The sequence below is a fragment of the Bacillus cereus group sp. RP43 genome, from assembly GCF_040459645.1.
GTDB lineage: Bacteria > Bacillota > Bacilli > Bacillales > Bacillaceae_G > Bacillus_A > Bacillus_A mycoides_C.
Map to the genome: position 1 here is coordinate 4,381,687 of NZ_JARVHQ010000001.1, position 56,375 is coordinate 4,438,061.

Consider the following 56,375-nt stretch of genomic DNA (forward strand, 5'->3'; position numbering starts at 1 on the left):
TAATTCTTCTTCTGAAGCATAAGCATTCGCAATGATAACATCATCAATTAATTCTGTTGCAAACAAATGCTTCGCTTGTGTTGTCATTGGCAATTCACGATGCTGCTCGAGCGTACATAATCCTTCTGTTACTGGCCAAGGCCCATATGTTGCATCGAATGATGAAATAAAAGCAGCTGTTCTCATACCGTAATCTTTAAATTGTTTCGAGCATTTAATGAAATGATCATATGATAATCCTGAATAACGGTGTGGATAGAAGTTATGACAGCCAATTAAATTTTCACGATTTGGTCTATGACTCATAATATTATCTACATACTTCGTACCGTTGCTCATATTAATCTCAATTTTCAAACCGTACGGATTGTACGTCATAATCGATTCTTCTAATCCTGAGAAACCAACATCTAAACGAATACCGTAAGCACCTAGTTCATGGAAGAATGATAAATCATTATAAGAAATACCTAGTTGTTCAAAAACAGACGGACTAATATCAACCAATACTTGGAACCCTAATGCATTCGCATGAGAAATTGTTTCTTTAAACTCTTCTATAATTTTCTCTTTTTCGCCATCTACAGATAATAAGCATGTGAATACACGTGTAAATCCGTATTTACTTGCTAATGTTAAATACTCTTTATCTTTCTCTACTGTCGAATGTTCTGGATAAATAGAAATACCTAATCGTCTCATATGTACACGCCTCTTTCTTCATCATATTGAAAACCTTTTCAAATATATGTAGTGAAAAAAGCATATATCCCCTTCTCATCCACTACGTTTTGAATCCGCTTTCTAAAAAAAAACAATTTCTATCATTCATCACAACTACTAGTCTATACATCTATACTTTACATCTTTTTTTCATAGTTGTGTAGCCTTTACACAAATTTGTCAGTTTTTCCGCCTCGAAAATTGTTATGCGTTTTCAAGGCACCTTCCTTGACTCTTACATTGACCAATACATATACTCGAAAGAAAAGAGATAAAGTGAAACTTTAATCAGTGGGGTTTTGTTCATCCCCCACTGATTATTAGCCTTCACCAATCGGGCGTTTACGGGCAGCAGGGCTTCCACCTAACTTCTTTGCTCCAGCCGGATTTTGATGTGGGAGTTTTACTGCCCGCGAATAGCGGGAAAATTTTATATAGGGGATGAATATATGGGAGAGGCAATACTCGTAAAACGAGAACCGTTATGGACAAAAGAGTTTTTTGCGCTAATTCTAGCAAACTTATGTATGTTTTTAGGATTTCAAATGTTAATTCCTACTTTACCTGTTTATGTGAAAGAAATTGGTGGCACAAGTTCCAATATCGGATTTGTTGTCGGTATGTTTACCGTTGCTGCACTTTTTGTTAGACCGCTAACTGGAAATGCATTGCAAAAATTCAACAAAAAAATCATTTTAATGATCGGTACTGCTATTTGTTTACTCGCTATGGGCAGTTATCTTTTCGCTTCAACCGTTTTCCTATTGCTTGCCGTTCGAATTTTACACGGAGCTGGTTTTGGTATTACAACGACTACATACGGTACTGTCGTTTCAGATTTAATTCCGCAAGCTCGCCGCGGTGAAGGCATGGGGTATTTCGGTCTTTCTGGAACTATAGCCATGGCGCTCGGTCCACTGATCGGACTTTGGCTTATGCAAACATATAACTTCACGATTCTTTTTTTATGTGCACTTTCATGTACAATTGTTTCCTTAGTATTAACGAAACTACTTCAAATCAAAAAATCGCCGCAACCACCACAGCAAACATCTGGTACCTTTCTCGATGGATTTATTGAGCGTAAAGCTTTACTTCCTTCATTATTAATATTATGTATTACATTAATGTACGGAGGAATCGGGAGCTTTATTACATTATTTGCTACAGAAGTCGGGATTACTGATATCAGTCTCTTCTTTTTATTTAATGCACTTGCAATCGCTGTAACCCGCCCGTTTTCCGGAAGATTATATGATGCGAAAGGCCATACATTCGTCATCATTCCAGGAGTTATTATTACGTTTACAGGTATTATTTTGCTGTCATATACAACTACAATTCCGAGCTTAATTATTGCCGCAGCGTGCTACGGCAGTGGTTTCGGAGCAATTCAACCGGCACTACAAGCATGGATGATTGACCGAGTAGCATCGCACCGGAGAGGAGTAGCAACAGCAACATTCTTCTCAGCATTTGATCTTGGAATTGGTGCTGGAGCGATTATTTTTGGATTCATTGCACACTTTACCAACTATGCAACTGTATATCGTTATTCCTCTCTATTACTTATTGCCTTCCTGTTCATTTACATTACAAGCTTACGGAAACAAAAACAGAAAGATAAAATAAACGAAAAAGCCGTTGGGTAATGTTAACTCGCTCCATTTCAAAGTACTTACACTAAAAAAATTATATATACACAAATGCAAAAAAGCAGTGGATTCCAAAAAAATCGCACTGCTTTTTGCATTGTATTGAAAGGTGAACCGCTGTTCTATTTATTCATGTTGTTCGTATGATATTAATATATAGAACGAATTGGAGGAAACATTAATGAAAGCAATATTGTATACAAAATATGGTCCCCCCGACGTACTTCAATTGAAAGAAGTTGAAAAACCTACACCTAAAGACAATGAAATACTAATAAAAATTAATGCGACAACCGTAACAGCAGGAGATATTCGTTCAAGAAGTTTTACGGTTCCCCCTTCGGTTTGGCTACCCGCTCGAATTGCACTTGGCTTTAAACAACCGAAAAAACAAATACTTGGAATGGAATTGGCTGGTGAAGTTGAATCAGTAGGAAAAGACGTTACGCGTTTTAAAGCAGGAGATCAAGTTTTTGCTGCTACCCAAGCAAATTTCGGTTCTTATGCTGAGTACATTTGTATACCTGAAGATGGACCAGTATGCATGAAGCCCTCCAATATAACCTATGAAGAATCCGCAGCCATTCCAATTGGGGCACGTACAGCCTTATTTTTCCTACAGAAAGCCAACGTTCGAAGCGGCCAAAACATTCTTATTTACGGAGCTTCTGGAAGTGTCGGAAGTTATGCAGTGCAAATTTCCAAGTATTTCGGCGCAAAAGTTACAGGGGTGTGCAGTAGCTCAAATTTAGAATTAGTAAAGTCCCTAGGAGCTGACGAAGTAATTGATTACACCGCAAGCGATTTTTCTACTATAGACGGAGCTTATGATGTTATCTTTGAAGCGGTAAACAGGAGCTCCTTTTCAGAGTGTATTAAAATGTTAAAGGAAGATGGTACCTATATAAATATCGTTGAACCGTTACCAAGTGCTCAAATGCTCTGGACTAAATTGACAAGTCGCATGAAACTCATATTAAGTCAAAACGCACCTGAAACTTCCGAAGCATTAAATTTCCTTAAAGAACTTGTTGAGAACGGTAAAATAAAAGTGGTCATTGATAGGCAATACACTTTTGAAGAAATTATTGAAGCTCACATATATGTTGAAAAAGGACATAAGAAGGGAAATGTCGTCATAACTATGGAGCATAATGACGATTCTAAATAAAGAAAAAACATTTTGCATAATTGTTAAAATGCAAAGCACCGAAAGTTTTTAACATAAAAAAGCAGAGCAAATTCATATGCGAATTGCTCTTTTTTTTATTGTTGCAACCACTTCAAAAAAGACAGTTTAAAATAATTCAATCGTTTTTCACTTCCATTTATTATATTCATTTCAAATCTCCCATTTCCCCTACATATTTTTCTAACTTCAATCAAAAAATATGTAAAGAGCCATTATAAATAAATTGAAACTTTACTTAGCACACCTAATTTATCTCGCTATTTTTATTATCCGAAAATAATGTAATAAGTGTGACTTCTTTACAAAAAACACTATTTACAAAAGAATAAAGCCAATTAAATACAGCTGTTTCTTTAAAGAATTGTAAACTTTTCACCCCTTTGTAAATTTAGTGTAAATTTTACTGATAAATCATTTACAGTGACTCAAGGTTCAGTTAATAATTACATCGTACATGAAATTTAAGGAGTGGAATGCGTGGAATATAATGTTCAAGAAATGATCTTCCAGTTCATTGGTGGATTAGGTATTTTCTTATTCGGGATTAAATACATGGGCGATGGACTGCAACAAGCAGCTGGAGATCGTCTTCGCGATATTTTAGATCGTTTTACAACGAACCCACTTATGGGTGTACTAGCAGGTATGTTAGTTACTGTATTAATTCAATCAAGTTCAGGAACAACCGCTTTAACAGTTGGACTTGTAAGTGCCGGATTTATGACATTAAGACAAGCAATTGGTGTTATTATGGGTGCGAACATCGGTACGACAGTTACTGCATTTATTATCGGAATTAAAATCGGAGAATACGCTCTCCCAGTTATGGCAGTTGGAGCGATTTTACTATTCTTCTTTAAAAATAAAAAAGTACATTCTGTAGGTCAAGTTGTATTCGGTTTTGGTATGTTATTCTTCGGTTTAGAATTAATGAGCGCAGGTATGAAACCTCTTCGTTCATTAGAGTCATTCCAAGATTTAATGATTAGCATGAGTGATAATCCAATTTTAGGAATTATTGTCGGTACAGTCTTCACTTTAATTGTACAAAGCTCAAGCGCAACAATCGGTATTTTACAAGAATTATTCGGTCAAGGTGCAATCGATTTACAAGCTGCCCTTCCTGTATTATTCGGTGATAACATCGGTACGACAATTACAGCAGTATTAGCAGCAATCGGTACTTCAATTGCAGCAAGACGTGCAGCATTAGTTCACGTTATCTTTAATATTATCGGTACCATTATCTTTACGATTATATTGATACCATTTACAAATTTAATTCAATATTTCCAAACATCATTAAACTTGAATCCAGAAATGACAATTGCATTTGCACATGGAACATTTAACGTAACGAATACAATCATTCAGTTCCCATTCATTGCAGTATTAGCCTGGATTGTAACAAAAATTATTCGTGGTGAAGATGCATCTATTAACTTCAAACCACAACATTTAAATCCAATCTTTATTGAACAATCTCCAGCTATTGCTTTAACAGAAGCTCAAAAAGAGATTATCCGTATGGCGGAGTTTTCATTAGATGGATTAAAAGAAGCAAACCAATTTTTAAATACACAAGACAAAAAACACGCTAATATGGCTACTCAATTAGAAGGAGCTATTAACAATTTAGATAAAAAAATTACCGAGTATTTAGTTTTACTATCAGAAAAACCACTTTCATCAGCAGATTCTGAGAAGCATTCTGTTTTAGCTGGTGTTGTTGGAGATATTGAACGTGTCGGTGATCATGTAGAAAACCTTGTAGAACTTGTAGATTTCCAAATTTCAAACCGCGTTTCACTATCAGACGACGCACTAACTGAATTAAATGAAATGCTTGAATTAACAATTTCAACATTACAAGATGCAATCAATGCTTTAACAAACTTTGACACTGAACTAGCTCAAACTGTTATTGCGAAAGAACGTAAAATTGACCAAATGGAACGCGTTCTTCGCAAACGTCACGTAATACGTCTAAACGAACGTAGCTGTTCAGGCGATGCAAGTATCATCTTCGTTGATATGGTAAGTAACTTAGAGCGTATCGGTGATCACGCTGTAAATATTGCTGATGGTGTTTTAGGAGAACAAGGAAAAGTAAATTTAAAACAATCATTATAATAGAAAAGAGACGCTAATTTGAGCGTCTCTTTTTTCATTTCACCTTTACAACCGTTCTTCCTTTTAACTTTCCTTGCAGTATAAGTGTAAACTTCTCATCTAATTCTTTTAATGTACATTCTTCTGTATAAGATAATAGCTCTGAATTTTTCCACTCACCGGCTAGCAATGCCCACACCTCTCTTCTCACATCTACTGGACATTGAACTGAATCTATTCCTAAAAGGCTAATCCCTCGTAATATGAATGGGTATACAGTTGTATTCAATTCATGCCCTGCTACGTTACCACACGTTGTTACACAACCTCCATACTTAACTACCTTTAAAGAACTTTCTAACACGTTTCCGCCTACAGTATCGACAACCCCAGCGTATATTCCTTTAAGTATCGGTCTTCCTGATTCATCACTCAACTCCGCGCGGTGAATCATCTTTTTTGCACCTAAACGTAGTAGCATCTCTTTCTCTTCCATTTTCCCTGTTGCCCCTACTACGCTATATCCTAGCTTTCCTAAAATACTAACTGCTACACTGCCTACTCCGCCCGTAGCACCCGTTACTAAAACATCTCCCGTACTAGGCGTAATTCCTGCTCTAATGAGCTTATATACCGATAAGGCAGCTGTAAAACCTGCTGTCCCGTACATCATACTTTCCTTCAAAGACATTTCTTTTGGTAAAGGCGCCACCCAAGATGATGGCACGCGAATATATTCTCCGAAACCACCAGAAGTATTCATACCTAAATCATACCCCGTTACAATAACTTGATCTCCTACCTTAAAGGAGTCACCTTCACTACTCACAACTTCTCCTGCGGCATCGATTCCTGGCGTATGAGGATATGTTCTCGTAACACCTTTATTACCAGTGGCTGAAAGGGCATCTTTATAATTTAATGAAGAATAATAAACACGTATTAATACGTCTCCTTCAGGTAAACTATTGACTTCTCTCTCAACAAGCTTTCTTTCAAATTGATTATTTTCTTTTTCGTTCACGACCATTGCTCGGAATGATGTATGATTCATTATGCTCTCTCCTCCATCCGTAAAATCTTTCTTTATTATATAAGAAGTACATATACAGCTAATCACATTTTCTTGGCTATATTTCAACAAATCTTACTTCTCTATTACTTTCTCACAATACATATTTTCATTTCTACTAAAACACATTATACTTGTTCTACATCTTAAAAATAAAATATAGAAAATCTGACTTTTTATAAATAAATTGAATTTTTACGAAATGTAAATGATTTGTAATGTTTTTTTTCGCTAAATTTCATTATAATAAGTGGATATGAGTGTCGTATTTCAATCCAAATGAAGGAGTACAAGAAATGGAGCAAAACCCATCTTTGCAAGAAAATACACGAACTAAACCGAAAAAAGGTAAGAAAAAAACAAAAATTATTATAAGCGCTATTTTATTCTTTTTAATAGTAGGTGGCGGTTATACTTGGTTTTTAGTAAATAAAGCATCTTCTGCTGTTCGAAATGCCGCTCACGATTTAGCGCGCGGTGATAAATCTGATTTACGTGATAAAGCTGTAAAACCTATTACGAATAATGTATCTGTCTTAATTATGGGTGTTGATGAAAGTGATGTCCGCGGGAAAGAATATGGTGAAGCTATAAGAACGGATGCACTATTACTTGCAACTTTTAATAAAGATAGCAAAACTGTAAAGCTATTAAGTATTCCACGAGACACATATACTTATATTCCAGTGGAAAAGAAAAAAGATAAAATTACACACGCTCATGCATACGGTTCTACTAAAAACGGAAAAGATGGTGGACCACAAGCAAGCATTGATGCAGTTGAAAAATTAACGAATGTTCCTGTCGATTACTTCGTAAAGTTTAACTTTAAATCATTTATGAAAATCGTTGATGATTTAGGTGGCATTGAAGTCGATGTTCCAGTTGAATTTACTGAACAAGATAGCAACGATAATGCTGATGCGATTCACCTGAAAAAAGGTGTTCAAAAGTTAAATAGTGAAGAAGCTCTTGCTCTTGCTAGAACACGACACGTTGATAGTGATGCGATGCGTGGTCAACGTCAGCAACTCGTTATCGAAGCCATTTTAAAGAAACTAACAAGCGTTGGATCCGTAACAAAAGTTGGTGACATCATTGATGATATTAACGGACAATTCGTTACAAACTTAACATTCGACGATATGCTTTCATTCTATAAATATGGAGCAGATTCTTCAATTGAGAAATTACAAATTGAAGGTGAAGACTGTTACATGGCAAAAGGTGATGATACATGTAGTAAGTCAGCTGGTGGTGGCCGAACTTACTACTACAATCCAGATAAAAAAGAATTAGCTAATGTTACAAACGAACTTCGTACTCACCTTGGATTACCTGCATATACAAAATCTGATTCTGATTCTGATTCGAAAAAAACAAGCTCAGAGAAAACAAAAGAATCTAAGTCTGAAAATACGAGTGAACGCGAATCAAGTAACAATGAAACTCAAAATAAGAATAAAAATAACAGTGAAGATACAGAAACATCGTCTAATGACAATGAATAAAGTGAAGCAGTGCTCTATGAAGGTAGAGCACTGCTTCTTTTTAATGCTTTCAAAACAAAAAAATCAGAACTTTCCAACTATCTTTTTTAATATTTTTAAATTATAATAAATAATAGTAATCTATTCCAATTACCAGGGGGCTCATACATATGAAAGCTGCAGTAAAACATAACATTTCAGATTTTAAAGAGTACTTAAAATCAAACGATATATACATGGAAGAAAATATAGATGAAAATGATGGTTCGGTACATTTTTCAGTAGGGTTAGAAACAGAAGCTGGCGCAAAGATTCAACTTATCGCTGCTTTCCAAAGCGAACATCCTGCTGTGGATATATACTGCTTCAATGTTGCTCTTGTACCTGATTCAACATCAAAAAATGACATTTTACATGTCATCAATGAATTAAACACATCTTATCGATTTGCAAAATTCACGTTAAACAAACAAAATGCAATTGATATTTCAACATCTCTTGCATTCTCAGAACCAAACTTTAATCCCGCACTTGTCTTTGAACATACGAGAATGCTATATAAATTGGCAAACGATGAATATAAAAACTTAATGAAAGTTATTTGGGCATAAAATAAAAGGATGGGCTGCAAGCAGCACCATCCTTTTACTTCAATATCATATCGATCCACATCTTTATCGCAGTTCCTACAATTAAAATAGATAATACATACTGCAAAACTTTTTGATTCACTCTCTTCCCTACTCTCACTCCAAGAGGAGCGGCAAATAAACTTGCTATCGCAACTATAAGAGCCGGAATAACAACTATTTGTCCAGTAATCACTTTCCCAGTAGTAATTCCTATCGAGGAAATAAAAGTAATAGCGATAGATGTTGCTATTGTTGTACGTATCGGTAGTTTTAAAACTACTAGCATAATCGGTACTAAAAGAAATGCACCACCAGCCCCAATAATGCCGGAAACACTTCCTACACTAAACGCTAGCAAACTAGCGAGCCACTTATTGTACGTAATTCCTTCTGTCCCCTTACAATTGCTTCGCTTTGGTATAAACATCATAATAGCCGCAATAGTAGCTAGTAATGTGTAAACAACGTTTACAGCATGCTCATTTAATAGATTCGCACTAAAGCTACCTACAAAGCTTCCTAATAATATACTAGTTCCCATATACACAACTAAAGTTTTATCCATATCGTTACTTTTCCTATACGCCCACGCGCCTGCAAAAGTTGCAAAGAATACTTGAATCGCTGTAATACCACTCACTTCATGTGATGTATATCCAGCAAATCCTAGCAATACTGGAATGTATAAGATCATCGGATAATTAATAATTGCACCGCCAATCCCAACCATTCCTGAAATAAATGACCCTATAAACCCAATAATAAAAAGTAGTACTGTTAAACTCATATTGTATCCCCTGCCTTCTAAAAAGAAGGTGATTTAAATAAATAAATTCACATTCCCATCCGAAGCATCTGCTAAATATGCACCTACTCCTGCAAACTCTACCCCTTCCATAATTTCTTCCTCTTTTAACCCTAATAAATCTACTGTCATTTGACAAGCTACAAGTTTAACTCCCTGTTCTTTTGCCAAATCAATTAAATCTGGCAAAGGCATTGCGTTATGTTTTTTCATAATACCTTTAATCATTTTTGGCCCTATACCATTAAAATTCATTTTTGATAATCCCATCTTATCAGCGCCGCGCGGCATCATTTTTCCAAATACTTTCTCTATAAACGTTTTCTTTACTTTCACATGCTCATCTTTCCTAAGGGCATTTAAGCCCCAGAAAGTATGAAAAATAGTCACCTCTTGATCGTACGCGGCTGCCCCATTTGCAATAATATAAGCTGCCATCGCTTTATCATAATCTCCACTAAATAAAACAATCGTCGTTTTCTTCTGTTCTTCCATGTTGTTCTCCTCCTAATTACCTGTAGGGGTATTTGAAAAATTGTAAAAAGGCTCAAATTATCTAGCTACACCCGATACTACTTTCCCTTACAAAGCGTTCATACCGCCTGAAACATTTATAATGCGCTGAAATCCTAATTTCTTTAATACTTTTGCCGCTTGCTTACTTCTCATCCCGCTCTGACAAATAACAATTACTTCCTTATTTTTATCTAACTGATTTGCTTCACTAGCTAACTCATTTAGCGGGATATTCTGAAATCCTTTCATATGATTTCCTCTATATTCACCTACTGTACGAACATCGATAAATTGTTTTCCCTTTTTCCCCACTATACTCTTTAATTCTTTTCCATTTATATTTTGAACACCTTTCACCGGTAAAAAACGTGAAATAACAAACCATGCAGCAAGTACAATGAAAAGCGTACTTAATATTGTATTCATATAACCAACCTCTCCGCCTTTACAAAACTAGTTCTTCACTACGCCTTCTTAATCCAAAACTTCAGTACATCGTCCTCTATATTATGCTTTACTATTTCATGACCGCCTGTTTTTGACCATGCTGGAATATCTTTTACTGATCCTTTATCTGTTACATGTACTTCTAACACTTCTCCAGACTGTAACATATCCATCGCTTTCTTCGTTCTTACAATCGGCATCGGACATGCTAAACCTTTCGCATCTAACACTTGTTTTATATTCATCATCTATACCTCCATTTTTTTATATCCTTATTCATGAACTGCACAACGATTTGGACCAATCTCCATTTCCTGCTCTTCTTCCACACTCGGATGGATTTTCCCCATATTCGTTTGACGAATTTCTTCATAAGCATTCGGCTGAGGTGGTAAATTCTCTGTCACAGTTTTACGAAACTCTACCTCATCGACAATATTTAATCCTACATTCTCCTTAAATAGATCTTGTAAATTCGCACTCACAATGCCTCTGTCATCTATTTCACTTACTTTTGAATAATGAGCCGGTAAAACAATTAAATCTTGATATAATTCCTTATAACGTGTATATAAAGTATTTCGTAAATCCCCTACCCAGTCTTCCGCCTTCCCGGCAAGATCGGGACGACCAATTGAATCTACAAATAAAATGTCCCCTGATAATAAATACGTATTATCTACAATAAATGATGTACTTCCAATCGTATGCCCTGGTGAGTATAGTGCATCAATATTAATTAGAGTACCCCCCGCCGTAATAACAGTTGCTTCCACAAGTGGTTCGTAAGAGAAAACAACTTCCTCTGCATCTTTTGGAGGTAACCAATACGTACCGCCAACCTTTTCAGCTAACTTACGCCCTCCAGAAATATGATCTGCATGTAAATGTGTATCCATTACGTTAGTAATAGTAACTCCGTGTTCTTTTGCAAAATCTTCGTATACTTCAATCGTTCTCACCGCATCAATGACTGCTGCTTCACCCTTTGAAACTACCATATAAGATAAGCATCCTTTTCCAAGACGATTAAATTGATATATACTTCCCCCGCCCTGTACATCCCCTACCTTTACTGGCTTCACATATTCACTCCAAGCTTTCATACCGCCAGCTAAATAAAGAACATTATTGAAGCCAGCATCTAACAATTGCTCTGCGACAAACTGAGAAGAACCCTCTTTCGCACATACAACTAAAATCTCTTTCTCCCTCGGTAATTCATCTACAATATGTTCTACACCATCTAATAAATCAAAATACGGTTTATTTATAGAAGAGATTTGTTTCCCTTCAATTTTCCACTCTTCATAATCCGCTTCATTACGAACATCTAAAATAAACAACTCTCCAAATAAAACTCTCTCTGCTATATCTTTTGCTTGCAACGGTTTAACACTCACCCTATTACCCCCAGTGGTATATTTAAATTAAAAAAATTTTATTTTTCCATACTCCCTTGCCACTCTAGCATACCTGGAATGACATTTTTCACGTTTAAAAAACCTCTCTCTTTCAACACTTGGCAAGCTATATCACTACGATTACCAGTTCGGCAAACAACATAAATTGGTTTCGCACCGTCAAACATAGCACTATCTAATTCACCTAACGGCACCGAAATTGCGGATGAAATATGACCAAAAGCAAACTCCGCTGCTTCGCGAACATCTAATACAGTGCACTCTTCACCACTTAATAATATATTTTGCAATTCCCCATTCGTAATTGTATGAAGATACTTTACAACTTCATTTACTTCATGTTCGTGAGCTTTTCTTACATAATGCATCAATATATTTCCCTCTTGTTTCGTTCCGATATATTGATGCCCTACTTTACTTGACCAACTTTGAATATCTAGCGTAGAACCTTTATCTGTCGCCTCTATTTCAATAACTTGCCCTGATGCCAACCCCTCCATCGCCTTTTTCGTCTTCACAATCGGCATTGGACAAGCCAAACCTTTACAATCTAAATTCATATCCACTTTTATACTCATAATCAATTCCTCCATAGCTCATATACATATACCTGTAGGGGTATGTTAAAATGTTTTTGAAAATCTGTCAACACATATGTTTGACAGATTATCGGCTTTTTACAAGTAATTGAACAGCTTCTTTAATTAATTCTTCATTTGAACCATTACCTTTTTCAAACTGCTCGCGCAAACATTGCTCTAAATTTGTTCCCACAACGAGTCCAATTGTACGATCTAGCGCAGAACGGGATGCAGTTAACTGTGTAATAACATCTCGGCAATCTTTTCCCTCTTCCATCATGCGAAGCACACCACGAACTTGACCTTCAATACGTTTCAATCTATTTTTCATATCTTGATTATATTCCACTGTAGATCACCTCCGTAATTATAACTATATTATACATTACTTTGTAACTTTGTATAACATCATATACCCTTAAGGGTATATTGTAAAGTTGTTTATTTTTTTGAAACCTCTTAGAGTATAGTAAAAATGCAAAAGCCACTAACTTTATTGGCTTTTGCATTGCTCAACTACACTGCTGGATAGTCCAACTAATTCATTTCATTTACGAACGAAAGAATCAACCGTTTTATTATCATACTTCCTATAATCTCTTTGTAAAACTATAATCCATTTCTCCGCCTAATGCTTCAGCTGTATCACCAGTTTCTCTAAAATCATGTGTATAAATTTGTTCAAATAAACCGAAATCTACTTGCTTATAAAATTCGAAACAAGGGAATCCATCATGTTCTCCTTGAATATCGATACTGCCATTCTTTTTCACACATACAGTTAATAAATAGTCCACAGGAGGGGCATACACATTTAACGGATTACTAGCACTTGCACTCATTTTGAATTGCACACCCTCAGAGTTCCATACAATATCAGTACACACAATATTTTCAGTACTCGCTTTTCCTGTTCTTTTATTCACAGAACCATCTGGATTTGTAATCTTCTCTGTCGTAATACCCGTGTTCGCATATGAAAACACTTCTTCTTTATAAAAATCTACTACTACCTCTTGCTCAACTCTAGAGCGCATAGTATTTACCGCATGTGGTGTAAATTCACGTGAATCACCTTCGAATTGGATTACGTTCCCTGTTTGTACATCCTCCCTCGGTTCTGTCCAAGACATTGGAATAAATACACTGGCTCTAATTTTAACGATATTCGTCATAAGAAACACCCCTGTAATTCTAATTTTATATACTGCATACTATTGAATAAAATAGACCACAATTTCAATCCTAGAACCAATACCTTTCTCTTTTACGTTTGCTACTTCCTTCTAAAAAATAGCGCTATATTTATATCTAGATTTTCGTTTTAAAGCTATATTCCATTTCTCCAGCTAGTGCTGCTGGGGTATCATCCGTTTTCCTGAAATCATGTGTATATATTAATTCAAATAAACCAAAGTCTATTTGTTTATAAAATTCATAACAAGGGAAACCATCATGTGCACCTTCAACATGCACAGTACCACTTTCATTAACTCGTATAGTCAAAAAATAATCAGCTGCAGGTGCTGCCGCGTTTAGCGGATTACTTGCACTTGCTCTCATTTCAAATGAAACTTCATCTTCACTCCATACAATATTTGTACATGCAATGTTTTCTGTACTTGTTTCTCCTTTTTGATACTCAATTGAACCATCTGGATTTGTAATTTTCACAGTAACGATACAAGCATCTGCATATGTGAAAATTTCTCTTTTATAAAAATCAACAACCACTTCTTGTTCTAATCTTGAACGCTTTGTATTTACAGCGTATGGTGTAAACTCACGTGCATCTCCGGCATATTCAAACACTCTTCCTGTTGCAGGATCCTGAATAGGTTTCAGCGATGTATATGGTGCAAATACACTCCCTCTAATTTTAACGATATTAACCATGTGAAACCTCCATTGCTTCTATTTAGATAAATCATTATTTGCTCTATCACTATCATATAGTCAATTTGATTGACTATATGCTGTATAGTACAATAGATTCTACTTATAGTCAATTTAATTGACTATAAGTAAGGAGGTTATATACATGACTCATCAAACACTTAACGAACTAGATCTTACATCACTTTTATCACTATCTTTCAGCACATTAATTACTGAACTACATGACAAATTAAGTGAGTTAGGATTTGAAGATATTAGGCCAGCGCATGGTTTTATGTTCAAACGCATCCTTCCTAATGGAGCAACCGGTATAGAACTAGCTGAATATTTAGGGGTTTCAAAACAAGCCATAAGTAAAATGGTAGATTCTCTTGAGAACAGTGGTTATGTCACGCGCCAAACGCATCCTACTGATAAAAGAGGTAAAATTATTGTTTTAACCGAGCGTGGTTTAGCAGTAATGAAAGCAAAAGAAGAAATAGTAGCTGAAATAGAACAACGATGGATTGCAAACATAGGTGCAGAACGAATGCAAATGCTTAAAGAGGATTTAACAACATTCGTTACTAAAGAAAATACAGGAAAATTATCATCGAGCATACGACCTGTTTGGTAAACAAAAACTCCATATAATAAAAAGAACGGACAAGAAATTCTATGTCCGTTCTTTTTATTATACATACTTCCGATGCACCATCTTCCCATCATAAGAAAACACAACGCCCTTACTTTCCACAATCGACTCCATATGCACCGTTCTTCCCCATAACTGATGAAGATACGGTAATACCTTTTCTAAGTATTTCAAATCTAGTTCAATTCCTTCATAGCTATGTTTAATGTACAATTCCCCATTCTTTAAGTAGTCTCCATCTTCTACTACTAAGTACGGGAAACCTCCATTAGTACGCATATTTACAAGTTGATCACGCACATGCTCCCATTCTTTATCAATTACTTTATATTCTTTTCCTTGGCGCTGGAATAAGTACATATCTTCTCTCATTACAAGTTTTTTATTTAAATAGTTTCTTAGGAACGATACATCCCATTCAATTTCCCGTACTTCAAAGATTTTGTCACGACCAGAACCAGGTTTCACACCGCGTCGTTTCATTTCTTCTGTCGGGTTATTATAGCGCTCTTCAATATCTTCGAACATTTTAATACCGAGGTAGTATGGATTAATACTTGTTTTTGATGGCTGTACGACACCTGCGTTAAGCTTCGCGAATTCGATTGCTTCAGAAGATGTTAAGTCCATTTCACGAAGTATGCGTTGATGCCAGAAGGAAGCCCAGCCTTCATTCATAATCTTCGTTTCAAGCTGTGGCCAGAAATATAACATTTCCTCGCGCATCATCGTTAATATGTCGCGCTGCCACTCTTCTAGCTCACGGCTATATTCTTCAATAAAGAGGAGTAAATCTTTTTCTGGCTGCGGTGGGATTTTCTTCTTTTTATTCATATTAGGTCGTTCCCTCTTTTTGTTTCGATCATCTAAATTCCATAAATCATCGTACTGTGATATCTTTTTCTTTTCTACATCCTCTTCTAAATCTCCAATACTCCAAGCAAGTTTCGGACGCATAAGCGATGGATCAATATGTTCTTGAATGGCAAGTACGGCATCTAAAAATGTTTCTACCTCTTCTCTTCCATACTTATGTTCATACGCCTTCACACGATCTGCTGTCGCTGCCATACTCTCCACCATATCGCGTTTCGTATTAGAGAAACGAATATTATTTTTGAAGAAATCACAGTGCGCTAAAACGTGCGCCACGATTAATTTATTTTGAATTAAAGAATTCGTATCTAATAAAAAGGCGTAACATGGATCAGAGTTAATAACGAGTTCATAAATTTTACTAAGTCCTAAATCGTATTGTAATTTCATTCTGAAAAATTGCTTTCCAAAACTCCAATGCGAAAACCTCGTCGGCATCCCATATGCACCAAATGTATAAATAATTTCCGCTGGGCATACTTCATAGCGCATCGGATAAAAATCAAGACCAAATCCAGTCGCAATTTCCGTAATTTCAGCAATCGCATATTGTAGTGCTTTATCATCACTTGCTCTCATTATTTTCCCTCCTTACACTTTCCCTTAAGAAAGTGTATGATGAGGAACAAGCTTTCATGAGGATTGATTGCATAATAAAAAGGCACCCCCGAAAAAACGAGAATGCCTCTTTCTAATTAACCTTCAATAATCTCCATCTTCTCCGTAATCGGTGTACGAGCTTTTCCTTCTGGTGCTTTATCGAAATAGCCGATATGAAGAATTCCAATGATGCGTTGACCTCTTGTTAAACCGATTCCTTCTATAAATAGTGGATTGTAGTTTAATCCACCTGATTTCCAAACGCACCCTAAGCCGCGTTCCCAAGCAAGTAATTGGAAGTTTTGCATAAATGCACATGTTGCAGCGTAATCTTCGTCACGTGGAATTTGACGCGGATCTTCATCAATGTAAACAACGATTTGTGCAGGTGTGCTTAAGAAACGATCAGATAAAATCTTGCCGCGTTTCGCTCTTTCTTCTTCTGTGAAAGAGTTTAATACTGCGTCTACTAATTTCTGACGGCCTTCTCCAATATATAATTTACAATTCCATGGCTCACGATGTTTATGATTCGGTGCCCATGTTGCGTCGTTTAATAGTTCAATTAATAGCTCTTTTTCTACTGCTTTATTTGTAAATGTACGAACAGAGCGTCTTTCTTTAATAACATTTGCGATGGAAGTATATGTAGTCATATTTTTCTCTCCCTTATTTTTATCTATATGTATAATTCCGTTATTGATATTGATTTTCAATTTCGATTATAACCTAGTTTTTCACTATTAATCAATGTTTTATGTTGGAAAACAGCTAAAAAATTAATTTCTCGTTGTGAATAAAAAAACTTGGTGTGTTCACAAGTTTTTCACATTTTATGGAAATGATATGTGTAAGTTTTCCACATTATCCATCTAGGAGGAGTTTATATGTACAAGAAAATCGCAGTAAGTATGACTATGGCAGCATTATTGTGCGGGATATCTGTCTTTCCTGCTTCTGCTTCCGCTGCCACGCCAAAAGAAGTAACAATGCACCATCATAAGCCTATTTCAGAAGAAGAAATGCAGTCGCTCGAAAAACTCGGCTATAATAAACATGAAATTTGGAAAGCTGCCCACATTGCAAGAATAAGTAAAAAAGAAATTAAGGACGTTTTAGCTTACTATAAGCAAAATAAATCTTGGGAGAAAACAGCCGAGCATTTCGGTGTAGACCCAAGTAAATTGAAAAAGCATCATATGAATAAAGAAACGAAAAAAGCACTACTGCAAAAATTAGCAAATATGCAAAAGTCCACACCAGATGGACTGAAACAAAAAATGAAAGAATATAACATTGGCTTACGCCAATTTACCGTGTTAACAATCATCTCTCAAAAAAGTAATACCCCTCTTGACGATGTACTAAAAATGAAAAAAGATGGGATGGATATTAAACAAATTGCGGAAAAATTAAATGTTAAAAGAGAAGATATACGAGCAGAGATGATTAAATTAGTGAAGTCCATTAAAGAAAAGAAAACAAATTAACACGCCAAAAAGGAAGAGATATTCAATACTCTTCCTTTTCTTTATGAACTTTCAATTTTCAAGTATAAATTCCCGTCTTTCCCAAAAACTAACATAAGAAAATGATGTAGTAAGGGGTGAGAAAATGTTTCGTTTATCGTCTAAAAAGAAGAAAAAAACAATCTGTTCTATTCCGGAGTTTATCCATACTATGAAAGAATCGAGTGATTTCGTTTCTTATAACATCGTAGAAGATGGGACATTATGTTTGTTTTACTATAAATCTACGGCTGAATCACTCCTCATTAATCGATTCATTTTAACACCTATAAAAAGAGAATTAGATCACATTGAAAATATAAGCGATATAGCAAATATCGTCACACTTGAGGAGATTATCACTGGCCCTACTATTGATGACATTCGTGAAAAATTATTAAGTGGGTATGTACTTATACAACTAAAAAATGATTCTCAAATCGCAGAATATGCACTTATTCGTGCTGAAAGTTCCGTTTTAGGTACACGGTTATATAACGATACAGAAAATGAATATAGTGTCATCGGTCCAAAAGTTGGATTTGTTGAAAATATTGATACAAATATACACTTACTTCGCCGGAATATTGTAACGGAGCAATTAGTTTTCAAACAAGTTGTAGTTGGCTCTATATCAAAAACAAAAGTCGTAGTTGCTTACATCGAAGGCATTACGAATGAACAGCACGTTAATACTGCAATGCAGCGCCTACAAGACATTGACTTTGATGTTCCTTTCGATGCGACTATGATTGAACAGTTTATTAGTGATAACAGCAACTCTCCCTTCCCTGTTTTACTCCCTACAGAGCGTTTAGATCGCTCCGTTTATGCATTATTGAATGGGGGAGTTGTCATTTTAACAGACGGTTCACCATATGCATTAGCTGGACCAGCGACATTACTCGATTTCTTCGTCTCTCCAGAAGATTATTATTTACCATGGATAGCAGGCTCATTTCTTCGAATGGTTCGCTTCTTCGGAGCAGCATTCTCGCTATTTTCATCAGCTATTTATACAGCTGTATTAACGTATCACTATCAAATGATTCCTGCGGATTTACTAGGTCCGATTATTTTTTCAAGAGCTAATGTACCCTTTCCGCCCATTTTAGAAGCACTTTTTTTAGAAATCACAATCGAATTGCTCCGTGAAGCTGGAGCACGATTACCTACAAAAGTTGGACAAACAATCGGCATCGTTGGCGGGATTGTAATTGGCCAAGCATCTGTTCAGGCTGCTTTAACGAGTACCATTTTATTAATTGCAGTTGCTTTATCAGCACTCGCTTCTTTTACAACACCAACTGTAAAAATGTCTTCTACTATCCGGATACTACGATTTCCACTTATTCTTTTAGCTGGTGCATTTGGGGGCTTAGGTCTCATTGTAGGATTCGTATTCATATTAGCTCATTTAATTCGCTTAAAATCACTTGGATCACCTTATTTATTACCTTTATATCCATTTCGCGGTTTAGGGACAGCAGAGGGGCTCCTTCGCTTGCCATTTAGTCAAACTGCTGGACGTTCCTCTTTTCTAAGACCAAAAAAGAAATGGCGCTATGATCCGAACCAAGCGAAAGAAAAACGTGATGGTGAGGAAAAATGAAAAATATTTTATTATGCTTTGCTATTATCGTTTTAATTTTCCAATCCGGATGTACACAACCGAATATAGTAGACACACAACGAATTATTCATGTGGGCGGCTTTGATATAACGAAAGACAAACAGTTTCGTGGGACTATTCTCTATCCTGATTATACAAGAGATGTCCAGTCAAAGCCTCAAACACAGTCAACTACTGCCGGCACCATTGAAACAATTTCTTCACTTCTAAATGCCAAATCACCACATACTATCGCCGTGGGACAAATGCGTGTTGCCCTATTTGGAAAATCATTTGGTGAACAAGGTATTGGTGACATTATCAGCAACCTACAACGTGATCCCAATATTGGTCGAGACGTACAACTGGCACTTGTAGATGGTTCAACCGAACATCTGCTCAAACATATTAAATCGAATGGATCACTATATTTATCTGATTTACTGGAGCAAAATATAGAAAACGAAACAATTCCGCGGACTGCTTTAAATATTTTTTTATATAACTATTATTCATCAGGATGCGATCCATTTCTTCCTTATATTAAAGTGGATGAAGACAAGTCTGCCTCCATTAAGGGACTCGCTTTTTTAAAAAAGGATAAAGTGCTTATGTATACAGATAAAAAAGGATCTTTTTTATTCAAATTACTCATTAATCCAACTAAAAATGGCCGTTACGAAGTTCCGATACGTCAAGGTAACCATAAAGGGTTAATTGCCACTCAAAACTTATCTGGAAAGAGCGTTTGTTACCTGACCGATACAGGTGACATACCGAAAATTCATATTCATCTCAAATTAAATGGACTCATAAAAAACACTCCAGATTGGCTTGATTTGACGAAGAAAGAGAATATAAAATATGTAAAAAAACATGTAGAAAAAACAATTGAAAAGCATCTAAACGAATTAATAAAACAATTCCAAGAAAAAGAGGTCGATCCGATAGGGATACGGGAAGAAATTCGTAGTCACTCGAGAAAATGGAGTATGAAAAAAATTCAAGAAATGTACCCTAATGTAGATGTTGCTGTTCACGTACAAATCAATGTTGTGCAATCTGGTATCGGAGAATAGTGAGGTGTTACAATGGCTGAACAAAATAAAACAATGACTGTTTCCCCTTATTTCACATTTCTTTTATTACACTCTCTTCAAATTGGAGTAGGTGTATTAGGATATCAACGCATTATTGCACAATATGCTGGTTATGATTCTTGGATTTCTCTTATTGTTGCGGGTATTATAACTCATATCGTACTGTTTTGTATGTTAAAAATGTTAGATAAAGATAATGATTTAATGACCATTCATACGACATGTTTTGGAAAATGGCTTGGAACTTTTTTGTCTATGTGCTTTGCTGCATATCTTCTCTTATTTTGCCTTACTGTGCTTCGTACATATATTGAAGTCATTCAAGTATGGGTCTTTCCTACAATTAAGCCATGGAAATTAACGTTCTTATTTTTACTCGTGACGTATTACGTAATAAAAGGTGGATTCCGCTCTGTAACAGGAATTTGTTTTTGGGGCGTCGTAATACCGATTTTCGTACTACTTTTCTTAGTGTTCCCTATGAAATATGCACATGTCCGTAACATTTTACCGATTCTTACCCATTCACCTGTAGACATTCTATATTCAGCAAAATCATCTGCATTAGAATTTCTTGGATTTGAAGCAATTCTTATCTTTTATCCACTCATTAAAAAAGGAAAGTCACTACATAAATGGGCACACGGTGGTATTGCCTTTACAACTATTTTATACGTAGTACTAGCAATCGTGTCCCTTATGTACTATAGCCAAGGACAACTCCATCATACAATTTGGCCAACATTAACGATGCTAAAAATCATTAAAGTTCCTTTTATCCAAAGATTTGAGTACATTATTATTTTTCTCTGGTTTCTTATTATTTTACCTAATCTTTGTTTAACCATTTGGTCTTCTTGTCGCATTAGTAAAACTTCCTTTCACATACCGTTTAAAATTACATTGCCACTTTTTATCGCAGCTATATTTATTTCATCCTTATTTTTCACAAACCGTGAAAGCATCAATACATTAAATACAGTACTCTCTCAGGTTGGATTATATATTGTATACGCTTATATCCCAATCTTATTTCTATTCCATTCACTACGATGGCGCTTCAAAAATAAGTCGAAAGAATCTTCACCCAACGCACCATGATATTTGATACAATTTGATTAATACATGTGTAAAGGGGACAAGCGTATGAAGAAATATGTATTTTCTTTACTTGCAGTACTGAGTTTAATTCTTGCTGGATGCGGAAGCACTGGTACAAATGAAAAAAAATCATCTGAATCAAAAGAAGAACATGATCATGCCACGCACACGCAGCAAGCTGACATTCAAGAAAAGACAAAAGGAGTCGACACACTTCCGACCTTCCTAAACAAGCTTGATCCACAAATGAAAGACATCTATACTGTCGCTGGACAAAATGCTGAACTATTGGATTGGATTCCTTGTTACTGCGGTTGTGGTGAAAGTGTAGGACATAAAAATAATAAAAATTGCTTTATTCGTGAAATCAAAAAGAATGGTGAAGTTGTTTGGGATTCCCATGCAACAACTTGTGTAAATTGCTTAGAAATCGCAGTTGAATCTGCTTCGATGAAACAAAAAGGAAAATCAACGCTTGAAATTCGTAATTATATTGATAATAAATACAAAGAAGGATATGGGAAACCAACACCTACGCCAATGCCAAAAGCTTAAAAAACGAGGAATATCCTCGTTTTTTTCTTTTCATTCACTTTTTTTCTTAACAAATTCTTTCAAGTGTATTTCTCCTCGCTTGTCACACACTATATATAACTCCTCAGTAAGGAGGGTATACAGTGCAAACATATAACGACTATGACAAAGCTCTCTATTACACGTATTGCTGTAATTGGGATAAACTACTCGTTTTAATGGTTCAAACGAATGATCAACTATTTTCTAAGCGTATTGAACACTTTTTACACGCTTATCAATACAGTAAAGAATTACCAGAAGTTGACAAAGAATTGCAGCTCCTATTTCAATATATTGACCACGCATCCCAAAAGTCACATGTAGAAGAAGTAGAGCAAATTCAAATGTAAAATATAGCGCTATTCTCTTTATGAGAATGGCGCTTTTTAAAATGTTGATATCAATAAATGTTTCTCCTTATAAAACTTTTATTGATAAACATATTTTTTCTTTCTTTTCCCTACTACTTCATACTATAATTTAGTATGTAACTATTATAAGTGAGGTATAAAATATGGGACGAGAAAAAAAGCAAGAATATGCTTTACTTACTGCATGGGGAGCTTCATTTATTGCTACATTAGGAAGTCTATACTTTTCCGAAATCATGAAATTTGAGCCTTGTGTCCTTTGTTGGTATCAACGTATTTTTATGTATCCATTCGTTTTATGGCTTGGTATCGCTGTAGTAAAGAAAGACTATCGCATTGCAAGTTATTCTTTACCAATCGCAAGTATTGGTGCTTGTATTTCTTTATATCACTATGCAATTCAAAAAATCGCAGCATTTTCAGCTGCTGGGGCAGCTTGCGGCCGCGTACCTTGTACGGGAGAATACATAAACTGGTTCGGCTTTGTGACAATCCCGTTTTTAGCACTTATCGGCTTTATTACAATCGCTGTTTGTAGCTTTATCGTAATCAAAAACAAATAAGGAGATGAAAGAATGAAAAAAATGCTTATATTTGGCGGTATTATTATCGCCTTGTTTGCAGCAATTTTCGCTGTAACACAAATGGAAGAAAAAAACGCTTCAACTAGCCAAAAAATTGATAATGCTACTGGTAGTCAAACAGATGGTGCTGACTACTACACAAATAAAATCTCTCTTTCAGATCTCCAAAAGAATTTAAAAGAGAAAAAAGAAGAAACAGTATACTTTTATCAAACATCTTGCGTTCATTGCCAAAAATTATCTCCTATCGTAGTACCGATGGCTAAAGACTTGAATGTTGATATGAAAGTTATGGATATTGAAAAATTAGATGCTCCTTGGGATGAATATAAAATTAAAGGCACTCCAACAATCATTCATTTTAAAGATGGTAAAGAAGTGAGCCGTATTAGCGGCGAACAATCGAAAGACAAATTAAAAGAATGGCTTGAGCAAACGAAGAAATAACGAGAAAAGGAAACTCCTTCTATACATGAAATGGGCGTAAAATCCCACACTAATGTATGAGGAGGGGGTTTTATGCCAGAAGTGAAATGCTCGGTTTCCAATTGCTCATTTTGGGGACAAGGTAACTTTTGTCAAGCAAGTGCAATTGTTGTTCAACCTGATGCACAAGAAGCAGGTCAAATTGAGAATAGTTCGTATACAAGCGCTACTTTAACAAACGAGACGCTTGAAAGTTCTGTAACAACGAGTGTAGAAACGTGTTGTCATACATTTAAACCGAAATATTAAACATAAAAGCATACGATTAGTCGTATGCTTTTTTACATTCCTCTCCAAACATCATGCATCATAAAAAAGTACAAAATAACGAGAAGGACTGTCCCGCATAAAGTAATGCGTCGATATACACTCTTCTCCCCTTCCCTCGCTTTAACAAATGCCCAAATAAATCCGACGAACAATATTAAATCAATATATGGAACATAAAAGGAGAAGACGAGTAACGCATATAAATACACGATAAATAAACAAGTCGTGATTAAGAAAATTTTAAATGCAAATTCACTTTTCATAATGTGACCGCCTCCCAATCTGTACTGTATTATATTCAGCAAAACATAATAGTTGCTGTTTCAATTTTTTCATCTCACTATTTGCAGGCACACGATTGGTATGAAATCAATAAAAACAACTAAAATTCATCACAAATAAGCTACCGTCTATTTACGGTAGCTATTACGGGACATTATATTTTCTTTTATATAGATTACTTAAAATCGAATAAGGTAATTGCTCATAATGAATTTTTTCTCCTGTTTCATCTACAACATACAAATTGTTTCCTATATAATAGGTTCCATCTTTTCGTTTGGAATACACTGTGTATCTTTCATTTGGCAATACCGTTTTTACTTTCGTCAATTGTCCATTTGGTTCTTGCCAATATATATTTACACGATCTACTAACGTAAGCATTCCAATTTGTTCTTCTTCTACTTTACGACCATTCCAGCTCACAACACGATAACCAAGCTTATATGCTTCATATTCGGGACTCGTATGAAAGCGAGAAATAATTACTTTCGTCTGTAATTGTACCCGGTCGTATAACCATTGTATGTCCCGATCGTGCATGCGAATACAACCATTTGATTCCCGACTTCCAATCGTTCCTTCACGATTTGTCCCGTGAATGGCATATTCCTTTTTATCCAGACCTAGCCATCTCGTACCGAGAGGATTATTCGGTGCACCCCCAGGTATTTTTTTACGATGGTATTCTTTATTTTTATATTTAGTTATAATACAAAAATTCCCTTCAGGCGTCGGGGTCCTGTCTCTTCCTGTCGTTATCGGAAATGTTCTAGTATAGTTTCCATCTTCAAAAAAAGAAAGCTGATTTGTCGTAAGGTTAACTAATATTAAATGATCTGTATTAGCAAAAACGCTAGCTGGCAGGCAGAAAAATAGGATTACGATAAACCATACTTTCTTCATCTAAATCCTCCTAGCACTAACATCATAATAAAGTGAAACTTTACTCGGTGGGAGGTTTTGTCCATCCCCTACTGAGTATTAGCCTTCACCAATCGGGCATTTACGGGCATTTATCTCCCACCTAACTTCCTTGCATTCGCCGAATTTTGAGGTAGGAGTCTTACTGCCCGCAAATAGCGGGATAAATGCAGTTAGCTTTACTTTGCTCTTATAAATGAAAACTATCCATTCACAATTACTCCACCATTTACATGTATCATCTGCCCTGTCACATATGCCGAATCACTAGACGCTAAATATACATATGCAGGCGCTAATTCATACGGCTGACCAGGTCTTTGCATAGGAACATTGCTCCCAAACTGTGATACTTTTTTCTCATCAAAACTAGATGGAATAAGCGGTGTCCAAATTGGTCCTGGTGCAACACCATTTACACGAATTCCTTTTTGTACTAACGACTGAGATAACGATCTTGTAAAAGCGACAATTGCTCCTTTCGTTGCAGAATAATCAATCAACGTTTCATTTCCTTCATATGCAACAATAGATGCTGTGTTTATAATTACATCCCCTTGCTTTAAATGGGATAGCGCTGCTTTTGCAACATGAAAATAAGAAAAAATATTAATACGGAACGTTTTTTCTAGCTGTTCCGCTGTAATATACTCTAGTCCTTGCTGCGGATATTGCTGTGCGACGTTATTCACAAGAACATTTAGCCCCCCTAGCTGCCGGGCGGTCTCTTCCACAATCTCCTTACAATGTTGTTCACTACTTAAATCCCCCGGCAGTAATACACAATTCACGCCTTCTTTTTCCACAAGTTGTTTCGTCTCAGTTGCATCTTCATCCTCATCTAAATAAGCAATCGCAATATTTGCTCCCTCTTTTGCAAAAGCGATAGAAACAGCTCTTCCAATCCCGCTATCTCCTCCTGTAATTAATACATTCTTTCCTTTTAACTTTTCACTTCCTTTATAATTTGGATCTTCAAACTTTGGAAGAGGATTCATTAACGATTCAATACCAGGTTGTTTATTTTGATGTTGTGCTGGCATTGTTAAAAAGTTTTTTTGCTGCGGCATAACTTCCTTCAACTCCTTTCCCCTTATAATGCGCACAATAAAAAAAACTACTTACACATTAAAGAACCGCAATTCACACACAGTTTTACGATTAATATTCGAATTTACGACATAAAATATGAGTTGTTCTAAAGTTTTTATGCAAAACTATTGCAAAATAGTTAAAAAACGAATATTATATATAACTGTTGTGAAAATTATTCGTAAAAAGAAAGGATGTTTATATGTTTAACCTTTCAAAACATAAAACTTCTATTAAAACTGAAATTATGGCAGGTATTATTACCTTTTTAACAATGGCATATATCATTGTCGTAAACCCTGTCATCCTTGGGGATGCAGGTGTTCCGTTTGAACAAGCATTTACAGCTACAATTATCGCTGCTGTTGTCGGAACATTATTTATGGCGATTTTTACTAATTTACCAATCGCAATTGCACCAGGTATGGGATTAAATGCTTACTTCTCTTATTCTGTTGTAAAAGCCCATGAAGGCATGACTTTCGCAATTGCATTCTCTGCTGTATTCGTAGCAGGTATGATTTTAATTTTGTTATCATTCACATCTTTCCGTACGAAATTAATGGAAGTAATTCCTGAGAACTTAAAACATGCACTTACTGCTGGTATCGGTCTTTTTATTGCTTTTATCGGTTTGCGCTTAACGGGAATTGTTACAAAAAATGATGCAAACTTAGTTGGGCTTGGCGATCTTCACTCTGCTCCAGTTCTACTAGCATTAGCTGGCCTTGGAATTACAATTATCCTTATGTCTTTAAATATAAACGGGGCACTATTTATCGGAATGTTATTAACTGGGATTATCGCTTACTTCACAGGTCAATTAACATTCTCAAGCGGCGTTACATCAATGCCTGGATTACCAGAAGGAATTATCGTTTCAAACCCAATTACTGCTGTTTCTGATGTAATTAATTACGGATTATACGGCGTTGTGTTCTCATTCTTCCTCGTTACACTATTTGATACAACAGGAACATTACTTGGTGTAGCACAACAAGGCGGATTTATTAAAGACGGAAAGCTTCCAAAAGCAGGACGAGCTCTTCTATCTGACTCATTCTCAGCAACAATTGGAGCTATGTTCGGAACAACACCATCAACAGCTTACATTGAATCGTCTGCTGGTGTTGCAGCTGGTGGTCGTACTGGTTTAACAACTGTTACAGTAGCTGTTCTATTTGCATTAGCAGCATTCTTTGGACCGTTAGTTAGCGCTGTTTCTGGCGTTTCAGCTATTACAGCACCATCATTAATTATCGTTGGTAGTCTTATGATGGGCTCAGTTCGCCACATCGATTGGGATACATTCGATGAAGCATTCCCAGCATTTTTAGTAATCTTAAGCATGCCACTTACATCAAGTATCTCAACAGGTATTGCACTTGGATTTATTTCATATCCACTTATGAAAGTGGCAAAAGGACAATTCCGTGCTGTTCACCCACTTGTGTATTTATTCGGGATCTTGTTCGCTTATCAATTAGTTTTCTTACCACATTAAACTCCCTCTTTATGAGGGAGTTTTTTTATGAAAAACTATTTGACAACACTACAAACTTATGGAATAATTCGAAATAGTTGAATATTCGATGTCTTATCAAGAGCAGGTGGAGGGATGAGCCCTACGAAGCCCGGCAACCGACCCATTTATGGGCACGGTGCTAATTCTTACAACACGTTGTGTTGAAAGATAAGAGTAATATGATAAGGCGTCTTTTCTATATGAAAAGGCGTTTTTCATTTTCACTCCCTCCCCTCTCTTCTTAGTTTAGGGGGGATTTTTTTATGAAGAAATTGTATTCCATCGTACTTATTTTTCTATTACTTACATTGACAGCTTGTACAAATGAACAAGATGCTATCTCTTCACAAAAGCAACAAACTGTGAAAAAAGTAACTACAACAGTAGAAAATCATTTACAAACAGAAATTCCAAGCCAAGTAAAAAAGCCATTAAAAATCGCATTAATTATGCAAATGTCCATCGGAACTTTTTCCTCTCAATATATTGAGGGTGTCAAAAAACAAGTCGAGCTATTCGGCGGTAGTGTGCAAGTCTACAATTCTGATAATGATTTAGCAAAAATGGTAGCAAATCTAGATACTGCTATTAATTCAAAAGTTGATGGTATTTTAATTGATCACGGTCGCTCTGAAGCACTAAAACCCGGAGTAGAAAAAGCATTACAAGCGAATATTCCTGTAGTGGCATTTGATAACGACCTACGCCTACCTGGTGTAACGATTATTGATCAAGATGACTATAGTCTTGCATGGAAATCATTAAAAACGTTAGCTGAAGATTTGAATGGTCAAGGGAATATCGCAGTCGTATGGGTTGGCGGATTCGCTCCAATGGAACGTCGCAATGTTATCATTGATGCTTTTTATAAACGCTATCCAAATATACAAGAAGTGGCACGATTCGGTACCGCTAGCACTAACACACCACTTGATACACAAACACAAGTAGAAGCTTTACTAAAGAAACATCCGAAAAAAGGAGATTTACAAGCTATTTTCGCTTCTTGGGATGAGTTTGCTAAAGGAGTTGTCAAAGCACTTGAACAAGCTGGTCGTACAGATATAAAAGTATACGGCATTGACTTAAGTAATGAAGATTTACAACTCATGCAAAAAGAAGATTCCCCTTGGACTGCTACCGCTGCTACTGATCCAGCTGAAGTAGGTAACGTTCAAGTACGATTCTTATATAAAAAAATCGCTGGTGAACAAACGCCAGATATTTATTCACTAGAACCTTATTTAGTAAAGAAAAATAGTTTACCAAAAGAAAATATAACAATGAATCAATTATCAAAATATATAAACGGTTGGGGAGACTCAAAAGATGCGTATTCTCCTTGGATGAAAAAATTAGAGAAGGAGAAAAAATGATGACATTCTCTCTTCAAAACATTACACATTCTTATCATGTCTCTACACCTGTTCTAGAAGATGTTTCAATTCATATTCAAAAAGGAAAAGTTCATGCTTTACTAGGAATGAACGGTGCTGGAAAAAGTACTTTACTAAAAATAGCAACTGGTGAAATTCAGCCAGTTGCTGGCGATATAAAAATCGATAATCAGTCTATTTCCTTTACTTCTCCACGTGTTGCAAAAAAACATGGTATTTCTTTCGTGACACAAGAAGTGGATTACGGCCTTATTCCTGGATTATCTATATTAGAAAATGTACTAATCGATCATTTAGCAATGCAAAATAAAGTACTATTTTCAAAATCAAAATTAGTCGTGCTCGCTAAACAACATTTGCAAACTGTACAGGTCGATTTAAATGTTTCGGAAGATGTTTCAAACTGCTCATTACATGAAAAACAATTACTTCTTATCGCAAGAGCTTTATCTAACAATACAAATTATCTTTTATTAGATGAGCCTACTTCTTCTCTTGGACCAAAAGAAGTTGAAACCTTTGGGAAACTATTAAAAAATTTAACATCAAAAGGAATTGGCATCATCCTAATTTCTCATCGTTTATCAGAGATTCGAAATTTCGCGGATGATGTAACTGTATTACATAACGGTAAAGTTGCACTTTCTGAAGCTATTACAAAGATTACAGATCAACAAATTGTGGAAGCAATGACTGGAAAACAACTTACACTTCCTATTAATACAGCACCAAAACGCGGAAAAGAAGAATTATTGAAAGTACAAGAACTTCAATTACACAAGGACCATTCTCCCCTTTCTCTCACCATACGGAAAGGTGAAACTGTTGTGATATACGGATTAATTGGAAGCGGTAAAACAACACTTGCTGAAACTTTATTTGGTGCTCGTCATACTTATCACGCAGAAATAGACGGTCAAAATATAACGATTAAAACACCACGAGATGCGATTAAAGCTAAAATCGCACTTGTACCAGAAGAAAGAAGAAAACAAGGCTTATTTCTTTCGGAAAATATTATAAGTCACACAAATTTACACCAATCAGGTTGGAGACGAAAACAAACCGAATTAAATAATGCTACTGCGGCAATTACCGCTTTCAGCATTTCACCGAATGATCCAAAAGCATTTATTCATTCACTTAGCGGAGGAAACCAACAAAAAGTCTCGATTGCAAAATGGGATGGATTCAAACCTAATCTATTTCTTTTGGACGAGCCAACTAAAGGGGTAGACATAGCTGCAAAACAAGATATTTTCCAATTCATTCGTAACATTACAGATAACGGAAGTTCCGTAATTTATTTCACAGGAGAACAGGATGAAGCGTTACATATCGCCGATCGTATTCTTATACTAGCAAACGGCAAATTTGTAGGTGAATACTTGCCGAGTGACCTGTCTCCTGAACAGCTTTTACATTTATCTGAAGGGAGCTATTCCATTGAATCTCATTCATAAAACGAAAACTAAGAAACTATATTTACCTACTCATCTTTTTTATCAATTTAGCACGATCGCTATCATTATTGGAGTTACAATTTTTTTCTCTATCGTAAACGATTCTTTTTTAACCTATAACAATATTAGTGATATTTTACGTTCTATTTCTATTGTAACGTTACTTGCAATTGGTGTTACCTTTACATTAATTGTAGATGGATTTGATTTATCAGTCGGCTCTACCGCTAGTTTAGCAACAATTACCGCGGCTTCTTGTCTCGTTTTATATCGACAAGAACTATTAGTCACACTCCTTATTCCTATTCTTTGTGGTCTATTAGTTGGATTATTTAATGCATTACTCGTTATCCGAATTAAACTACCAGATTTACTAGCTACATTAAGTATCATGTATATCGTGAATGGACTACACTTAACATTCTCAAAAGGATCTTCTATTTATGAAGGAATGTCTGGTGCCACAGGACATTTTATTCCATCCTTTTTATTTATCGGTCAGGGCTCTGTTGTAGGAATTCCAGTCCCTGTCATTATCATGCTTAGCGTCGTTTTGATTGCATATTTATTTTTAGAAAAAACAACGTACGGTCGTTTCTTTTATATGACAGGTGGGAATCGAGAAGCTGCTAGACTAGCCGGTATCCCTACTGATCGTTACCGTGTATATGCTTATATGATTAGCGGTTTACTTGCCTCCATCGGCGGCATCATTCTATGTAGCCGCGTTGGAACAGGACAAGTTTCAGCAGGCGCCCCATTATTAATGGATGCAGTTGCAGCCGCCTATATCGGTTACGCAATGTTCGGTGCTAAGAAACCAAATGTCATCGGAACATTTCTTGGCTCAGTATTAATTGGAATTATATTGAACGGCCTCACAATGATGAACGTTCCTTATTATGCACAAGACATTATTAAAGGCGGTATTTTAATTACAGCTTTAGCCTTTTCATTTATTAAAAAGAAACGTAAATAAAAAAGTAGAGCATCGAATTCCGATGCTCTACTTTTCTTTTGCAACAATCACACGAACTACTTTCAATGCAAGAAGCAAGAGGAAATTTGCTATTACCGTACTCCCTAGAAAGGCTGCAGAGAACTCCTTCTCCACAGCCTAATTATTATTTTTGCAAAAACGCTTGTAAATCTGCAAATTGTCTCTTTGCATCTTCATAGCCTTGCTCATATAAACTTTGTAGTTTTGCCGCATCTTTTTCCATACGATCTACTTGAAGCGGCACTTCCGGACGAATAACAAATAAATTACCAGCTTGCTCTTCTTTTTCAATGTAGTGAAGTGTTTCATTATACACTTCATAACGAGTTAGCATCGTATTAACAAGGTTTGGATACTTTTTATAAGCCTTCGCTGCAACCCAGCCAAATTTTGATTTTTTCTTTGCGTAACCATGATTTCTCGTCAAAATAACGACTGATTTTTTAAATCCATCCTCCTGTGCTTTACGAACTGGAATCGGATCAGAAATCCCGCCATCTAACAATTGCTTACCACGGTAATTTACTACTGGTGCAATGAAAGGTAATGAACTAGACGCTTGTAATAAATTTAGCGCATCATCATTCGTTCCCTCTTTTTCAAAATAAACAGACTGTCCTGTTTCACAATCCGTTGTTCCTACAAGAAAGCGTTCGGGACTATTAAAGTATGTTTCAAAATCAAACGGCACATGCTTTTCTGGTATTTCATGAAAAATGAAATCCATATCAAATAACTGACGTTTTCTCCAAAAGTTTTTATACGATAAATACTTCGGATGTGATACATAATCAATATTGACCGTTTTATTTCTATTTCTTTGTCTGGAAAGATACGACGCTGCATGACAAGCACCAGCTGATACACCGATTACATATGGAAAATATAACTCTTGTTCCATAAAGTATTCTAATATCCCGCCCGTATATACACCACGCATACCGCCGCCTTCTAATACTAATCCCGTATTTTCAAGCATGTTATTCTCTCCTCTTTATATATATTGACTCTTTAATTATTCACTATGTTAAGTATCTTTTTCTATTATATATGAGTTCTTTCAGAAATTATATTCAAAAGGCTTGAAATGGAGGGGTTTTTTCTTCCAATTATATTTCCAAATGACCAGAGACATCCTTTATAAACCTTTGAATAAAATCTTGCTCTTCTTTCGTATATCCATCTAAAAACAACAGCCACTTTTCTTCAGCTTGTTTATGCAAATTTTCATGAGCTATATATATTTCATTTCCGCTTTCCGTTAAGCGGAAGAAAATTTCTTTTTGGTTATCTAACATTTGCATCTTCTCAACGAATTGCTTTTGAAATAACTTTGTACAAATTTTAGAGATTGCGCCCTTCGTCATTCCCATTTCTGTCGTAATAGCCGTTACATTCATCAGACCATTTTTTCCGATACACTCGATAACATGTAACTCAGATAAAGACATACCGCTTACACCTGTCTCACGAAGAAACTTCTCATTATTTCCTTTCAAATGCTCTTCTTTTTTATGCAAAAGTGTACGAATATCCGAAAGTATTTCCATTTGTTTCACTGTACGTTCCAATCTGTTCGCCTCCTAAGTTTCCAAAGAAACAATTTAACTATATACCATTCTAAAATCATTTTTCCATCTTTACAAGTGAGAAAATCATGTTAAAATGAATTTAGTTTCCAAGGAAACAAAAACCAAGGAGGTTGACATTATGAAAAAATTCAAACTAAATTTCATTTTATATGTTGTCTGTATTAGTGCCTTACTCAGCTCCTTCTCTCAAAATATTTACACACCGATCTTACCTATGATTCAAAATTCGTTTCATACTTCTCTTTATCTTGTAAATTTAACCGTTTCACTTTTCACATTCGTTCTTGCGATTATGCAGCTCATCTATGGACCTTTAATTGATACAAAGGGAAGAAAATCTGTCCTTATCCCCAGTTTAATTATTAGTACAATCGGTTCAATCGGATGTGCTTTTTCGCCAAACATTTATTTATTTCTATTCTTTAGAGCCGTTCAAGCTTTCGGAATAGCTGCTATACCTGTAGTTGCAGCAACTATTATCGGTGATTTATTTGAAGGAAAAGAACGCGGAGAAGCGATGAGCCTTTATCAAATGTTACTTGCTCTCGCACCTGCAATCGGTCCTCTCATAGGTGGTTATCTCGGCAATATAAATGGCCACTTATCTGTATTTTTGTTTTTATCTACAATTGGCATTATCTTATTAATTATAAATATTTCACTACTCCCAGAAACAAAGCCAAATGTCATTGAGCGATATAAAGCAAAAAAGAATTACTGGCTTATTTTAAAAAATAAAACTGGATTTTCTATTACCCTTATTGGCTTTATTCAATTTTGTATGTATTTCTGTTTCCTCGTTTTCTTACCTAGCATATTAACAAATATATTTCATCTAAGCACAAGTGAAATTGGTCTTATGTTTGTACCGATGTCCCTTTCTCTTATGTTAGGAAGCTATTGCTACAAATTTTTGCAAAAACATTTCACAACAAAGCAGGCTTTATTCATCACTAGTTTCTTCAATATTATATGTGTCACTTTATTCTCTTTCACATATAGCATCAATATCCCATCCGTAATTATCGTTACCTCTTTATACGGTTTTAGTATGGGGCTTTCTATGCCGACTCACACTACTTTATTAACGGAAGAATTCGTACAAGAACGCGCAACTGCCATCGGTATGTACAACTTCATTCGCTATCTTGGTATGGGTACAGGGCCTATTGTAGGTGGGTTTCTTTTATTTAATCAAAATTACTTTTGGATTTTCTTCCTAGGGGCAATTATATTTCTACTTATAGTTTTACACGCAATGAAAATGCTACATTCCCATGCTGCACAAAGAGCTTAAGAGACCTATAGATGGTCTCTTAAGCTCTTTGATCAGCGACGATATGAATATCAATATACTTCGTCTGTCTCATAATTTCATTTACAATAGAACCTTTTCGTATTTCCTCCCACCGTGTTCTCGCCGATTGCCCAAGTAAAACTTGTGTCACCTGTAGTCTGTTCGCGACTTCAATAATAACATCAGCTGGCTTTCTTCCATTCGCCTCTTCTAATACAAAGCTCGCATCAAATTGATTTGTTAGCGATTTCCACTCTTCAATTGTTTGCTTTTTCCCTGCTGAAAGGGAATCTATATTTTCCCTTTCTACGTTTAACACATACAATTCAGCGTTTAACCGATCGGCCATGCGCCATCCCCGTCTTATTAATTTCTCTGCTGTTGAACTGTATTGTACACAAACGAGAATTTTCTCTTTCACACCGATTGGTTCTATAACGGTTTGACTAATTTTCTCATCCATATCATCTGCAACTTCGCGAAGCGATAATTCCCTTAGTGCGCCTAAATTATTAAGCGTGAAGAAATTTTGTAAGCTTTGCTCTATTTTTTCTTCCTTATATATCTTTCCATCTATTAATCTCTTCCTTAGCACTTCCGGCGTTGCATCAACGAGCTGAATTTCATTTGCTTTTTGTAAAATAAAATCTGGAATACGCTCTCTTACTTTTACATTCGTAATTTGAGCTACAATATCATGAACGCTTTCTAAATGTTGAATATTAAACGCTGATAATACAGATATACCCGCATCTAACAATTCCTGTACATCCATGTACCGTTTCTTATTTTTAGATCCAGGAATATTACTATGTGCAAGTTCATCCACTACAACTACTTGCGGCGCACGCTTTATAATTTCTTCCACATTAAGCTCATAAAATACTTTCCCTTTATACTGTATTTCTTTTAAAGGAACTTTTTCTAAATCAGCAATTGCTTCTTCCGTCTCGATTCTGCCGTGCGTTTCAATTAAACCAATGACAATATCCATACCATCTTTTTTCATTTCTCTAGCATCATAGAGCATTTTATAACTTTTCCCTACTCCTGGAGCAGCCCCTACGTATAGCTTTAACTTCCCGCGATTTTGCTGACGAATATATTCTAAATATTCCTCTGGCGTTCGCCTTTGAAACGTCGGTTTATAGTCATCCGCATACAAAATACTCACAACCTTTCTTTCGAAACAACACTACCTCAATCCGTTAGATTGAGGTAGCACTGTTACTATTTCATTAGTTTCTGTAATTCTAAATTTAACTTTAAGACGTTCACGCGATCTTCTCCAAACAAACCAAGTGCAGCACCTTCCGTTTGATCCTTAATCAATTGATCTAGCTTTTCTTTCGGAATATTCGTTATTTTCGAGATGCGATCCACCTGTACGGAAGCGGCCTTCGGACTAATGTCAGGATCAAGCCCTGAACCTGAATTCGTCACTAAATCTATCGGTACTTCTGTAACTGGAACGGCTCGGTTTTGTTTTTTCCAGTCTTCAATACTTTTCTCAACTCGTTTTGCTAAATCTGGATTAGACGGTGCATAGTTATTTGAACCAGACGCTTCTGCTTTATATTCTATACTAGAGACACGCCCATGAAAATAACGTGGATCTGTGAAATTTTGACCGATTAATTTTGAACCAACTACTTCATCCTTATCATTATATATAAGACTTCCATCCGCATTATCCTTCATTACCGCTTGCGCAATACCGGTTACAATAAGCGGGTATACAAGTCCACACAACACTAAGAACGTAAAAGTAATACGAATAATTGGTGAAAGTATACTTTGTTTTTTCGCCATCTTTTTTCCCCTCTTCCTTATATGAACAAGCCCACAATCATATCAATTACTTTAATTCCAATGAACGGAACGATAACTCCGCCAAGCCCGTAAATGAGTAAGTTTCGGCTAAGCAATGCATTCGAGCTCATCGGCTTATATGCAATCCCCTTCATCGCCAACGGAATGAGTAATGGAATAATAACCGCATTAAATATTAATGCTGATAAGATTGCTGAAAGCGGTGATGTTAATTTCATAATGTTTAAAGCTTCCATTTGCGGAATCGCAAGTGTAAACATCGCTGGAATGATGGCGAAATATTTCGCGATATCATTCGCAATACTAAACGTCGTTAACGCCCCGCGCGTCATTAACAATTGCTTGCCGATTCCTACAACCTCAATAATTTTCGTTGGATTCGAATCTAAATCAATCATATTCGCTGCTTCTTTTGCAGCTGTCGTACCACTATTCATCGCTAATCCAACGTCTGCCTGTGCTAATGCCGGAGCATCATTTGTACCATCACCTGTCATCGCTACAAGTTTCCCTTTATCTTGCTCTGCTTTAATAACCGCAATTTTATCTTCTGGTTTACACTCAGCAACGAATTCATCTACCCCTGCTTCTTTTGCAATTGTCGCTGCTGTTAATGGATTATCACCTGTACACATAACTGTTTTAATTCCCATTTGACGTAATTGTTCAAAACGTTCACGCATACCAGGTTTTACTGTATCCTTTAAATAAATTAAACCGTAAATACGATCGTCTACTGCAACTACAAGCGGTGTCCCGCCCTCTTTTGAAATTAAATCTGCTTTTTGATTCACATCTTTCGGAATTGTTCCACCTTGCGATTGAACCCATTCAATAACGCTACCTACAGCACCTTTTCTCACTTTCGTTCCGTCCTGTAAATCAACACCACTCATTCTCGTTTCTGCTTTAAATGGAACAAATTCACCTTGTTCTGCAAGTTCTCTATTATATGATATTGATTTTCCTTTCACATACTCAATAACAGATCGACCTTCTGGTGTTTCATCTAAAACTGAGCTAATGGCAGCCCATTTTCCTACTTGTTCAATCGTTTCATTTCCCACAGGGAGTAGTGTATGTGCCATACGGTTCCCGAAAGTAATCGTACCCGTTTTGTCTAAAATAATTGTATTAATATCACCCGCAGCTTCTACTGCTTTCCCTGACATTGCTAGCACATTAAACTTTGTCACACGGTCCATCCCGGCAATACCAATCGCTGATAATAACCCACCAATTGTCGTTGGAATTAAACAAACTAACAACGCTACAAGTACAGCAGTATCAATTTGAAACCCTAGATAATTTGTGAAAATCGGCAACGTCACAACAACGATTAAGAAAATAAGGGTTAAACTCGTTAATACTGTATTTAAAGCAATCTCATTCGGCGTTTTTTGACGTGCAGCCCCTTCTACTAACGAAATCATTTTATCAATAAATGATTCACCAGGATTACTCGTAATTACAATTGTAATTTCATCACTTACGACCATCGTACCGCCTGTTACGGAACAAAAATCACCACCCGCCTCTTTTATAACAGGAGCTGATTCTCCTGTTATTGCAGATTCATCTACAGACGCTAATCCTTTAATTACTTCACCATCATTCGGAATCATTTCTCCTTGTTTTACAATAACAACGTCACCTTTTCTCAGATCAGTTGCTGAAACTTGAACAATGTCTCCATTTTCTTTTACAACGTTTGCAAACACATCTTTCTTCGATTGTTTTAAAGAATCGGCTTGCGCTTTACCACGACCTTCAGCCAACGCTTCTGCAAAGTTAGCAAATAAAACTGTAAATAATAGAATAAGAGAAACTGTTATATTAAACCATCCTGGTACACTACTAGAACTACTTGGAAGAAAGGATAAAATTAACGTAATGATAAATCCAATTTCCACAACAAACATAATCGGATTCTTTATCATTACTTTCGGGTTCAATTTCGCAAAGGATTGTTTCATCGCATGTGTCACGATATCACGATCCATCGTTTTCGCTTGTCTAACTTCATCTTCTACAGCATGTATTTGTGACTGATTTACTTGTTTTTCTTTTACTACTACCGGTCTCATCATTTACCCTCCATTACTTCAATGTAAGAAATTCTGCAATTGGGCCGAGTACTAACATCGGGAAAAATGTTAACGCACCAACAATTACAATCGTTCCAATAAAGATTCCTCCAAATAAACCATTATCCGTACGGAACGTTCCGACTGTTTCTGGTACTACCGTCTTCTCTTTCAATGAAGCTGCCACAGCTAGCATCGTAATTAAACTGAAATAACGTCCTAAAAACATAACTAAACCGGTCGTAATATTCCAAAACGGTGTATTATCTGCTAATCCTTCAAATCCAGATCCGTTATTCGCAGCTGACGATGTGTATTCATATACAACTTGCGTTAAACCGTGAAAACCGGAATGAGAAATCGCATCCGTTCCTAAACTTGTTGAAAGAGCTAATGCTGAAAATCCTAAGATAAGTAATGGATGAAATAGAATCGTTACTGCAATTAATTTCATTTCCTTACCTTCAATCTTTTTACCTAAAAACTCTGGTGTCCTTCCGACCATTAATCCAGATATAAAGACTGCAATAATTGCATACATAATAATATTAATAAAGCCCGCTCCAACACCACCGTATACTGTATTCAACATCATATTTACGAGTGGTACTAATCCGCCAATTGGTGTTAACGTATCATGCATCGTATTAACGGCCCCTGTTTCAGCAGCTGTCGTTACTGTTGCGTATAGTGAAGAAAATACTGTTCCAAATCGCACTTCTTTCCCTTCTGTACTTCCTTGTACATGTTCGATACCCATTCCATTTAATGCCGGATTACCATTTAATTCAGATGTAGTAATCGTTATAAATCCGAGTAAAAACACCATAAATAGTGAAACGAAAAGGATACGTCCTTGTTTTTTATTTCCTACCATTCTTCCGTACGTAAATGGAAGTGCTGTTGGCAATAACATCATAAGCATCATTTGCAAAATATTACTCATTTGCCCTGGATTTTCGAAAGGATGTGTAGAGTTTGCTCCGAAAAATCCTCCGCCGTTATTTCCAAGTTCCTTAATGGAAACGAATGATGCAACTGGACCACGTAAAATACTTTGCTTCGCACCATCAATTGTTTGTGCTGTAACCGCCCCATCTAACGTTTGTGGTACACCAAGTGCGACAAAGGCTAACGCCGCAATAAATGCGATAGGAAGAAAAACTCTCGTTAACGCTCTCGTAAAATCAACGAAAAAGTTACCAAGTTCTTTTCCAGCGAGCCCTCTTATAAATGCCATAACGATGGCTAACGTCGTTGCTGGTGCCGCAAACATTAAAAATGTAATCCCGATTAATTGTGATAAATAAGATAAACCATTTTCACCGCTGTAATGTTGTAAGTTTGTATCAGCCATAAAACTAATCGCTGTATTAAAAGCGAGCGTAGGCTCCATCCCTTCAATATGCGCTGGATTTAATGGCAATACACCTTGTAATCTGAAAATGAAATATACAACGACAATCATAAATCCATTGAGTAGAACTAATGATAATGCATACTGTTTCCACGTTTGATTGTATCCTTTTACACCTGTAATTTTAAAAATAAGTTTCTCAAAAGGCCCGAATACTTTATCTAGCTTCTTGCTACCTTGAAAGGCTTTCTCTAAATAAATCCCCGTTGGCTTTGCTACTAAAATAAATAAGAGCATTGTAATAACGACTGCAACCCAAATCATAATGAATGATTCCCCCTAATTAAAACTTTTCTGGATTTAATAATGCGTATACTAAGTACACCGTAATCGCTGCAACAATAACCGATAAGGCAATCATCATGATTGCTTCCCTTCTTTCACAACTTTATCTGACCAACTTGCAAGACTTGCCATTGATGCGACTAACCCAACAAAAATCCCGATCATTACAACATCTAACATAACTACCCCTCGCTTTTTGTTAAAATTTACCATCTAGTTATCAAAAAAAGAACACTAAGCTCTACTTAGTGTTCGAAACGAACAACACAAAGTAAACCTCCTCTCTAAACGCTTACGAGGTTAGCTGTCGGATTCGGGCCTAAAGAGTAGCCCTACTTTCAAAATTGAAAGATTCACCCCAAGTGACGATGCACAAAATTGGTTCCCCCGCTCCATTTCTGGAACTCAGCGATTTTAGGTTTTTTTTGGAAATTTCATAAATGATTTATGAGAGTAAATATACTCCTCTATATTTAACTTGTAAAGAGGCAAATTACTGAAAATAAGAAAATATTTTGTCATTTAAACGCTTACATTACATGTTATTAATATTCTTTCATCTATTTTCTTGTCTTTTCTTTCTTTTTCATAGAAATGATCTTTTAAATATGAAATAAAAAGAGCGAATTACATGAAGTGCATAGCTTGTTGCACTCAGCATTCGCTCTTTTTTCATTCAATCTTTATTCTCCACGCAAAAATGCACGTAAATTTCTCCCCCGAATATAAACTTGTGACAGTTCTGCATGTAGCTGCTCATATTCGATAATATCCGTTTTTAAATATAAGGCATCTTTCGATGGCAATATTATATATGGCCTTGGGAAAATAGGATCGAGCACTACCAATTCTTGAACTCGCTCTACCGATACCACCCAACGATTCGCTATATCTCCTAGTAACAGTACCTTCATCTTCGTTTCCCCCACCCTATTCAAAAAATAAAAAAGAAATATTATCACAGTTCGTAAACACTACAAATTTAGCTCCAATTGTTTCATAGAGCCTGGCTGGATAGTGTTTATTCTTTGTAACAACAGTAATAGGTGCTTGAAAAGAAAAACGAATGCGTTCTGTGAAAAAGCTAACTATCGGAAGCTCATCTCCTAATAAAATTACTTTCTTAATCCGCTCGCAAATACTAGTAAAATCCTGCTCCTTATTACAGCTATAAGTCGAATCAAATCCACAATTCCTAACTTCAGCTGCTATCTCTTCATTTGCTGTAAAAATAATTAACTCACGCTGAAATGCTACTAGCTTTCTTAAACTCTTTATCTTATTTTCTTCTCCAACACAAATAAGCGTTAATTCCATGTACCTCATCCTCCTTAGCATAAAAGAACTCAAACATAGATTGATATTCTCCTATACTAATCAGACCGATAAAGTGATGTATCCATCATGGCACCGTCCTCTCTCAAGACGCTTACGAAGTTAGCTGTCGGATTCGGGCTTTGAGAGTAGCCCTACTTTCAACATTGAAAGATTCACCCCTAGTGACGACGCACAAATTGGTTCCTCCGCTCCATACATTTAGACTCAGCGTATTACAAAAAATGTATTCTGGCTGATATATTACTCCTGAATTTAGAAAAAGTAAACACAAAAAAAAGCCAGTTAACAAACTGGCTTTTCATGTCTTTATATACGTCTATTATTCATCTTATATGCAAAATGATTCGTTGGTCCATGACCACTTCCAATATTCAATGGCTCTTCAATCGCTATACTAATAAATTGTTTTGCCTCTTGAACTGCCTCTTCAATTGAATACCCTTTAGCAAGTCCTGCTGTAACTGCAGACGCGAATGTACATCCGCTTCCGTGCGTTTGCTTCGAAGGAATTCGTTCACTTCTAAATTCGATGAACTGCTCACCATCAAAGAGTAAATCAATTACTTCATTACCTTGATATTCTGCATGTCCGCCCTTCATAAGAACATATTTAGCCCCTAATTCATGCAATACTTTCGCAGCTTCTTTACTATCTTCTATATTTTGAATCTCCATCCCAGTTAACACTTCTGCTTCAGGAACATTCGGTGTTACAACAGTAGCTAGTGGCAATAAATATTCTTTTAATGCTTGTACTGCTTCTTGTTGTAATAATGACGCACCGCCTTTAGCGATCATAACAGGATCTAGTACAATATTATTCCAGCCAAATTTCTTAATATGCTCTGCCACAATTTGAATAATTTCACTGCTAAATAGCATCCCTAGTTTCACAGCATCTGGTGTTAAATCCGTACCAATTGAATTCAACTGTTCCGTAATTCCTTCTAAAGAAACAGGATATACCCCTTGAACGCCAAGCGTATTTTGAGCAGTAATTGCCGTAATAGCTGTCATTCCATACACACCAAGCTCTTGGAATGTTTTTAAATCTGCTTGAATTCCAGCGCCGCCTCCGCTATCAGATCCTGCAATCGTTAAAGCTTTATTCACTTTCATCCCACTCATCCTTTTCTATCCAAAATAGCGATGATAAATTATTTTCGCTTCGCTTATATCTTTCGTTCCATGTACAAGTACACGGCCATCTTTGAAAGCAACTAATCTCTTTTCTCCAACCGAAAATGATAGTAAATATGGATTTACATTCAGATCATTCACACGATCATTCAGCAATTTTTTATATTGTTCAAAATCCATTTCCTCTTTATGAGGTGGTCTAATTTGAACTGTATTTCTCCCGCATAACACCGCTGTTTTTGAAGTGTTTTCTTTATTTAAATATGGGTATAGTGCATTCTCACCACACGAAGGACAATTATGCTTACGAAGTTTTTGTACATTCATACATGAATATTCATTTTTCCATACATCAAACGACACAAGTCCATCTCGAAGTGATTCATAATCTTCCACTAACAGTTTAAGAGCTTCTGTTACTTGATGAGAAACGACAAGAGATACAGCAGGTGATATAATCCCCGCTGTATCACATGTCGCTCCGCCAAGCGGAATCGATTGTAATAAACAAGATAAACATGGCGTTTTGCCTGGAAGAATAGTATAAGAAAGACCGTAACTTCCTACACATGCCCCGTAAACCCATGGAATAGAATATTTTTGCGCTATATCATTCACAATGAAACGCGTTTCGAAATTATCAGTCGCATCGATGATTACATCAACATTTTTAACGAGTTCTTCTAACTCTTCAGCTGTTACATCTTGAACGAGAGCTTCTACTCTTACTTCACTATTAATCTCTTCTAGACGTTTTTTTGCCGCTACAGCCTTCGGAAGGTTATTCTCTACATCACACTCTGCATACAATTGCTGCCTTTGTAAATTACTCCAATCTACATAATCACGGTCAACAATTGTTACCTTACCAACGCCTGCCCTTACAAACATCTCTGCGTTTGCACTACCTAGTGCACCTGCACCGATAATGAGTACATGCTTTTCCCCTATCTTTTGTTGCCCTTCTTCCCCAATTGGAGAAAATAGCTCTTGGCGAGAATATCGATTATTCAACTATGCTCATTCCTTCTAAAGGACTACTTGCAGTTGCACAACGTTTACGTGCAATGCGCCCCGCTTCAAACCCTAATCGTCCTGCCTCAATACCTAATTTCATTGCGTATGCCATTTTAATAGGATCTTTTGCTCCAGATACTGCAGTATTTAATAACACACCATCTGCTCCTAATTCCATTGCAAATGCCGCATCAGCTGGGCTACCAATACCAGCATCCACGATAACTGGTACTGTCGCTTGTTCAATAATAAAACTTAAATTTAATGGATTTACAATACCAAGCCCTGAACCAATTGGTGATGCTCCTGGCATAATCGCGTGCACACCAAGTTCTTGTAATTTACGAGCTAATACAACATCATCAGATGTGTACGGAAGAACGATAAATCCTTCTTCTAATAACATTTCAGATGCTTTTAATGTTTCTACTGGATCAGGTAATAACGTTCTATCATCCCCAATAACTTCTACTTTCACCATGTCACAAAGCCCTGAAGCTTTTGCCAATTTTGCAATTCGAACAGCTTCTTCAGCATTTTTTGCCCCTGCTGTATTTGGTAATAACGTATATTTTTTCACATCAAGTTTCTCTAATAAATTGGGTTGTTTTGCATCAAATATATCCATGCGACGTACTGCAAATGTTAAAATTTCAGCTTCTGAAACGTCAATTGCCTTTTGCTGCACATCAAAATCAGAGAATTTACCTGTTCCTAATAAAAGTCTAGAATGAAATGAAAATGGTCCAATGTTTAACATAATCAGCCGCCTCCTACGAAAGTTACAATCTCAATTTGGTCTCCATCAAAAACAGATGTATCTTTATGATCATCCTTTTGTAAAATATCTTTATTACGCTCTACTACAACAATTCTGTTATCTAATTCTAAATGTGCAAGTAGCTCAGCTACTGTTTTCACACTCGCCGGCACTTCCATTTGGTTACCATTAATTTTTAAATTCAAACTTCCATCCCCTTTCTAAACCGTTTTAGAAAGCAATGAATCTAGCAAGTGATTCTCCTGCTTTCCTTCTATTAAATCAGCCATATACTGACCAGAAACAGGGCTTAATAAAATGCCGTTTCGATAATGGCCCGTACAAGCATATAAACCTTTTATTTCTTCATGCTCTCCCATATAAGGAGCATCATGATTCGATTGTGGTCTTAATCCTGCCCATGCGCTTTCCCACTCCGCTTCTTTTAAAGCTGGCAATATTGTATAAGCACGCTCTAATATAGAAGTAATACTTTCTGGTTGTACAGTTTTATTGAACGTATGAGGCTTCATCGTTGCCCCAATTACGTAACGCCCACCACGCTTCGGCGTAATATAAAACCGCTCTTGGAAAATAGGAGCTTTCAAGAGCGGTTTCCTGCTTCTTACTGCAATAACCTCTCCCTTAACAGGATATGTACCCCAATCACTATGGAAGTAATGTAGTAATTTCGTACTCCATGAACCTCCAGCGATAACGACTTTTTCGCATGTGATTACACCTTCGCTTGTAACAATCCCAGTCACTTTATTATTTTCAATACGAATATCAAACACTTCTGTTTGTTCATATATGTCAGCTCCAGAAAATGCCGCGGAATGTGCGAATGCTTTTGTAAGCTCTGGTGCAATAACGTGACCATCTTTCGGATAATATACCGCTCCGAGAATTGACTCGGATAGAAACGGCTCTTTTTCCCGTAAATGGTCTCCCGTTAAAAATCGGGAATCTTCACCTGTTTTCTGCTGCCAATCCATAATGTGAAGAATTCTTTCCTTCTCATCTTCATTTTGGGCAATACGATATATCCCTTTTTCTTCATACCCAATATCGATGCCTGTCTTTTCACGTAAAACCTCTGCAAGTTGTGGAAATATAGCACGGCTTTCTCTAGCAAGTTCAAATAGTGGGTCATATTCATCCCACTCTGCCTGAACACCGAGCAAACCAGCAGCTGCTTTCGAAGCTTCAGATGCGATTCTTTGCTTCTCTATAATCGCTACTTTATGCCCTCTTTCTGCTAGAAAGTGTGCAACTGAACTACCAATTACACCTCCGCCAATAATCGCTACATCATACTTCTTACACATGTTTTCCCGCCCACTTTCTTATTGATTCCTTATAAGATTTCGCTCTGCTATACGGATTAATACTGCTTATAATCCCGGACATAACAGCAATCCCACTTACACCATTTACAAGAACCTCTCCTGTATTTTCAGGAGTGATTCCACCAATTGCAGTTATTGGTATGGATAAACACCTTGCCATATGAGCAATTTCTTCTAATCCTCTTGCTGGCACATCCTTTTTACAAGCCGTTGGAAATACATGACCGTAAACGAGTGAATCCGCTCCATTTTTAAATGCCACTATCGCTTCATCTAAAGAATGTACTGAATAGCCAACATGCAAATAAGAAAACTTTTCTTTCACTGACCTTACATCTGCGCTTCGATATCCTAGCTGCACACGCGGAATATTTAATAGTATAGCAATATCAATTCGATCATTTATCACTATCTTCGATGCTGGAAAGCCTTTCCCCAAAAGACTTTCCACACCTTCATACAATTCCTTCGTACTTTTCTCACGCTCACGAATATGCAAATAATCAATCTCACTCTCAATTTGCATCGCTACATTCACTAACTCTTCGAATGGCATGTGACCATTTGAGATTACATGGAGCTCATTTTTCATATTCATTCGCCTACTTTAAAATGTTTTCGAATAATTCATCGGCTGGAACGATTTCTTTCGTCATTCCTTTTTCTTTCAGCCATTTATTTTGTTTCTCCCATGACTCTTTTGAATCTGATAAGAATGGCTCATCTTTCGTTTCCATCTTCTCTAATAAAATTTTCATACTTTCTTTTTCAACTTCTGGTACTAGCGGGAAGTTTTCTTTTTCTTGATGATTTAATAAAATATTCAATGCTTCATCCGGATTTTTCTTCATGAAATCATATCCTTTTTTCGCACCACGTAAAAAGGCCTGTAATGCTTCTTTATCCTTTTTCAAAGTTTTATCACCTGTTACAAACACAAGCTCATGATAATTCGGCACACCATATTCAGCTGGATTAAAGTATGCTGGTTCATGGCCTTCATGACGCATAACAGGTACTTCATGGTTAATGTATGCTCCTGTTACAGCATCTACTTTTTTCGTAATTAGCGCTGGTACTAAATCGAATCCAACATCAACTACTTTTACTGTATCTGGATTACCACCATCTTCTTTTACCATCGTCTTTAAATATGCTTCACTTAAAGGAGTTCCAGAATATCCAACTGTTTTTCCTTCTAAGTCTTTAGGTGACTTAATACCTGCTGATTTCAGCGATACAACATGATTTAGCGGCGAACGTACGACAGCTCCAATTGATTTCACTGGAATTTGTTCATTTGCTTTTGCCATGACAACATCTGGTTGATAATACAAACCAACTGTCACTTTCCCTGCTGCCGCTAGCGTTAATGGATCAGTCGGATTAGAAGGGAATTTAATATTCACCTTTACTCCTTCTTCTTTAAAGTATCCTTTTTCAATTGCCGTATAAATAAAGCTATGTACCGCATTTGGGTACCAATCAAGCATTACTGTTATTTCCTTTTCTGATTTATTCTTATCTGATGCTGAATTACTCGAACATCCTGCAATCATTGCAACTAATAATGTAAACACAAAGATGCGTTTTAATAATTTCATGAATGTTTCCTCCAACTAATAAATTTCTTTTCTAATATCGAAACAAGTATGACAAAGAAGATAGCTAATAATGATAACAATACAATTGGTGCAAATACACCAGCTCCGTCTAACTGCGTCATCATTCTTTTACTGAAATATCCAAGTCCAGCTTGTGCACCGAGCCATTCTCCAATTGCTGCTCCGATAACACTAAGCGGAACTGCAATTTTTAACGCTGAGAAAAAATAAGGAAGAGCAGATGGCAATTTTAGCTTTAAAAAAATATCTTTTTTCGTTGCACCATACGTAACTAAGAGCTCCTCCCATTCTTTCTTCGTACTACGCAGTCCATCATACGTATTTACCGCAATTGGGAAAAACGTAATTAAAACTGTGACAACGACCTTGCTCCAAATGGTATATCCAAACCATAAAACAAATAGCGGTGCAAGTGCTGTAATCGGAATTGTTTGTGAAGCTACTAATAATGGATAAAATGCTCTTTCCATCCACGTACTCGCATTCATTAACATTGCTATCCCTACGCCCAGTACGATAGAAATAACAACGCCTATTAAAACGACGTACAACGTTGCTGGTAAATGAACCGTAAATAATATATCTTTCAGCGTCCATATCTTCATTACAATTGCAGAAGGTGATGGCAAAATGTACATCTCATCTACAATTCTTGCGCCTACTTCCCATAGAGTAAGTAAAATCCCACTTAATATGAGGGCAGGTAATAACTCCTTCAAGCGATTCATCATACGAGTACCTGCCTTTGTAACATACTAAGGAGCTCTTCTTTAAGCGCCAACACTTCAGGATTATACAAATCTTTTCTTGTTCGGTTACGATCAAGCGGCACAATTCGCTCAGTTAAAGTTGCTATCGGTTGATTTTCTACAACGAAAATTCGATTAGAAAGAAACAATGCTTCTTCAACATCATGAGTGATAAATAAAATTGTTTTTTCCCACTCTTTCCATTGTTCAAACAACCATTCTTGCAAAGATGCCTTCGTTAAAGCGTCCAATGCGCTAAACGGTTCATCTAACAATAATATCTCCCCGCCCGTTAATAAAGTTCGGATAAAAGATACACGTTGTCTCATACCACCAGATAAATCTTTCGGATATTTCGCCTCGTATCCTTGTAACCCAAATTTATGTAACAGTTCTTTCGCTTTTACTTGCGCTTCTTTCTTCTGCACACCTTGGCACTCTAGCGGCAGGGCAGCATTCTCAATAATCGTCCTCCACGGCAAAAGCATATCTTTTTGAGGCATATACCCTACAGGATGACTCTTTGTTTCTGTCAGCTCTATCTGTCCAGTACTTGCCTCTTCTAATCCTGTAATAAGGCGAAATAATGTACTTTTCCCGCATCCACTCGGTCCGATAATACTTACAAACTCTTTATCTTGTATAGAAGCATTTAATTCATTGATGATTGGTTTCTCATCATAATGAAAAGAAACATTATGAAACTGTAGTATGTTCTTGCTCCTCAAAACCCCACATCTCCTTACGATAAGCCATATCCCAGAATAAATATTCAAATCGGCTGGAATATAAGAAAATCTCCTCTAATCGGTCTAGCTCTTTCTCTGATTTTCCAACTGCCATTTCATTTAATAAATCTATTAACCAAATACAAAGGTTACCGTATTCTTCAGAACTATATCCTTGAATCCATTCACCAAAGAACTCATGATTTCTTGCTCCAGGAATATCATTTAAACGTTTTCCAATCTCCCAATAGCTCCACATACATGGAAGAAGTGCCGCTATTAATTCCGCAAGTGTGCCATTTTGAGATACAGACATCATGTAATTTGTATAGGCTAAATTTTTAGCAGATGGTTTCGCAGATTCCATCTCTTGTGCAGAAATGCCAAGTCTTTTTGCATACTGTTTATGGATCGTCATTTCACCATTTAAAATCCCATCAATTTGCTCTGCAAATTTTGCCATAACTTGTGGATTCGTTGACTTTACAACCCCAATTGCATATAGCTTTGCATAATCTAACAAATATAAATAATCTTGAATAATATAGTACTGGAATTTGTCTTTTTCCAACGTACCATCCCCCATACCTACTACAAACGGATGATTATGACTTTTCTCCCAAACAGGCTGCACCGTATCAAATAATTTTTCACAAAATTTCATTTATAATTCCCCTTCCTATATATCTATTTATCTCAATAAAAAAACCACCTCTGTATATAAGAAGTGGTTACAGCAAATAAAATTATAATTTATTCGTTGTTCCACTTCCCTTCGCTAGTATTATCTAGATCAGGTGTTGTAAGGGTTAAGGATTATTCCTCTCTCAGCACGAAAAGCACCCCTAGTGGTGTTAATATGAAATTTTCAAATAAAAAAGCCCCGTTTCTATACGCAAAGAAACGGGGACTGATTGTTAATGTCCGAATTGCTTCCCTACGCTAGCATAATCTAGATCAGGTAATAAAAAGGATCAAAGGCTTACGGCCCTACTCTCAGCTGGCAACACCAGCCCTCCTAGCAAACTATAAAATTATCACTGTCAGTATAACATCGCCATAAGACATCATCAACTGTTTTAATTTTCTTAATTATCAATTAAAAATTAACATGTTAAACAAATATAAATGCGACCCCAAAAATGATATATAATACAATATTTATATATGAACCTCTCTTCTAACATTATTTTTATTGATTTCATATTACATTTATGTGAATACGACCAATATATTATATCTTTATACTATAATAAAATTACAACTATACAACTAGAGGAGGTCTTTATTACATGAATATGAAAGCTACAGCTTTAACAGCAACTACTATCGCAATTGCTTCTTTACTTCCTTCTATGGGAGAATCCGATATACAAACAGCGGCTGCTAAGCAAACATCTACAGTAAAAACTGGATATGTAAAAATCGACAACGTTGCACTACATCAAAATAACCATGCAGACAGTGCAATAATTGATAACATTCGATTTAATAGCCCGGTTACTATTCTTGAGACAACTCAAGATTGGTATAAAGTATCTGTTAACAACAAAACAGGCTATATGAAAAAAGATGCAATTCTATTCAAAAAAAATGTTCAATCAAAGAATCAATATATCGTAAATGCAAACGCATTAAACGTTCGTTCTGAACCTAATACAGAGTCTTCTATTCTAGATATATTACCAAATGGGCAATTCATTACCATTCAAGGTGAACAAGGGGATTGGTACAAAATATTACATAACGGGAAAATTGGATACGTACAAAAAACATTTGTATCTAATGGATCCACACCTCTAGTAAAAGGTGTAACAGTACAAGGTTCTCCTTCTTATACTGTTGCAACACCAAAATTAAATGTACGTAGCAACGCTAGTACAAGTAGCACTCTACTTGGCTCATTACAAAACGGTACACAAGTACAAGTAGTAGAAACGGTAGGTACTTGGTATAAAATTCGTTTTGGCACAGGATACGGATATGTAGCAAAACACTATGTAGTGCAAAATCAAAATCAAAATCCAGCACAAGCTAAAACAGCTCAACCTTCATCAATTCCAGCAGTTTTCAAATTCCCTACTCAAGGGAAAATCAGCTCAACTTTTGATATGCGCTGGGAGCAAATGCATTATGGTATAGATATAGCAGCACAAGGAAATGTCTCTATTCAAGCTGCTGCTGCAGGTAAAGTTGTGAAATCTTATTATTCGGCTAGCTACGGCAATGTCGTGTTCATCGCCCATCAAATAAATGGGAAATTATATACAACAGTTTATGCTCATATGAAGGATCGCACTGTACAAGCTGGTGATCAAGTACAAACTGGACAATTAGTAGGTCATATGGGAAACACAGGTCATTCATACGGGCAACATCTCCATTTTGAATTACATAATGGGGAATGGAATTTTGAAAAAACAAATGCAGTGAACCCACTGCCATATTTAGTTAGGTAAATTATATGCCACGCAATATACCTCTCTTTATTGAATACCTGGCCTTTTTAGGTTTAATCTGTTGTTTAATCATTTATAATACGAACATTGTATTTTTATCTATTATTATTGCTTTTGTTGCTTTAGAAATCATTATGGAAGCATTACAAATGCGGCTAAAACAAAAAATTGCCCATATTTATAATGCAATTTTTCTTTTGAGTGCTCTTATAACAAATATAATTAGTAATGGTTTTTATTTATCTACCGTACTTCCTGTATTCTTTATAGGTGTTTTATTATTCATAGCTAGATACGTTCATGTTCCTAATAACCAAAAACATGAACAAGAAGCTTAAAAAGAGGAGACACTGTGTACCAATCTTTCAAAGATAATCCAATGAAATATATATTGAATTTATATGAAAAAATGAATACTTTTTTTGGTATACAAGGAAGTTATACTGCACAATTTCTCCTTTATGGAATGTTATTTCTTATCTTGGTTACTTTCTCCTTGTTTTACTAACAAAAAAGGATCTCACATAAACTTGAGATCCTTTTTAATTTATATTAATTTTTAATATGTAAAATAAGGTTTATCCACAAGCATATTTTTCATAAATAAAACTAAGATTATATTTTTTCTCTAAGCTCATTCTTTGTTCATCGTCGCACCAATAGAAAAGAATATCATGAATCGTTGCATAACGCTTATTTTTAAGAAATAGTTTAAAGAATGATGGTAAACAATCATGTAATTGTATAAATATATAATTGCGTAGTATTTCTTCTTTGTATTCAATTCCCTTACAAATATACAGTAATTCTTCACAATAATATGCATGCTGTGGAACTTGGATCATTTCGAAAAATGGTACATATGATAGTAACTTTCCAATAAAATGACCATACCGATCCATTACCCCTATCGTCATATGCTCCATCATTTCTTTCATCACATATAAATAATCATCTACATGAGTTGTCTTTAAAGGGTCTAATCGATCGGAAATTTGAGAAAGTACAGCTCTTTGACAAGCTAAAACTGCCTGACTAGGTCCATAATATGATAGGAAGTCTGTACACTTACGATACTTTCGTAATAAGTCATGTGTATATAAATCATACACAAAAGTATTACAATACATTGCTAGACTCATCATATCACTATTTAATTGCTCTTTTGACAGTAGCTTCGCTCGCTTACACATATAAAAGAATGTAAATTCCAATACTTCTTTATGAGATAATAGATGTTTACAATTTGTTATACATTTCTCATTAAATTTAACTCGATCCCAAATTTCTACATCCTCAGCTGTTAATTCACCAATACGATATTTAATAATTAAATAGTTTAAAGCAACTGCTTTCGTCAACAGATCCCATGTTTCATACTCCAATGAAGTTTGGACAAATTCATCTAGTCCTTGGGCTATCATAAAAGCATTTGCCTCTTCATACCAACCAATCTCTTGACATAAACGAAGAATACGTACTAGAGTTGGAATTTCATCTTTATGAAACTGCGGTAAATTCTTTACTTTATTCATGCCATATACGATAAATGCCGCTAAATTCTCTTCTTTATAAAATTCTTTTTCTTTCCATACTAATATAGTTCGCTCTTTCCCTTCACCTTTTGGATGACAAGGTACAAGCAAAGAAAATAACTCAGCGAAATTATTTGGTTCTATATATGTATCTGTAACCAAATTCCAATTTGGATCGCCCTGTACAGCCCTCATATAATTCCCCTTCCCTTTTTATCTATGTAGGAAATAATAATTCATTAATTCATTATTACATCATTAATGATAAATATTGTTATATTCAAAATCTATCATAATACTTATATCTCTCAGTATATCATTTTTTCTCTTATTAAAAATTAGGAATGACAAATTTTAAAAAACTGTCAAAAATATTGACTCTATACTTATTATATAATGTCTCAGATACATCACGCTAATATATTAGTTTAATCCATATATACTAGAATAATGTATCTGATCTTTATACATAATTTATTCCGTATGCTCCGAGATTTCACTTAAAGCAAACCCTGCTTGATCATCTGCTGATTTTCTTATAGCTAAATCACCTAGTGCTAGCATCCCAACAAGTTGACCGCTCTCAACTACCGGTAATCGTCTAATTTGATATTGTGCCATTAACTCTGTAGCTTTTTCAATAGAATCATCTGGAGAAACTGAAACAATGTTTGTTGTCATTACATTTGTAATTTGATTAGATCCAGGATGTTTTTCAGCAATCCCACGAACAACTAAGTCTCGATCAGTAACAAGCCCAACAACTTGTTTATTTTCAATAACAGGAATCAATCCAACCGATTCTTCCTTCATTTTTACAGCCGCCTCATATACATTATCTAACGGTGTACAATGTACGATATGAGTACTCATAAGTTCTCTAACTTGTGTCATTTTTCATCTCCTCCTTTTAATACATACCATAGCTTTTCCTAAATCCCTTTATTTATTTCAGGAAAATAAGGTGATAAAAAGAGGCTTATACATAATAAAAAAGAGTCAGCAATATGCTGACTCTTTTTTTTATGACCCGTACGGGATTCGAACCCGTGTTACCGCCGTGAAAGGGCGGTGTCTTAACCACTTGACCAACGGGCCATGGCTCCGCAGGTAGGACTCGAACCTACGACCGATCGGTTAACAGCCGATAGCTCTACCACTGAGCTACTGCGGAATATATGGTGGGCCTAAATGGACTCGAACCATCGACCTCACGCTTATCAGGCGTGCGCTCTAACCAGCTGAGCTATAGGCCCATATACTTTACAGGGGCAGTAGGAATCGAACCCACACTGGAGGTTTTGGAGACCTCAGTTCTACCTTTAAACTATGCCCCTAAATGATGCCGGCTAGAGGACTTGAACCCCCAACCTACTGATTACAAGTCAGTTGCTCTACCAATTGAGCTAAGCCGGCATAAAAAAATGGTGGCTCGGGACGGAATCGAACCGCCGACACGAGGATTTTCAGTCCTCTGCTCTACCGACTGAGCTACCGAGCCAACATAAAATGGCGGTCCCGACCGGGGTCGAACCGGCGATCTCCTGCGTGACAGGCAGGCATGTTAACCACTACACCACGGGACCATTGGTTGCGGGGACAGGATTTGAACCTGCGACCTTCGGGTTATGAGCCCGACGAGCTACCGTACTGCTCCACCCCGCGACGATATTATGTTTTAAAAATAAATGGAGGAGGTAGAGGGATTCGAACCCCCGCGCGACTCTCGCCGCCTGTCGGTTTTCAAGACCGATCCCTTCAGCCGAACTTGGGTATACCTCCATGAAGGAAAAATTAATATCTTATTCATTTTTATATGTAACTAAGCCACTTTTTAAAAAAATGGAGGAGGTAGAGGGATTCGAACCCCCGCGCGACTCTCGCCGCCTGTCGGTTTTCAAGACCGATCCCTTCAGCCGAACTTGGGTATACCTCCGACATATAAAAAATAAAGTGGAGCCTAGCGGGATCGAACCGCTGACCTCCTGCGTGCAAGGCAGGCGCTCTCCCAGCTGAGCTAAGGCCCCATGTTTTTGGGAAAATCGGGAAGACAGGATTTGAACCTGCGACCCCCTGGTCCCAAACCAGGTGCTCTACCAAGCTGAGCCACTTCCCGTTAATAAAAGCGCGCCCGAGAGGAGTCGAACCCCTAACCTCTTGATCCGTAGTCAAACGCTCTATCCAATTGAGCTACGGGCGCATATGGTGCCGAGGGCGGGGGTCGAACCCGCACGGTGGTCACCCACCGCAGGATTTTAAGTCCTGTGCGTCTGCCTGTTCCGCCACCCCGGCATGTCATATTGAAAATTGGAGCGGAAGACGGGATTCGAACCCGCGACCCCAACCTTGGCAAGGTTGTATTCTACCACTGAACTACTTCCGCAAAACATGTATGAGTTATTTTATTAAAAGTGCGGGTGAAGGGAGTCGAACCCCCACGCCAAAGGCGCTAGATCCTAAGTCTAGTGCGTCTGCCAATTCCGCCACACCCGCATATTTTGTTAAAATGGTGAGCCATGAAGGATTCGAACCTTCGACCCTCTGATTAAAAGTCAGATGCTCTACCAACTGAGCTAATGGCTCTTAATGGCTGGGCTAGCTGGATTCGAACCAGCGCATGACGGAGTCAAAGTCCGTTGCCTTACCGCTTGGCTATAGCCCAATAATTAAGAAATGGTGGAGGGGGGCAGATTCGAACTGCCGAACCCGAAGGAGCGGATTTACAGTCCGCCGCGTTTAGCCACTTCGCTACCCCTCCGACATAAATGGTGGAGGATGACGGGATCGAACCGCCGACCCCCTGCTTGTAAGGCAGGTGCTCTCCCAGCTGAGCTAATCCTCCATTTTGCCTGGCAACGTCCTACTCTCACAGGGACAAGGTCCCAACTACCATCGGCGCTAGAGAGCTTAACTTCCGTGTTCGGTATGGGAACGGGTGTGACCTCTCTGCCATCATTACCAGACTATATTCATTTAAGACAAGAATCATTATAACTTATTAACTTTTAAAGGTCAACAAGTTTTTTATATTCTTTCAAAACTAGATAACATTGCTTCATATTATATGGTTAAGTCCTCGATCTATTAGTATTCGTCAGCTCCACATGTCACCATGCTTCCACCTCGAACCTATCAACCTGATCATCTTTCAGGGATCTTACTAGCTTACGCTATGGGAAATCTCATCTTGAGGGGGGCTTCATGCTTAGATG

Annotated in this window: 60 protein-coding genes, 20 tRNA genes, 2 rRNA genes and 5 riboswitches (2 of these 87 only partly in view); of the genes, 22 read left to right on the forward strand and 60 right to left on the reverse strand. The window is 36.5% G+C overall.

The features are described 5' to 3' along the window. On the reverse strand, positions 1-702 hold the 5' portion of the coding sequence (locus tag QCI75_RS22805; protein WP_353761239.1) for a DUF871 domain-containing protein. It extends 387 nt beyond the left edge of the window; the window shows 702 of its 1,089 coding nt (coding positions 1-702); its start codon is at positions 700-702; the stop codon falls past the left edge of the window. 470 nt (positions 703-1,172) lie between these two features. Here QCI75_RS22805 and QCI75_RS22810 point away from each other — a divergent pair, with 470 nt between their 5' ends. The 3 genes from QCI75_RS22810 (at position 1,173) to QCI75_RS22820 (ending at position 5,703) form a co-directional block, all read left to right on the forward strand. After that, complete coding sequence (locus tag QCI75_RS22810; RefSeq protein WP_353761241.1) at positions 1,173-2,375, forward strand: MFS transporter; 1,203 nt, start codon at positions 1,173-1,175, stop codon at positions 2,373-2,375. A 184-nt stretch (positions 2,376-2,559) separates the two neighbouring features. Beyond that, positions 2,560-3,549 (forward strand): NAD(P)-dependent alcohol dehydrogenase, encoded by a 990-nt coding sequence (locus QCI75_RS22815; RefSeq protein ID WP_353761243.1) that lies wholly within the window; start codon positions 2,560-2,562, stop codon positions 3,547-3,549. 498 nt (positions 3,550-4,047) lie between these two features. After that, entirely contained in the window at positions 4,048-5,703 is a 1,656-nt protein-coding gene (locus QCI75_RS22820) for a Na/Pi cotransporter family protein (protein ID WP_353761244.1), read from the forward strand. A 34-nt stretch (positions 5,704-5,737) separates the two neighbouring features. Here the strand turns inward: QCI75_RS22820 and QCI75_RS22825 are convergent, their stop codons facing one another. Continuing rightward, positions 5,738-6,736, reverse strand: a complete 999-nt coding sequence (locus tag QCI75_RS22825; RefSeq protein ID WP_144505388.1) for a YhdH/YhfP family quinone oxidoreductase — start codon at positions 6,734-6,736, stop codon at positions 5,738-5,740. Between the two features lie 314 nt (positions 6,737-7,050). Between QCI75_RS22825 and QCI75_RS22830 the strand changes: the two genes are divergently transcribed. Both QCI75_RS22830 and QCI75_RS22835 read left to right on the forward strand, forming a co-directional pair. Then, on the forward strand, positions 7,051-8,265 hold the full coding sequence (locus QCI75_RS22830; protein ID WP_144505389.1) for an LCP family protein: 1,215 nt from the start codon (positions 7,051-7,053) through the stop codon (positions 8,263-8,265). A 149-nt stretch (positions 8,266-8,414) separates the two neighbouring features. Continuing rightward, positions 8,415-8,855: a hypothetical protein gene (locus QCI75_RS22835; RefSeq protein WP_002010734.1), complete on the forward strand. Its 441-nt coding sequence runs from the start codon at positions 8,415-8,417 to the stop codon at positions 8,853-8,855. Between the two features lie 34 nt (positions 8,856-8,889). Here QCI75_RS22835 and QCI75_RS22840 read toward each other — a convergent pair whose 3' ends face one another. The 9 genes from QCI75_RS22840 to QCI75_RS22880 form a co-directional block, all read right to left on the reverse strand. Beyond that, on the reverse strand, positions 8,890-9,663 hold the full coding sequence (locus tag QCI75_RS22840) for a sulfite exporter TauE/SafE family protein (RefSeq protein ID WP_144505390.1): 774 nt from the start codon (positions 9,661-9,663) through the stop codon (positions 8,890-8,892). A gap of 33 nt (positions 9,664-9,696) precedes the next feature. Further along, entirely contained in the window at positions 9,697-10,176 is a 480-nt protein-coding gene (locus QCI75_RS22845; protein ID WP_144505391.1) for a DsrE/DsrF/DrsH-like family protein, read from the reverse strand. An 87-nt stretch (positions 10,177-10,263) separates the two neighbouring features. Beyond that, entirely contained in the window at positions 10,264-10,623 is a 360-nt protein-coding gene (locus tag QCI75_RS22850) for a rhodanese-like domain-containing protein (RefSeq protein ID WP_144505392.1), read from the reverse strand. Positions 10,624-10,661: 38 nt separating this feature from the next. Further along, positions 10,662-10,892 (reverse strand): sulfurtransferase TusA family protein, encoded by a 231-nt coding sequence (locus tag QCI75_RS22855; RefSeq protein WP_144505393.1) that lies wholly within the window; start codon positions 10,890-10,892, stop codon positions 10,662-10,664. Between the two features lie 24 nt (positions 10,893-10,916). Further along, on the reverse strand, positions 10,917-12,047 hold the full coding sequence (locus tag QCI75_RS22860; RefSeq protein ID WP_144505394.1) for an MBL fold metallo-hydrolase: 1,131 nt from the start codon (positions 12,045-12,047) through the stop codon (positions 10,917-10,919). A gap of 38 nt (positions 12,048-12,085) precedes the next feature. Continuing rightward, positions 12,086-12,646 (reverse strand): sulfurtransferase TusA family protein, encoded by a 561-nt coding sequence (locus QCI75_RS22865; RefSeq protein ID WP_353761245.1) that lies wholly within the window; start codon positions 12,644-12,646, stop codon positions 12,086-12,088. 88 nt (positions 12,647-12,734) lie between these two features. After that, the gene (locus tag QCI75_RS22870; RefSeq protein ID WP_002159198.1) at positions 12,735-12,998 is read right to left on the reverse strand and encodes a metal-sensitive transcriptional regulator; all 264 of its coding nucleotides are present in this window, start codon (positions 12,996-12,998) and stop codon (positions 12,735-12,737) included. Between the two features lie 241 nt (positions 12,999-13,239). Further along, a complete protein-coding gene (locus tag QCI75_RS22875) occupies positions 13,240-13,824 on the reverse strand; it encodes a DUF3238 domain-containing protein (RefSeq protein WP_144505396.1) in 585 nt (194 codons plus the stop codon). Between the two features lie 136 nt (positions 13,825-13,960). After that, positions 13,961-14,545, reverse strand: a complete 585-nt coding sequence (locus QCI75_RS22880; RefSeq protein WP_144505397.1) for a DUF3238 domain-containing protein — start codon at positions 14,543-14,545, stop codon at positions 13,961-13,963. 145 nt (positions 14,546-14,690) lie between these two features. Here QCI75_RS22880 and QCI75_RS22885 point away from each other — a divergent pair, with 145 nt between their 5' ends. Beyond that, the gene (locus tag QCI75_RS22885) at positions 14,691-15,164 is read left to right on the forward strand and encodes a MarR family winged helix-turn-helix transcriptional regulator (protein WP_002087475.1); all 474 of its coding nucleotides are present in this window, start codon (positions 14,691-14,693) and stop codon (positions 15,162-15,164) included. Between the two features lie 57 nt (positions 15,165-15,221). Here the strand turns inward: QCI75_RS22885 and spoVR are convergent, their stop codons facing one another. Both spoVR and QCI75_RS22895 read right to left on the reverse strand, forming a co-directional pair. After that, positions 15,222-16,637 carry a stage V sporulation protein SpoVR gene (gene spoVR / locus QCI75_RS22890; protein WP_353761246.1) on the reverse strand — a complete coding sequence of 472 codons (1,416 nt, stop codon included), beginning with the start codon at positions 16,635-16,637 and terminating at the stop codon, positions 15,222-15,224. A gap of 116 nt (positions 16,638-16,753) precedes the next feature. Next, a complete protein-coding gene (locus QCI75_RS22895) occupies positions 16,754-17,314 on the reverse strand; it encodes a nitroreductase family protein (protein WP_353761247.1) in 561 nt (186 codons plus the stop codon). A gap of 231 nt (positions 17,315-17,545) precedes the next feature. Between QCI75_RS22895 and QCI75_RS22900 the strand changes: the two genes are divergently transcribed. From QCI75_RS22900 to QCI75_RS22940, 9 genes are all read left to right on the forward strand, one after another. Beyond that, positions 17,546-18,148, forward strand: a complete 603-nt coding sequence (locus tag QCI75_RS22900; RefSeq protein WP_262449466.1) for a hypothetical protein — start codon at positions 17,546-17,548, stop codon at positions 18,146-18,148. Positions 18,149-18,272: 124 nt separating this feature from the next. Then, positions 18,273-19,778, forward strand: a complete 1,506-nt coding sequence (locus QCI75_RS22905) for a spore germination protein (protein WP_353761248.1) — start codon at positions 18,273-18,275, stop codon at positions 19,776-19,778. After that, a complete protein-coding gene (gerYC, locus tag QCI75_RS22910) occupies positions 19,775-20,857 on the forward strand; it encodes a spore germination protein GerYC (RefSeq protein WP_353761249.1) in 1,083 nt (360 codons plus the stop codon). The genes QCI75_RS22905 and gerYC overlap by 4 nt, the downstream gene beginning before the upstream one ends. A 12-nt stretch (positions 20,858-20,869) precedes the next feature. Then, on the forward strand, positions 20,870-21,979 hold the full coding sequence (locus tag QCI75_RS22915) for a GerAB/ArcD/ProY family transporter (protein WP_144505401.1): 1,110 nt from the start codon (positions 20,870-20,872) through the stop codon (positions 21,977-21,979). Positions 21,980-22,024: 45 nt separating this feature from the next. Further along, a complete protein-coding gene (locus QCI75_RS22920; protein WP_144505402.1) occupies positions 22,025-22,534 on the forward strand; it encodes a PCYCGC domain-containing protein in 510 nt (169 codons plus the stop codon). Between the two features lie 122 nt (positions 22,535-22,656). Then, positions 22,657-22,905, forward strand: a complete 249-nt coding sequence (locus QCI75_RS22925; protein ID WP_353761250.1) for a YhdB family protein — start codon at positions 22,657-22,659, stop codon at positions 22,903-22,905. A gap of 164 nt (positions 22,906-23,069) precedes the next feature. After that, positions 23,070-23,489 carry a disulfide formation protein C gene (locus QCI75_RS22930; RefSeq protein WP_000532269.1) on the forward strand — a complete coding sequence of 140 codons (420 nt, stop codon included), beginning with the start codon at positions 23,070-23,072 and terminating at the stop codon, positions 23,487-23,489. 12 nt (positions 23,490-23,501) lie between these two features. Next, positions 23,502-23,957: a thioredoxin family protein gene (locus QCI75_RS22935; RefSeq protein ID WP_144505403.1), complete on the forward strand. Its 456-nt coding sequence runs from the start codon at positions 23,502-23,504 to the stop codon at positions 23,955-23,957. Between the two features lie 72 nt (positions 23,958-24,029). Next, positions 24,030-24,245 (forward strand): DUF1540 domain-containing protein, encoded by a 216-nt coding sequence (locus tag QCI75_RS22940; protein WP_002010693.1) that lies wholly within the window; start codon positions 24,030-24,032, stop codon positions 24,243-24,245. 32 nt (positions 24,246-24,277) lie between these two features. Here QCI75_RS22940 and QCI75_RS22945 read toward each other — a convergent pair whose 3' ends face one another. From QCI75_RS22945 to QCI75_RS22955, 3 genes are all read right to left on the reverse strand, one after another. Beyond that, a complete protein-coding gene (locus tag QCI75_RS22945; protein WP_002029881.1) occupies positions 24,278-24,529 on the reverse strand; it encodes a hypothetical protein in 252 nt (83 codons plus the stop codon). Between the two features lie 163 nt (positions 24,530-24,692). Further along, positions 24,693-25,454 carry a L,D-transpeptidase gene (locus QCI75_RS22950; RefSeq protein WP_144505404.1) on the reverse strand — a complete coding sequence of 254 codons (762 nt, stop codon included), beginning with the start codon at positions 25,452-25,454 and terminating at the stop codon, positions 24,693-24,695. A gap of 221 nt (positions 25,455-25,675) precedes the next feature. After that, the gene (locus QCI75_RS22955; RefSeq protein WP_144505424.1) at positions 25,676-26,542 is read right to left on the reverse strand and encodes an SDR family oxidoreductase; all 867 of its coding nucleotides are present in this window, start codon (positions 26,540-26,542) and stop codon (positions 25,676-25,678) included. 224 nt (positions 26,543-26,766) lie between these two features. Here QCI75_RS22955 and QCI75_RS22960 point away from each other — a divergent pair, with 224 nt between their 5' ends. From QCI75_RS22960 to QCI75_RS22975, 4 genes are all read left to right on the forward strand, one after another. Further along, positions 26,767-28,068 (forward strand): NCS2 family permease, encoded by a 1,302-nt coding sequence (locus QCI75_RS22960; protein ID WP_105589873.1) that lies wholly within the window; start codon positions 26,767-26,769, stop codon positions 28,066-28,068. A 90-nt stretch (positions 28,069-28,158) separates the two neighbouring features. Continuing rightward, positions 28,159-28,264: riboswitch (SAM riboswitch) on the forward strand. 88 nt (positions 28,265-28,352) lie between these two features. Next, positions 28,353-29,465: a sugar ABC transporter substrate-binding protein gene (locus QCI75_RS22965; protein WP_144505405.1), complete on the forward strand. Its 1,113-nt coding sequence runs from the start codon at positions 28,353-28,355 to the stop codon at positions 29,463-29,465. Beyond that, positions 29,462-30,949: a sugar ABC transporter ATP-binding protein gene (locus tag QCI75_RS22970; RefSeq protein ID WP_144505406.1), complete on the forward strand. Its 1,488-nt coding sequence runs from the start codon at positions 29,462-29,464 to the stop codon at positions 30,947-30,949. The genes QCI75_RS22965 and QCI75_RS22970 overlap by 4 nt, the downstream gene beginning before the upstream one ends. Continuing rightward, on the forward strand, positions 30,933-31,928 hold the full coding sequence (locus QCI75_RS22975) for an ABC transporter permease (protein WP_144505407.1): 996 nt from the start codon (positions 30,933-30,935) through the stop codon (positions 31,926-31,928). Before QCI75_RS22970 ends, QCI75_RS22975 begins: the two co-directional genes overlap by 17 nt. A gap of 145 nt (positions 31,929-32,073) precedes the next feature. On the opposite strand, the gene QCI75_RS22980 is transcribed toward QCI75_RS22975, so the two are convergent. Together QCI75_RS22980 and QCI75_RS22985 are read right to left on the reverse strand one after the other, a co-directional pair. Further along, a complete protein-coding gene (locus tag QCI75_RS22980) occupies positions 32,074-32,928 on the reverse strand; it encodes a patatin-like phospholipase family protein (protein WP_144505408.1) in 855 nt (284 codons plus the stop codon). 130 nt (positions 32,929-33,058) lie between these two features. Next, entirely contained in the window at positions 33,059-33,499 is a 441-nt protein-coding gene (locus tag QCI75_RS22985) for a MarR family transcriptional regulator (RefSeq protein ID WP_425290561.1), read from the reverse strand. Positions 33,500-33,659: 160 nt separating this feature from the next. Here QCI75_RS22985 and QCI75_RS22990 point away from each other — a divergent pair, with 160 nt between their 5' ends. Continuing rightward, the gene (locus QCI75_RS22990; protein ID WP_144505410.1) at positions 33,660-34,838 is read left to right on the forward strand and encodes an MFS transporter; all 1,179 of its coding nucleotides are present in this window, start codon (positions 33,660-33,662) and stop codon (positions 34,836-34,838) included. 19 nt (positions 34,839-34,857) lie between these two features. Here QCI75_RS22990 and kdpDN read toward each other — a convergent pair whose 3' ends face one another. The 18 genes from kdpDN to tenA all read right to left on the reverse strand — a co-directional run bounded on the left by kdpDN (position 34,858) and on the right by tenA (position 49,833). Then, positions 34,858-36,012: a KdpD-like non-kinase potassium sensor gene (kdpDN, locus tag QCI75_RS22995; protein WP_144505411.1), complete on the reverse strand. Its 1,155-nt coding sequence runs from the start codon at positions 36,010-36,012 to the stop codon at positions 34,858-34,860. A 56-nt stretch (positions 36,013-36,068) separates the two neighbouring features. Beyond that, positions 36,069-36,650, reverse strand: a complete 582-nt coding sequence (gene kdpC, locus QCI75_RS23000) for a K(+)-transporting ATPase subunit C (protein ID WP_098778845.1) — start codon at positions 36,648-36,650, stop codon at positions 36,069-36,071. Positions 36,651-36,667: 17 nt separating this feature from the next. Continuing rightward, the gene (gene kdpB, locus QCI75_RS23005; protein ID WP_144505412.1) at positions 36,668-38,758 is read right to left on the reverse strand and encodes a potassium-transporting ATPase subunit KdpB; all 2,091 of its coding nucleotides are present in this window, start codon (positions 38,756-38,758) and stop codon (positions 36,668-36,670) included. Between the two features lie 13 nt (positions 38,759-38,771). After that, complete coding sequence (gene kdpA, locus QCI75_RS23010; RefSeq protein WP_144505413.1) at positions 38,772-40,439, reverse strand: potassium-transporting ATPase subunit KdpA; 1,668 nt, start codon at positions 40,437-40,439, stop codon at positions 38,772-38,774. A gap of 19 nt (positions 40,440-40,458) precedes the next feature. Further along, entirely contained in the window at positions 40,459-40,539 is an 81-nt protein-coding gene (kdpF, locus tag QCI75_RS23015; RefSeq protein WP_000972378.1) for a K(+)-transporting ATPase subunit F, read from the reverse strand. Next, positions 40,536-40,640 carry a SipW-dependent-type signal peptide-containing protein gene (locus QCI75_RS23020; RefSeq protein ID WP_000887888.1) on the reverse strand — a complete coding sequence of 35 codons (105 nt, stop codon included), beginning with the start codon at positions 40,638-40,640 and terminating at the stop codon, positions 40,536-40,538. Before QCI75_RS23020 ends, kdpF begins: the two co-directional genes overlap by 4 nt. A gap of 95 nt (positions 40,641-40,735) precedes the next feature. After that, positions 40,736-40,881: riboswitch (cyclic di-AMP (ydaO/yuaA leader) on the reverse strand. A 262-nt stretch (positions 40,882-41,143) separates the two neighbouring features. Next, on the reverse strand, positions 41,144-41,374 hold the full coding sequence (locus QCI75_RS23025; protein ID WP_071679177.1) for a hypothetical protein: 231 nt from the start codon (positions 41,372-41,374) through the stop codon (positions 41,144-41,146). A 16-nt stretch (positions 41,375-41,390) separates the two neighbouring features. Beyond that, on the reverse strand, positions 41,391-41,777 hold the full coding sequence (locus tag QCI75_RS23030) for a hypothetical protein (RefSeq protein ID WP_144505414.1): 387 nt from the start codon (positions 41,775-41,777) through the stop codon (positions 41,391-41,393). Positions 41,778-41,870: 93 nt separating this feature from the next. Beyond that, positions 41,871-42,018: riboswitch (cyclic di-AMP (ydaO/yuaA leader) on the reverse strand. A gap of 86 nt (positions 42,019-42,104) precedes the next feature. Continuing rightward, positions 42,105-42,926 carry a bifunctional hydroxymethylpyrimidine kinase/phosphomethylpyrimidine kinase gene (gene thiD, locus QCI75_RS23035; protein ID WP_144505415.1) on the reverse strand — a complete coding sequence of 274 codons (822 nt, stop codon included), beginning with the start codon at positions 42,924-42,926 and terminating at the stop codon, positions 42,105-42,107. Between the two features lie 6 nt (positions 42,927-42,932). Beyond that, positions 42,933-43,952 (reverse strand): thiazole biosynthesis adenylyltransferase ThiF, encoded by a 1,020-nt coding sequence (gene thiF / locus QCI75_RS23040; RefSeq protein ID WP_144505416.1) that lies wholly within the window; start codon positions 43,950-43,952, stop codon positions 42,933-42,935. Continuing rightward, positions 43,945-44,715 (reverse strand): thiazole synthase, encoded by a 771-nt coding sequence (gene thiG / locus QCI75_RS23045; RefSeq protein ID WP_098778850.1) that lies wholly within the window; start codon positions 44,713-44,715, stop codon positions 43,945-43,947. The genes thiF and thiG overlap by 8 nt, the downstream gene beginning before the upstream one ends. A gap of 2 nt (positions 44,716-44,717) precedes the next feature. Continuing rightward, complete coding sequence (thiS, locus tag QCI75_RS23050) at positions 44,718-44,921, reverse strand: sulfur carrier protein ThiS (protein WP_144505417.1); 204 nt, start codon at positions 44,919-44,921, stop codon at positions 44,718-44,720. 15 nt (positions 44,922-44,936) lie between these two features. Further along, positions 44,937-46,046, reverse strand: coding sequence for a glycine oxidase ThiO (thiO, locus tag QCI75_RS23055; protein WP_144505418.1), 1,110 nt, complete (start codon positions 46,044-46,046; stop codon positions 44,937-44,939). Next, positions 46,039-46,659: a thiazole tautomerase TenI gene (gene tenI / locus QCI75_RS23060; protein WP_144505419.1), complete on the reverse strand. Its 621-nt coding sequence runs from the start codon at positions 46,657-46,659 to the stop codon at positions 46,039-46,041. The genes thiO and tenI overlap by 8 nt, the downstream gene beginning before the upstream one ends. Positions 46,660-46,669: 10 nt before the next feature. After that, on the reverse strand, positions 46,670-47,671 hold the full coding sequence (locus QCI75_RS23065; RefSeq protein WP_144505420.1) for an ABC transporter substrate-binding protein: 1,002 nt from the start codon (positions 47,669-47,671) through the stop codon (positions 46,670-46,672). Beyond that, a complete protein-coding gene (locus QCI75_RS23070) occupies positions 47,668-48,420 on the reverse strand; it encodes an ABC transporter permease (protein WP_144505425.1) in 753 nt (250 codons plus the stop codon). The genes QCI75_RS23065 and QCI75_RS23070 overlap by 4 nt, the downstream gene beginning before the upstream one ends. Continuing rightward, entirely contained in the window at positions 48,420-49,169 is a 750-nt protein-coding gene (locus QCI75_RS23075; RefSeq protein WP_353761251.1) for an ABC transporter ATP-binding protein, read from the reverse strand. Before QCI75_RS23075 ends, QCI75_RS23070 begins: the two co-directional genes overlap by 1 nt. Continuing rightward, positions 49,138-49,833 (reverse strand): thiaminase II, encoded by a 696-nt coding sequence (gene tenA, locus QCI75_RS23080; protein WP_144505421.1) that lies wholly within the window; start codon positions 49,831-49,833, stop codon positions 49,138-49,140. The genes QCI75_RS23075 and tenA overlap by 32 nt, the downstream gene beginning before the upstream one ends. 89 nt (positions 49,834-49,922) lie before the next feature. Continuing rightward, positions 49,923-50,026: riboswitch (TPP riboswitch) on the reverse strand. 60 nt (positions 50,027-50,086) lie between these two features. Continuing rightward, positions 50,087-50,199: riboswitch (TPP riboswitch) on the reverse strand. A gap of 262 nt (positions 50,200-50,461) precedes the next feature. Between tenA and QCI75_RS23085 the strand changes: the two genes are divergently transcribed. Further along, a complete protein-coding gene (locus QCI75_RS23085; RefSeq protein ID WP_353761252.1) occupies positions 50,462-51,628 on the forward strand; it encodes an SH3 domain-containing protein in 1,167 nt (388 codons plus the stop codon). Between the two features lie 5 nt (positions 51,629-51,633). After that, positions 51,634-51,966 (forward strand): hypothetical protein, encoded by a 333-nt coding sequence (locus tag QCI75_RS23090; RefSeq protein WP_070140928.1) that lies wholly within the window; start codon positions 51,634-51,636, stop codon positions 51,964-51,966. Between the two features lie 240 nt (positions 51,967-52,206). On the opposite strand, the gene QCI75_RS23095 is transcribed toward QCI75_RS23090, so the two are convergent. The 24 genes from QCI75_RS23095 to QCI75_RS23210 form a co-directional block, all read right to left on the reverse strand. Continuing rightward, entirely contained in the window at positions 52,207-53,358 is a 1,152-nt protein-coding gene (locus QCI75_RS23095) for a DUF3965 domain-containing protein (protein WP_144505423.1), read from the reverse strand. 279 nt (positions 53,359-53,637) lie between these two features. Next, the gene (locus QCI75_RS23100) at positions 53,638-54,057 is read right to left on the reverse strand and encodes a CBS domain-containing protein (RefSeq protein ID WP_002125317.1); all 420 of its coding nucleotides are present in this window, start codon (positions 54,055-54,057) and stop codon (positions 53,638-53,640) included. Between the two features lie 132 nt (positions 54,058-54,189). Further along, positions 54,190-54,261, reverse strand: a tRNA-Glu gene (locus QCI75_RS23105). 1 nt (position 54,262) lies between these two features. After that, positions 54,263-54,337 (reverse strand) — tRNA-Asn (locus QCI75_RS23110). A gap of 5 nt (positions 54,338-54,342) precedes the next feature. After that, a tRNA-Ile gene (locus QCI75_RS23115) sits at positions 54,343-54,419 on the reverse strand. Between the two features lie 10 nt (positions 54,420-54,429). Beyond that, positions 54,430-54,500, reverse strand: a tRNA-Trp gene (locus QCI75_RS23120). A gap of 6 nt (positions 54,501-54,506) precedes the next feature. Then, positions 54,507-54,579 (reverse strand) — tRNA-Thr (locus QCI75_RS23125). A 9-nt stretch (positions 54,580-54,588) separates the two neighbouring features. Beyond that, a tRNA-Phe gene (locus QCI75_RS23130) sits at positions 54,589-54,664 on the reverse strand. Between the two features lie 9 nt (positions 54,665-54,673). Then, positions 54,674-54,749: transfer RNA gene (locus QCI75_RS23135), tRNA-Asp, on the reverse strand. 2 nt (positions 54,750-54,751) lie between these two features. Further along, positions 54,752-54,828: transfer RNA gene (locus QCI75_RS23140), tRNA-Met, on the reverse strand. Positions 54,829-54,852: 24 nt separating this feature from the next. Further along, positions 54,853-54,945: transfer RNA gene (locus QCI75_RS23145), tRNA-Ser, on the reverse strand. Positions 54,946-55,006: 61 nt separating this feature from the next. Further along, positions 55,007-55,099 (reverse strand) — tRNA-Ser (locus tag QCI75_RS23150). Between the two features lie 18 nt (positions 55,100-55,117). Then, positions 55,118-55,190: transfer RNA gene (locus QCI75_RS23155), tRNA-Ala, on the reverse strand. A 15-nt stretch (positions 55,191-55,205) separates the two neighbouring features. After that, positions 55,206-55,279: transfer RNA gene (locus tag QCI75_RS23160), tRNA-Pro, on the reverse strand. Positions 55,280-55,289: 10 nt separating this feature from the next. Beyond that, positions 55,290-55,363, reverse strand: a tRNA-Arg gene (locus tag QCI75_RS23165). Positions 55,364-55,366: 3 nt separating this feature from the next. Beyond that, a tRNA-Leu gene (locus tag QCI75_RS23170) sits at positions 55,367-55,455 on the reverse strand. Positions 55,456-55,471: 16 nt separating this feature from the next. Further along, a tRNA-Gly gene (locus QCI75_RS23175) sits at positions 55,472-55,546 on the reverse strand. A gap of 29 nt (positions 55,547-55,575) precedes the next feature. Further along, positions 55,576-55,656, reverse strand: a tRNA-Leu gene (locus tag QCI75_RS23180). 14 nt (positions 55,657-55,670) lie between these two features. Continuing rightward, positions 55,671-55,746: transfer RNA gene (locus QCI75_RS23185), tRNA-Lys, on the reverse strand. A 4-nt stretch (positions 55,747-55,750) separates the two neighbouring features. Then, positions 55,751-55,825, reverse strand: a tRNA-Gln gene (locus QCI75_RS23190). A gap of 12 nt (positions 55,826-55,837) precedes the next feature. Beyond that, positions 55,838-55,921 (reverse strand) — tRNA-Tyr (locus tag QCI75_RS23195). Between the two features lie 8 nt (positions 55,922-55,929). Further along, positions 55,930-56,005 (reverse strand) — tRNA-Val (locus QCI75_RS23200). 5 nt (positions 56,006-56,010) lie between these two features. After that, positions 56,011-56,126: ribosomal RNA gene (gene rrf, locus QCI75_RS23205) — 5S ribosomal RNA — on the reverse strand. 101 nt (positions 56,127-56,227) lie between these two features. Continuing rightward, positions 56,228-56,375: ribosomal RNA gene (locus QCI75_RS23210) — 23S ribosomal RNA — on the reverse strand; it runs 2,774 nt beyond the window's last position.

Excerpts from the sequence above, each read along its gene's own strand:
- QCI75_RS22855 (WP_144505393.1), bottom strand. The coding sequence starts at position 10,892 with ATGATGAATATAAAACAAGTGTTAGATGCGAAAGGTTTAGCATGTCCG.
- QCI75_RS22830 (WP_144505389.1), top strand. The coding sequence starts at position 7,051 with ATGGAGCAAAACCCATCTTTGCAAGAAAATACACGAACTAAACCGAAA.
- QCI75_RS22880 (WP_144505397.1), bottom strand. The coding sequence starts at position 14,545 with ATGGTTAATATCGTTAAAATTAGAGGGAGTGTATTTGCACCATATACA.
- QCI75_RS23025 (WP_071679177.1), bottom strand. The coding sequence starts at position 41,374 with ATGAAGGTACTGTTACTAGGAGATATAGCGAATCGTTGGGTGGTATCG.
- QCI75_RS22840 (WP_144505390.1), bottom strand. The coding sequence starts at position 9,663 with ATGAGTTTAACAGTACTACTTTTTATTATTGGGTTTATAGGGTCATTT.
- QCI75_RS22810 (WP_353761241.1), top strand. The coding sequence starts at position 1,173 with ATGGGAGAGGCAATACTCGTAAAACGAGAACCGTTATGGACAAAAGAG.
- QCI75_RS22955 (WP_144505424.1), bottom strand. The coding sequence starts at position 26,542 with ATGCCGCAGCAAAAAAACTTTTTAACAATGCCAGCACAACATCAAAAT.
- QCI75_RS22875 (WP_144505396.1), bottom strand. The coding sequence starts at position 13,824 with ATGACGAATATCGTTAAAATTAGAGCCAGTGTATTTATTCCAATGTCT.
- QCI75_RS22985 (WP_425290561.1), bottom strand. The coding sequence starts at position 33,499 with ATGGAAATACTTTCGGATATTCGTACACTTTTGCATAAAAAAGAAGAG.
- thiG (WP_098778850.1), bottom strand. The coding sequence starts at position 44,715 with ATGTTAAACATTGGACCATTTTCATTTCATTCTAGACTTTTATTAGGA.
- QCI75_RS22850 (WP_144505392.1), bottom strand. The coding sequence starts at position 10,623 with ATGAATACAATATTAAGTACGCTTTTCATTGTACTTGCTGCATGGTTT.
- QCI75_RS22915 (WP_144505401.1), top strand. The coding sequence starts at position 20,870 with ATGGCTGAACAAAATAAAACAATGACTGTTTCCCCTTATTTCACATTT.
- kdpB (WP_144505412.1), bottom strand. The coding sequence starts at position 38,758 with ATGAGACCGGTAGTAGTAAAAGAAAAACAAGTAAATCAGTCACAAATA.
- QCI75_RS22815 (WP_353761243.1), top strand. The coding sequence starts at position 2,560 with ATGAAAGCAATATTGTATACAAAATATGGTCCCCCCGACGTACTTCAA.
- QCI75_RS23070 (WP_144505425.1), bottom strand. The coding sequence starts at position 48,420 with ATGAATCGCTTGAAGGAGTTATTACCTGCCCTCATATTAAGTGGGATT.
- QCI75_RS22900 (WP_262449466.1), top strand. The coding sequence starts at position 17,546 with ATGTACAAGAAAATCGCAGTAAGTATGACTATGGCAGCATTATTGTGC.
- QCI75_RS22825 (WP_144505388.1), bottom strand. The coding sequence starts at position 6,736 with ATGAATCATACATCATTCCGAGCAATGGTCGTGAACGAAAAAGAAAAT.
- QCI75_RS23095 (WP_144505423.1), bottom strand. The coding sequence starts at position 53,358 with ATGAGGGCTGTACAGGGCGATCCAAATTGGAATTTGGTTACAGATACA.
- spoVR (WP_353761246.1), bottom strand. The coding sequence starts at position 16,637 with ATGAGAGCAAGTGATGATAAAGCACTACAATATGCGATTGCTGAAATT.
- QCI75_RS22980 (WP_144505408.1), bottom strand. The coding sequence starts at position 32,928 with ATGCTTGAAAATACGGGATTAGTATTAGAAGGCGGCGGTATGCGTGGT.
- QCI75_RS22905 (WP_353761248.1), top strand. The coding sequence starts at position 18,273 with ATGTTTCGTTTATCGTCTAAAAAGAAGAAAAAAACAATCTGTTCTATT.
- kdpA (WP_144505413.1), bottom strand. The coding sequence starts at position 40,439 with ATGATTTGGGTTGCAGTCGTTATTACAATGCTCTTATTTATTTTAGTA.
- thiD (WP_144505415.1), bottom strand. The coding sequence starts at position 42,926 with ATGAGTGGGATGAAAGTGAATAAAGCTTTAACGATTGCAGGATCTGAT.
- QCI75_RS22950 (WP_144505404.1), bottom strand. The coding sequence starts at position 25,454 with ATGAAGAAAGTATGGTTTATCGTAATCCTATTTTTCTGCCTGCCAGCT.
- QCI75_RS23065 (WP_144505420.1), bottom strand. The coding sequence starts at position 47,671 with ATGAAATTATTAAAACGCATCTTTGTGTTTACATTATTAGTTGCAATG.
- QCI75_RS22930 (WP_000532269.1), top strand. The coding sequence starts at position 23,070 with ATGGGACGAGAAAAAAAGCAAGAATATGCTTTACTTACTGCATGGGGA.
- QCI75_RS22885 (WP_002087475.1), top strand. The coding sequence starts at position 14,691 with ATGACTCATCAAACACTTAACGAACTAGATCTTACATCACTTTTATCA.
- QCI75_RS22960 (WP_105589873.1), top strand. The coding sequence starts at position 26,767 with ATGTTTAACCTTTCAAAACATAAAACTTCTATTAAAACTGAAATTATG.
- QCI75_RS22835 (WP_002010734.1), top strand. The coding sequence starts at position 8,415 with ATGAAAGCTGCAGTAAAACATAACATTTCAGATTTTAAAGAGTACTTA.
- QCI75_RS22935 (WP_144505403.1), top strand. The coding sequence starts at position 23,502 with ATGAAAAAAATGCTTATATTTGGCGGTATTATTATCGCCTTGTTTGCA.
- kdpF (WP_000972378.1), bottom strand. The coding sequence starts at position 40,539 with ATGATGATTGCCTTATCGGTTATTGTTGCAGCGATTACGGTGTACTTA.
- QCI75_RS23030 (WP_144505414.1), bottom strand. The coding sequence starts at position 41,777 with ATGGAATTAACGCTTATTTGTGTTGGAGAAGAAAATAAGATAAAGAGT.
- kdpC (WP_098778845.1), bottom strand. The coding sequence starts at position 36,650 with ATGGCGAAAAAACAAAGTATACTTTCACCAATTATTCGTATTACTTTT.
- QCI75_RS22945 (WP_002029881.1), bottom strand. The coding sequence starts at position 24,529 with ATGAAAAGTGAATTTGCATTTAAAATTTTCTTAATCACGACTTGTTTA.
- QCI75_RS22845 (WP_144505391.1), bottom strand. The coding sequence starts at position 10,176 with ATGGAAGAACAGAAGAAAACGACGATTGTTTTATTTAGTGGAGATTAT.
- QCI75_RS22940 (WP_002010693.1), top strand. The coding sequence starts at position 24,030 with ATGCCAGAAGTGAAATGCTCGGTTTCCAATTGCTCATTTTGGGGACAA.
- thiO (WP_144505418.1), bottom strand. The coding sequence starts at position 46,046 with ATGTGTAAGAAGTATGATGTAGCGATTATTGGCGGAGGTGTAATTGGT.
- tenA (WP_144505421.1), bottom strand. The coding sequence starts at position 49,833 with ATGAAATTTTGTGAAAAATTATTTGATACGGTGCAGCCTGTTTGGGAG.
- QCI75_RS22965 (WP_144505405.1), top strand. The coding sequence starts at position 28,353 with ATGAAGAAATTGTATTCCATCGTACTTATTTTTCTATTACTTACATTG.
- QCI75_RS22920 (WP_144505402.1), top strand. The coding sequence starts at position 22,025 with ATGAAGAAATATGTATTTTCTTTACTTGCAGTACTGAGTTTAATTCTT.
- tenI (WP_144505419.1), bottom strand. The coding sequence starts at position 46,659 with ATGAAAAATGAGCTCCATGTAATCTCAAATGGTCACATGCCATTCGAA.
- QCI75_RS22990 (WP_144505410.1), top strand. The coding sequence starts at position 33,660 with ATGAAAAAATTCAAACTAAATTTCATTTTATATGTTGTCTGTATTAGT.
- QCI75_RS23085 (WP_353761252.1), top strand. The coding sequence starts at position 50,462 with ATGAATATGAAAGCTACAGCTTTAACAGCAACTACTATCGCAATTGCT.
- QCI75_RS22865 (WP_353761245.1), bottom strand. The coding sequence starts at position 12,646 with ATGAGTATAAAAGTGGATATGAATTTAGATTGTAAAGGTTTGGCTTGT.
- QCI75_RS23020 (WP_000887888.1), bottom strand. The coding sequence starts at position 40,640 with ATGTTAGATGTTGTAATGATCGGGATTTTTGTTGGGTTAGTCGCATCA.
- gerYC (WP_353761249.1), top strand. The coding sequence starts at position 19,775 with ATGAAAAATATTTTATTATGCTTTGCTATTATCGTTTTAATTTTCCAA.
- QCI75_RS22970 (WP_144505406.1), top strand. The coding sequence starts at position 29,462 with ATGATGACATTCTCTCTTCAAAACATTACACATTCTTATCATGTCTCT.
- QCI75_RS22895 (WP_353761247.1), bottom strand. The coding sequence starts at position 17,314 with ATGACTACATATACTTCCATCGCAAATGTTATTAAAGAAAGACGCTCT.
- QCI75_RS23090 (WP_070140928.1), top strand. The coding sequence starts at position 51,634 with ATGCCACGCAATATACCTCTCTTTATTGAATACCTGGCCTTTTTAGGT.
- QCI75_RS23100 (WP_002125317.1), bottom strand. The coding sequence starts at position 54,057 with ATGACACAAGTTAGAGAACTTATGAGTACTCATATCGTACATTGTACA.